Annotated in this window: 61 protein-coding genes, 1 tRNA gene, 1 other RNA gene and 2 pseudogenes; 20 read left to right on the forward strand and 45 right to left on the reverse strand. The window is 33.7% G+C overall.

Annotated features, from left to right (window positions below; translation table 11 throughout):
* Together QZN27_RS02565 and QZN27_RS02570 are read right to left on the reverse strand one after the other, a co-directional pair.
* Nucleotides 1-695 (reverse strand): putative RNA uridine N3 methyltransferase (locus QZN27_RS02565; RefSeq protein WP_296783200.1); only part of this gene is annotated, 695 nt, incomplete at its 3' end.
* Nucleotides 696-925: 230 nt separating this feature from the next.
* The gene (locus tag QZN27_RS02570) at nucleotides 926-1,558 is read right to left on the reverse strand and encodes an METTL5 family protein (RefSeq protein WP_296783203.1); all 633 of its coding nucleotides are present in this window, start codon (nucleotides 1,556-1,558) and stop codon (nucleotides 926-928) included.
* Nucleotides 1,559-1,626: 68 nt separating this feature from the next.
* Between QZN27_RS02570 and QZN27_RS02575 the strand changes: the two genes are divergently transcribed.
* Nucleotides 1,627-3,117 carry an acetyl-CoA carboxylase biotin carboxylase subunit gene (locus tag QZN27_RS02575; protein ID WP_296783205.1) on the forward strand — a complete coding sequence of 497 codons (1,491 nt, stop codon included), beginning with the start codon at nucleotides 1,627-1,629 and terminating at the stop codon, nucleotides 3,115-3,117.
* Between the two features lie 20 nt (nucleotides 3,118-3,137).
* The gene (locus tag QZN27_RS02580) at nucleotides 3,138-4,046 is read left to right on the forward strand and encodes a biotin--[acetyl-CoA-carboxylase] ligase (protein WP_296783208.1); all 909 of its coding nucleotides are present in this window, start codon (nucleotides 3,138-3,140) and stop codon (nucleotides 4,044-4,046) included.
* Between the two features lie 35 nt (nucleotides 4,047-4,081).
* Here QZN27_RS02580 and QZN27_RS02585 read toward each other — a convergent pair whose 3' ends face one another.
* From QZN27_RS02585 to QZN27_RS02595, 3 genes are all read right to left on the reverse strand, one after another.
* On the reverse strand, nucleotides 4,082-5,233 hold the full coding sequence (locus tag QZN27_RS02585) for a TIGR03576 family pyridoxal phosphate-dependent enzyme (protein WP_296783211.1): 1,152 nt from the start codon (nucleotides 5,231-5,233) through the stop codon (nucleotides 4,082-4,084).
* Nucleotides 5,234-5,563 carry a hypothetical protein gene (locus QZN27_RS02590; protein WP_296783213.1) on the reverse strand — a complete coding sequence of 110 codons (330 nt, stop codon included), beginning with the start codon at nucleotides 5,561-5,563 and terminating at the stop codon, nucleotides 5,234-5,236.
* A gap of 99 nt (nucleotides 5,564-5,662) precedes the next feature.
* A complete protein-coding gene (locus QZN27_RS02595) occupies nucleotides 5,663-6,184 on the reverse strand; it encodes a FumA C-terminus/TtdB family hydratase beta subunit (RefSeq protein ID WP_296783215.1) in 522 nt (173 codons plus the stop codon).
* A 116-nt stretch (nucleotides 6,185-6,300) separates the two neighbouring features.
* Here QZN27_RS02595 and QZN27_RS02600 point away from each other — a divergent pair, with 116 nt between their 5' ends.
* Nucleotides 6,301-8,121 carry a DUF2070 family protein gene (locus QZN27_RS02600; protein WP_296783217.1) on the forward strand — a complete coding sequence of 607 codons (1,821 nt, stop codon included), beginning with the start codon at nucleotides 6,301-6,303 and terminating at the stop codon, nucleotides 8,119-8,121.
* Here the strand turns inward: QZN27_RS02600 and QZN27_RS02605 are convergent.
* Nucleotides 8,116-8,388: a hypothetical protein gene (locus QZN27_RS02605; RefSeq protein WP_296783220.1), complete on the reverse strand. Its 273-nt coding sequence runs from the start codon at nucleotides 8,386-8,388 to the stop codon at nucleotides 8,116-8,118. The genes QZN27_RS02600 and QZN27_RS02605 overlap by 6 nt on opposite strands.
* An 85-nt stretch (nucleotides 8,389-8,473) precedes the next feature.
* Between QZN27_RS02605 and rqcH the strand changes: the two genes are divergently transcribed.
* On the forward strand, nucleotides 8,474-10,480 hold the full coding sequence (rqcH, locus tag QZN27_RS02610) for a ribosome rescue protein RqcH (RefSeq protein ID WP_296783221.1): 2,007 nt from the start codon (nucleotides 8,474-8,476) through the stop codon (nucleotides 10,478-10,480).
* Here rqcH and QZN27_RS02615 read toward each other — a convergent pair.
* Nucleotides 10,477-11,196 (reverse strand): metal-dependent hydrolase, encoded by a 720-nt coding sequence (locus QZN27_RS02615; protein WP_296783225.1) that lies wholly within the window; start codon nucleotides 11,194-11,196, stop codon nucleotides 10,477-10,479. The genes rqcH and QZN27_RS02615 overlap by 4 nt on opposite strands.
* On the reverse strand, nucleotides 11,196-12,392 hold the full coding sequence (locus QZN27_RS02620; protein ID WP_296783226.1) for a hypothetical protein: 1,197 nt from the start codon (nucleotides 12,390-12,392) through the stop codon (nucleotides 11,196-11,198). Before QZN27_RS02620 ends, QZN27_RS02615 begins: the two co-directional genes overlap by 1 nt.
* Nucleotides 12,393-12,585: 193 nt before the next feature.
* Here QZN27_RS02620 and QZN27_RS02625 point away from each other — a divergent pair, with 193 nt between their 5' ends.
* On the forward strand, nucleotides 12,586-12,792 hold the full coding sequence (locus QZN27_RS02625) for a class III signal peptide-containing protein (protein WP_292604580.1): 207 nt from the start codon (nucleotides 12,586-12,588) through the stop codon (nucleotides 12,790-12,792).
* Entirely contained in the window at nucleotides 12,752-12,967 is a 216-nt protein-coding gene (locus tag QZN27_RS02630) for a class III signal peptide-containing protein (RefSeq protein WP_296783232.1), read from the forward strand. Before QZN27_RS02625 ends, QZN27_RS02630 begins: the two co-directional genes overlap by 41 nt.
* Before the next feature lie 19 nt (nucleotides 12,968-12,986).
* Here QZN27_RS02630 and fwdF read toward each other — a convergent pair whose 3' ends face one another.
* The 4 genes from fwdF to QZN27_RS02650 all read right to left on the reverse strand — a co-directional run bounded on the left by fwdF (nucleotide 12,987) and on the right by QZN27_RS02650 (nucleotide 17,763).
* Nucleotides 12,987-13,997, reverse strand: a complete 1,011-nt coding sequence (gene fwdF, locus QZN27_RS02635) for a tungsten-dependent formylmethanofuran dehydrogenase subunit FwdF (protein WP_296783234.1) — start codon at nucleotides 13,995-13,997, stop codon at nucleotides 12,987-12,989.
* A gap of 9 nt (nucleotides 13,998-14,006) precedes the next feature.
* Nucleotides 14,007-14,198, reverse strand: coding sequence for a 4Fe-4S binding protein (locus tag QZN27_RS02640; RefSeq protein WP_296783237.1), 192 nt, complete (start codon nucleotides 14,196-14,198; stop codon nucleotides 14,007-14,009).
* A gap of 45 nt (nucleotides 14,199-14,243) precedes the next feature.
* Entirely contained in the window at nucleotides 14,244-14,702 is a 459-nt protein-coding gene (locus QZN27_RS02645) for a phosphopantetheine adenylyltransferase (protein WP_296783240.1), read from the reverse strand.
* A 109-nt stretch (nucleotides 14,703-14,811) separates the two neighbouring features.
* Nucleotides 14,812-17,763 (reverse strand): Ig-like domain-containing protein, encoded by a 2,952-nt coding sequence (locus tag QZN27_RS02650; protein WP_296783242.1) that lies wholly within the window; start codon nucleotides 17,761-17,763, stop codon nucleotides 14,812-14,814.
* Between the two features lie 476 nt (nucleotides 17,764-18,239).
* Here QZN27_RS02650 and QZN27_RS02655 point away from each other — a divergent pair, with 476 nt between their 5' ends.
* Genes QZN27_RS02655 through QZN27_RS02665 form a run of 3 tightly spaced genes read left to right on the forward strand, consistent with a single transcriptional unit; the run spans nucleotide 18,240 to nucleotide 21,867 of the window.
* Nucleotides 18,240-19,790, forward strand: coding sequence for a radical SAM protein (locus QZN27_RS02655; RefSeq protein ID WP_296783244.1), 1,551 nt, complete (start codon nucleotides 18,240-18,242; stop codon nucleotides 19,788-19,790).
* A gap of 60 nt (nucleotides 19,791-19,850) precedes the next feature.
* Entirely contained in the window at nucleotides 19,851-20,969 is a 1,119-nt protein-coding gene (locus QZN27_RS02660) for a pyridoxal phosphate-dependent aminotransferase (protein WP_296783247.1), read from the forward strand.
* Nucleotides 20,962-21,867 (forward strand): cation diffusion facilitator family transporter, encoded by a 906-nt coding sequence (locus QZN27_RS02665; protein ID WP_296783250.1) that lies wholly within the window; start codon nucleotides 20,962-20,964, stop codon nucleotides 21,865-21,867. Before QZN27_RS02660 ends, QZN27_RS02665 begins: the two co-directional genes overlap by 8 nt.
* Before the next feature lie 2 nt (nucleotides 21,868-21,869).
* Here QZN27_RS02665 and QZN27_RS02670 read toward each other — a convergent pair.
* The 9 genes and pseudogenes from QZN27_RS02670 to hdrC form a co-directional block, all read right to left on the reverse strand.
* A tRNA-Ser gene (locus QZN27_RS02670) sits at nucleotides 21,870-21,953 on the reverse strand.
* A 63-nt stretch (nucleotides 21,954-22,016) separates the two neighbouring features.
* Nucleotides 22,017-22,330: signal recognition particle sRNA (gene ffs, locus QZN27_RS02675), an RNA gene on the reverse strand.
* A gap of 164 nt (nucleotides 22,331-22,494) precedes the next feature.
* The gene (locus tag QZN27_RS02680) at nucleotides 22,495-22,887 is read right to left on the reverse strand and encodes a CBS domain-containing protein (protein ID WP_296783360.1); all 393 of its coding nucleotides are present in this window, start codon (nucleotides 22,885-22,887) and stop codon (nucleotides 22,495-22,497) included.
* Nucleotides 22,865-23,776, reverse strand: a complete 912-nt coding sequence (locus QZN27_RS02685; RefSeq protein ID WP_296783253.1) for a 2-phosphoglycerate kinase — start codon at nucleotides 23,774-23,776, stop codon at nucleotides 22,865-22,867. Before QZN27_RS02685 ends, QZN27_RS02680 begins: the two co-directional genes overlap by 23 nt.
* Before the next feature lie 109 nt (nucleotides 23,777-23,885).
* A complete protein-coding gene (locus QZN27_RS02690; RefSeq protein ID WP_296783255.1) occupies nucleotides 23,886-24,575 on the reverse strand; it encodes a metallophosphoesterase in 690 nt (229 codons plus the stop codon).
* Nucleotides 24,576-24,587: 12 nt separating this feature from the next.
* Nucleotides 24,588-25,115: a DUF2096 domain-containing protein gene (locus tag QZN27_RS02695; protein WP_296783257.1), complete on the reverse strand. Its 528-nt coding sequence runs from the start codon at nucleotides 25,113-25,115 to the stop codon at nucleotides 24,588-24,590.
* A complete protein-coding gene (locus QZN27_RS02700; RefSeq protein WP_296783260.1) occupies nucleotides 25,112-25,378 on the reverse strand; it encodes a DUF749 domain-containing protein in 267 nt (88 codons plus the stop codon). The genes QZN27_RS02695 and QZN27_RS02700 overlap by 4 nt, the downstream gene beginning before the upstream one ends.
* A gap of 194 nt (nucleotides 25,379-25,572) precedes the next feature.
* Nucleotides 25,573-26,419, reverse strand: a pseudogene (gene hdrB / locus QZN27_RS02705) (CoB--CoM heterodisulfide reductase subunit B).
* Nucleotides 26,420-26,441: 22 nt separating this feature from the next.
* Nucleotides 26,442-27,404 carry a CoB--CoM heterodisulfide reductase subunit C gene (gene hdrC / locus QZN27_RS02710; protein ID WP_296783262.1) on the reverse strand — a complete coding sequence of 321 codons (963 nt, stop codon included), beginning with the start codon at nucleotides 27,402-27,404 and terminating at the stop codon, nucleotides 26,442-26,444.
* Between the two features lie 183 nt (nucleotides 27,405-27,587).
* On the opposite strand from hdrC, the gene QZN27_RS02715 reads away from it, so the two are divergent.
* The gene (locus QZN27_RS02715) at nucleotides 27,588-28,331 is read left to right on the forward strand and encodes an archaeosine tRNA-ribosyltransferase (RefSeq protein WP_296783264.1); all 744 of its coding nucleotides are present in this window, start codon (nucleotides 27,588-27,590) and stop codon (nucleotides 28,329-28,331) included.
* On the opposite strand, the gene QZN27_RS02720 is transcribed toward QZN27_RS02715, so the two are convergent.
* From QZN27_RS02720 to QZN27_RS02730, 3 genes are all read right to left on the reverse strand, one after another.
* Entirely contained in the window at nucleotides 28,323-28,745 is a 423-nt protein-coding gene (locus QZN27_RS02720; protein ID WP_296783269.1) for a hypothetical protein, read from the reverse strand. The genes QZN27_RS02715 and QZN27_RS02720 overlap by 9 nt on opposite strands.
* The gene (locus QZN27_RS02725; RefSeq protein WP_296783272.1) at nucleotides 28,745-29,665 is read right to left on the reverse strand and encodes a hypothetical protein; all 921 of its coding nucleotides are present in this window, start codon (nucleotides 29,663-29,665) and stop codon (nucleotides 28,745-28,747) included. Before QZN27_RS02725 ends, QZN27_RS02720 begins: the two co-directional genes overlap by 1 nt.
* 99 nt (nucleotides 29,666-29,764) lie before the next feature.
* On the reverse strand, nucleotides 29,765-29,923 hold the full coding sequence (locus QZN27_RS02730; RefSeq protein WP_292604546.1) for a hypothetical protein: 159 nt from the start codon (nucleotides 29,921-29,923) through the stop codon (nucleotides 29,765-29,767).
* Nucleotides 29,924-29,985: 62 nt separating this feature from the next.
* Here QZN27_RS02730 and QZN27_RS02735 point away from each other — a divergent pair, with 62 nt between their 5' ends.
* Nucleotides 29,986-30,117 carry a hypothetical protein gene (locus QZN27_RS02735; protein ID WP_296783275.1) on the forward strand — a complete coding sequence of 44 codons (132 nt, stop codon included), beginning with the start codon at nucleotides 29,986-29,988 and terminating at the stop codon, nucleotides 30,115-30,117.
* Between the two features lie 38 nt (nucleotides 30,118-30,155).
* Here QZN27_RS02735 and QZN27_RS02740 read toward each other — a convergent pair whose 3' ends face one another.
* On the reverse strand, nucleotides 30,156-30,632 hold the full coding sequence (locus tag QZN27_RS02740; protein ID WP_296783277.1) for a hypothetical protein: 477 nt from the start codon (nucleotides 30,630-30,632) through the stop codon (nucleotides 30,156-30,158).
* A 268-nt stretch (nucleotides 30,633-30,900) separates the two neighbouring features.
* Complete coding sequence (gene dph5, locus QZN27_RS02745) at nucleotides 30,901-31,692, reverse strand: diphthine synthase (protein ID WP_296783279.1); 792 nt, start codon at nucleotides 31,690-31,692, stop codon at nucleotides 30,901-30,903.
* Nucleotides 31,693-31,727: 35 nt separating this feature from the next.
* Here dph5 and QZN27_RS02750 point away from each other — a divergent pair, with 35 nt between their 5' ends.
* Entirely contained in the window at nucleotides 31,728-32,729 is a 1,002-nt protein-coding gene (locus QZN27_RS02750; RefSeq protein WP_296783281.1) for a class I SAM-dependent methyltransferase family protein, read from the forward strand.
* A gap of 33 nt (nucleotides 32,730-32,762) precedes the next feature.
* On the opposite strand, the gene QZN27_RS02755 is transcribed toward QZN27_RS02750, so the two are convergent.
* The 3 genes from QZN27_RS02755 to QZN27_RS02765 all read right to left on the reverse strand — a co-directional run bounded on the left by QZN27_RS02755 (nucleotide 32,763) and on the right by QZN27_RS02765 (nucleotide 35,356).
* The gene (locus tag QZN27_RS02755; RefSeq protein ID WP_292886901.1) at nucleotides 32,763-33,089 is read right to left on the reverse strand and encodes a hypothetical protein; all 327 of its coding nucleotides are present in this window, start codon (nucleotides 33,087-33,089) and stop codon (nucleotides 32,763-32,765) included.
* A 167-nt stretch (nucleotides 33,090-33,256) separates the two neighbouring features.
* A complete protein-coding gene (gene mtnA, locus QZN27_RS02760; RefSeq protein ID WP_296783284.1) occupies nucleotides 33,257-34,186 on the reverse strand; it encodes an S-methyl-5-thioribose-1-phosphate isomerase in 930 nt (309 codons plus the stop codon).
* Nucleotides 34,187-34,435: 249 nt separating this feature from the next.
* Nucleotides 34,436-35,356, reverse strand: a complete 921-nt coding sequence (locus QZN27_RS02765) for a manganese-dependent inorganic pyrophosphatase (protein ID WP_296783289.1) — start codon at nucleotides 35,354-35,356, stop codon at nucleotides 34,436-34,438.
* A 294-nt stretch (nucleotides 35,357-35,650) separates the two neighbouring features.
* On the opposite strand from QZN27_RS02765, the gene QZN27_RS02770 reads away from it, so the two are divergent.
* Nucleotides 35,651-36,721 (forward strand): CapA family protein, encoded by a 1,071-nt coding sequence (locus QZN27_RS02770; protein ID WP_296783292.1) that lies wholly within the window; start codon nucleotides 35,651-35,653, stop codon nucleotides 36,719-36,721.
* A 130-nt stretch (nucleotides 36,722-36,851) separates the two neighbouring features.
* Here the strand turns inward: QZN27_RS02770 and QZN27_RS02775 are convergent, their stop codons facing one another.
* The 6 genes from QZN27_RS02775 to QZN27_RS02800 form a co-directional block, all read right to left on the reverse strand.
* Nucleotides 36,852-37,718 (reverse strand): radical SAM protein, encoded by an 867-nt coding sequence (locus QZN27_RS02775; RefSeq protein ID WP_296783296.1) that lies wholly within the window; start codon nucleotides 37,716-37,718, stop codon nucleotides 36,852-36,854.
* Between the two features lie 66 nt (nucleotides 37,719-37,784).
* Entirely contained in the window at nucleotides 37,785-38,345 is a 561-nt protein-coding gene (locus tag QZN27_RS02780; RefSeq protein ID WP_296783299.1) for a methanogenesis marker 17 protein, read from the reverse strand.
* 19 nt (nucleotides 38,346-38,364) lie between these two features.
* On the reverse strand, nucleotides 38,365-39,606 hold the full coding sequence (locus QZN27_RS02785; protein WP_296783303.1) for a methanogenesis marker 15 protein: 1,242 nt from the start codon (nucleotides 39,604-39,606) through the stop codon (nucleotides 38,365-38,367).
* Between the two features lies 1 nt (nucleotide 39,607).
* The gene (locus tag QZN27_RS02790; RefSeq protein WP_296783306.1) at nucleotides 39,608-40,066 is read right to left on the reverse strand and encodes a methanogenesis marker 5 protein; all 459 of its coding nucleotides are present in this window, start codon (nucleotides 40,064-40,066) and stop codon (nucleotides 39,608-39,610) included.
* 8 nt (nucleotides 40,067-40,074) lie between these two features.
* Nucleotides 40,075-40,545, reverse strand: a complete 471-nt coding sequence (locus QZN27_RS02795; protein ID WP_296783308.1) for a methanogenesis marker 6 protein — start codon at nucleotides 40,543-40,545, stop codon at nucleotides 40,075-40,077.
* Nucleotides 40,517-42,064: a methanogenesis marker 3 protein gene (locus tag QZN27_RS02800; protein WP_296783311.1), complete on the reverse strand. Its 1,548-nt coding sequence runs from the start codon at nucleotides 42,062-42,064 to the stop codon at nucleotides 40,517-40,519. The genes QZN27_RS02795 and QZN27_RS02800 overlap by 29 nt, the downstream gene beginning before the upstream one ends.
* A 125-nt stretch (nucleotides 42,065-42,189) precedes the next feature.
* On the opposite strand from QZN27_RS02800, the gene QZN27_RS02805 reads away from it, so the two are divergent.
* Nucleotides 42,190-42,927, forward strand: coding sequence for a thermonuclease family protein (locus QZN27_RS02805; protein ID WP_296783314.1), 738 nt, complete (start codon nucleotides 42,190-42,192; stop codon nucleotides 42,925-42,927).
* Nucleotides 42,928-42,932: 5 nt separating this feature from the next.
* Here QZN27_RS02805 and QZN27_RS02810 read toward each other — a convergent pair whose 3' ends face one another.
* From QZN27_RS02810 to QZN27_RS02825, 4 genes are read right to left on the reverse strand one after another with little or no spacing between them, the layout of a single operon-like run.
* Nucleotides 42,933-43,718: a DUF4013 domain-containing protein gene (locus tag QZN27_RS02810; RefSeq protein ID WP_296783316.1), complete on the reverse strand. Its 786-nt coding sequence runs from the start codon at nucleotides 43,716-43,718 to the stop codon at nucleotides 42,933-42,935.
* 9 nt (nucleotides 43,719-43,727) lie between these two features.
* Nucleotides 43,728-44,702 carry a methanogenesis marker 2 protein gene (locus QZN27_RS02815; RefSeq protein ID WP_296783319.1) on the reverse strand — a complete coding sequence of 325 codons (975 nt, stop codon included), beginning with the start codon at nucleotides 44,700-44,702 and terminating at the stop codon, nucleotides 43,728-43,730.
* Nucleotides 44,703-44,717: 15 nt separating this feature from the next.
* Nucleotides 44,718-45,833 carry a DUF2117 domain-containing protein gene (locus QZN27_RS02820; protein ID WP_296783322.1) on the reverse strand — a complete coding sequence of 372 codons (1,116 nt, stop codon included), beginning with the start codon at nucleotides 45,831-45,833 and terminating at the stop codon, nucleotides 44,718-44,720.
* Nucleotides 45,830-46,336, reverse strand: coding sequence for a ribonuclease VapC (locus QZN27_RS02825; RefSeq protein ID WP_296783325.1), 507 nt, complete (start codon nucleotides 46,334-46,336; stop codon nucleotides 45,830-45,832). Before QZN27_RS02825 ends, QZN27_RS02820 begins: the two co-directional genes overlap by 4 nt.
* 324 nt (nucleotides 46,337-46,660) lie before the next feature.
* Between QZN27_RS02825 and QZN27_RS02830 the strand changes: the two genes are divergently transcribed.
* Genes QZN27_RS02830 through QZN27_RS02845 form a run of 4 tightly spaced genes read left to right on the forward strand, consistent with a single transcriptional unit; the run spans nucleotide 46,661 to nucleotide 49,118 of the window.
* A complete protein-coding gene (locus QZN27_RS02830) occupies nucleotides 46,661-47,452 on the forward strand; it encodes a winged helix-turn-helix domain-containing protein (RefSeq protein ID WP_296783327.1) in 792 nt (263 codons plus the stop codon).
* Nucleotides 47,449-48,240, forward strand: coding sequence for a winged helix-turn-helix domain-containing protein (locus tag QZN27_RS02835; protein WP_296783330.1), 792 nt, complete (start codon nucleotides 47,449-47,451; stop codon nucleotides 48,238-48,240). The genes QZN27_RS02830 and QZN27_RS02835 overlap by 4 nt, the downstream gene beginning before the upstream one ends.
* 19 nt (nucleotides 48,241-48,259) lie before the next feature.
* On the forward strand, nucleotides 48,260-48,589 hold the full coding sequence (locus tag QZN27_RS02840) for a winged helix-turn-helix domain-containing protein (RefSeq protein ID WP_296783332.1): 330 nt from the start codon (nucleotides 48,260-48,262) through the stop codon (nucleotides 48,587-48,589).
* Between the two features lie 22 nt (nucleotides 48,590-48,611).
* Entirely contained in the window at nucleotides 48,612-49,118 is a 507-nt protein-coding gene (locus QZN27_RS02845; RefSeq protein ID WP_296783337.1) for a molybdenum cofactor biosynthesis protein B, read from the forward strand.
* A 22-nt stretch (nucleotides 49,119-49,140) separates the two neighbouring features.
* On the opposite strand, the gene pyrE is transcribed toward QZN27_RS02845, so the two are convergent.
* Both pyrE and QZN27_RS02855 read right to left on the reverse strand, forming a co-directional pair.
* Nucleotides 49,141-49,668: an orotate phosphoribosyltransferase gene (pyrE, locus tag QZN27_RS02850; RefSeq protein WP_296783340.1), complete on the reverse strand. Its 528-nt coding sequence runs from the start codon at nucleotides 49,666-49,668 to the stop codon at nucleotides 49,141-49,143.
* Nucleotides 49,668-49,898 carry a PRC-barrel domain-containing protein gene (locus QZN27_RS02855; protein ID WP_296783343.1) on the reverse strand — a complete coding sequence of 77 codons (231 nt, stop codon included), beginning with the start codon at nucleotides 49,896-49,898 and terminating at the stop codon, nucleotides 49,668-49,670. The genes pyrE and QZN27_RS02855 overlap by 1 nt, the downstream gene beginning before the upstream one ends.
* A 128-nt stretch (nucleotides 49,899-50,026) precedes the next feature.
* Here QZN27_RS02855 and xseA point away from each other — a divergent pair, with 128 nt between their 5' ends.
* Nucleotides 50,027-51,283 carry an exodeoxyribonuclease VII large subunit gene (gene xseA, locus QZN27_RS02860; RefSeq protein WP_296783345.1) on the forward strand — a complete coding sequence of 419 codons (1,257 nt, stop codon included), beginning with the start codon at nucleotides 50,027-50,029 and terminating at the stop codon, nucleotides 51,281-51,283.
* Nucleotides 51,283-51,501 carry an exodeoxyribonuclease VII small subunit gene (locus QZN27_RS02865; protein WP_296783349.1) on the forward strand — a complete coding sequence of 73 codons (219 nt, stop codon included), beginning with the start codon at nucleotides 51,283-51,285 and terminating at the stop codon, nucleotides 51,499-51,501. Before xseA ends, QZN27_RS02865 begins: the two co-directional genes overlap by 1 nt.
* Nucleotides 51,502-51,540: 39 nt before the next feature.
* Here the strand turns inward: QZN27_RS02865 and QZN27_RS02870 are convergent, their stop codons facing one another.
* The 4 genes and pseudogenes from QZN27_RS02870 to QZN27_RS02885 all read right to left on the reverse strand — a co-directional run.
* Nucleotides 51,541-51,837 (reverse strand): putative quinol monooxygenase, encoded by a 297-nt coding sequence (locus tag QZN27_RS02870; RefSeq protein WP_296783352.1) that lies wholly within the window; start codon nucleotides 51,835-51,837, stop codon nucleotides 51,541-51,543.
* Between the two features lie 172 nt (nucleotides 51,838-52,009).
* Nucleotides 52,010-52,688, reverse strand: a pseudogene (gene npdG, locus QZN27_RS02875) (NADPH-dependent F420 reductase).
* Nucleotides 52,689-52,748: 60 nt separating this feature from the next.
* Nucleotides 52,749-53,825, reverse strand: coding sequence for an NAD(P)-dependent alcohol dehydrogenase (locus tag QZN27_RS02880; protein WP_296783355.1), 1,077 nt, complete (start codon nucleotides 53,823-53,825; stop codon nucleotides 52,749-52,751).
* Nucleotides 53,826-54,383: 558 nt separating this feature from the next.
* Nucleotides 54,384-55,091, reverse strand: a 708-nt coding sequence (locus QZN27_RS02885) for a winged helix-turn-helix domain-containing protein (protein WP_296783357.1), incomplete at its 5' end; no start/stop codon positions are given.

Below are 55,091 nucleotides of genomic sequence, written 5' to 3' on the forward strand. Positions count from 1 at the left end.
ATTGAAGAATAAGGGCCACCAAATAAAATAGCAATACTTTTACATTCATCTACTTTATGTTTTAATTCATCAAAAATAGAATCAATATAATCTCCATATCTTGTAGTTTCAACAACAAGATCAGGTTTAATTAATTTTAAGCTATTTTTAAGACTCTTATTAGAGGAGATAACATTGTATCCCCAGTAAACGTCATCTGGTTTATCAGGTGTGACTATTACTTCTTTCTTAGCAATTTTAGTAATCTTAAAGTCAAAAATCTTTTTGACAGTAAGTTGCTCTTTACAGAATGCAAGTTTATCCATACCTATATCAACAAAAGTTCCTTTCTTATTTCTTTTAACAGTGAAACCTTGTCTATAATCCCCCACGTCTGGTTGATTATTAACAGGATGATGAGGAGTCCTAAGCGGCGGAAGGATACCTACATGCCTAAGTTCAGGTTTTATAGGAATAGCTTGTTTCCTCAAATATTGAGGTGTATTCATATAATTTAAAACTTCAGCAATAAAAGCTCCATCCTCTTTCCCATCTTCGTTTTTATCATGACTATCATTATAGATAACCACATTATCTGCTTTAAAAATAGCTAAAGCTCTTGCTATAATTCCCACTTTATAAGTACGAATTTTAAGATCTTTAGACTCAGAAAGAAATGAGTTTGGAATAAATATAGATAGCTCATCTTTATACATTAGTAATACATTTGGCATGTAAACTATATAAAGATTACCCTACATTTATATAGCTATCACTAAATAGACTTACACATTTACAAAATATTATATCAATTATAATATCTGTAGCTTCTTATATGCTACCAACTTTTTTATACTCAGAGAATATATTAATATAAAATATGTACTATCCACTATATAAAGGTATTGTTTTTTTGTAAAAAAATAAGAATTTTTGAAAATAAAAATTATTTTAAAATTGCCCGTATAACAATAACATCAACATTTTGCTTTTCTTTTGTATGAAAATCATAAATTTTTGGAATAGGAAAGTTATACCTAAAAATATGAGTAATTTCCAGCCCGTTATCTTCATAATATCCGATTAAAAAATCCTGTGTGGATGCCATATGAAATGAATATAAAACATCTGGATTCAAATCGATGGCCTTTTGAACAAATTTCAAATCCTGACCTGACTTTGCATTTCTTTGAGATCCGAATGGAGGGTTTTGAAATACAGTATCTGCATTGGACTCATGATTAAATTCATCAATGTCACTGACAATGAAATCTGCGTTGTCGACTTTTAATTTATCCTTAACATCCATTGCCAAACTAATGGAATCCTCATCAACATCTACACCAATTGATGAAGAGGCACCCATCAATGCGGAAGCGATTGCAAAGACACCTGTTCCACAACCCAAATCAATAACATCCCTGTCTTCAATATCCCCAAGGGCAAATGCATTCCACACTAAATCAGAAGCAATAACTGCCGGAGTGGTATACTGTTCAAGACCAACCTTAGGTTTTGGGTGGTTTGGAATTGATTGGAGTTTCATTTCCAAATGTTTTTTACGAGTAATTTTTTTCATTAATCAAATATTTAATATATCATGTAATATATAATTATATATTAATGAAAAAATTCAGAGGTTTTTAAATGTTTGAAAAAATATTAATCGCAAATAGAGGAGAAATAGCCATTAGAGTAATGCGTGCTTGTCGTGAACTCGACATCAAAAGTGTAGCTATTTACTCTGATGCAGACAAAACATCTCTTTATACAAATTATGCTGATGAAAGCTATCCATTAGGAAATCCTTCACCTGCAAAATCATACTTAAATATAGAAAAAATTATGAACATTGCAATTGAATCAGGGGCTGATGCAATACACCCAGGTTACGGATTTTTAGCTGAAAATCCTAAATTCGGTGAAGAATGTGAAAAAAATGGAATAAAATTAATCGGACCAAGCGGAAAAGTAATCAACAGCATGGGAGATAAAATCACATCAAAAGCTCTCATGAAAAAAGCTGGAGTTCCAGTCATTGAAGGTACACCTGAAGGCGTAAGCGATATTGAAGAAGCCAAAGAAATTGCTAGCCAAATTGGATATCCTGTTATTGTAAAAGCTTCCGCCGGTGGTGGTGGAATTGGTATGCGTGCAGTTTATAAAGAAGAGGAACTTGTACAGGCAATCGAATCCACACAATCCGTAGCGTCAACAAATTTCGGTGATTCAACAGTATTTATTGAAAAGTATCTTGAAAAACCAAGACACATAGAATTCCAAATATTGGCTGACGAACACGGTAACGTAATTCATGTAGGGGACAGGGAATGTTCCATTCAGAGAAGACACCAAAAGCTCCTTGAAGAAGCCCCTTCACCAATCATGACTGAAGAGTTAAGGGAACAAATGGGTGGAAGCGCTGTAAAAGCTGCAGAATACATAGGATACAAAAGTGCAGGAACTGTTGAATTCCTATATGACAATGGAGAATATTACTTCCTTGAAATGAACACCCGTATTCAAGTAGAACACCCAATTACCGAATTGGTTACCAATACTGATTTGATCAAAGAGCAAATTAAAATTGCAAACGGTGATGAATTAACTTACAGTCAAGATGACATAAAAGTAACTGGTCATGCAATCGAATGCCGTATCAATGCAGAAGACCCACTTAACGACTTTTCACCTAACCCCGGTAAAATTACAGGTTACAGATCCCCTGGTGGACCAGGTGTACGTTTAGACAGTGGAGTTTATATGAATTATACAATTCCAACATTCTATGATTCAATGATTTCCAAACTAATTACCTATGGAAGAAACAGAAATGATGCAATTAACAAAATGAAAAGGGCATTAAGCGAATACATCATTTTAGGTGTCAAAACCACAATTCCATTCCATAAAGCTGTCTTAAGAAATCCTAACTTTATTTCTGGAGACCTGAACACCCATTTCATTGATACCTATAAAGTGGGTATTGAAGAAGAAATGGTCAATGTTATTGCAGAAGATTTGGAATATGTAAACAAATTAAAATCCACATTCATGCCTGCTAAAAAAATTGCAGCAATTTCTGCTGCAGTCGGATCTTACTTAACTGATGCAAAACAGCAAATGGATAAGCAATAAGTTTATACCGGAGATTTCAGATGAAAAATGAAATCCTAAACTTATTGAAAAGAGAAGGCATGATTTCCGAAGAGATTAATGATGCAAACATCAATGAGTTTGCAGATTTAATTGAAGAAATCGGCAAGAATGAAACAGAATACATAAAATCCTCTGAAATTTCACAAGATTTGAACACAAAATATGTTGGGAAAAATCTATATGTTTTCAGCGAAGTGAGTTCAACAAACACTATAGCCAAATTCCTGTCCCAAAATGGAATTGGAAACGGCAGTGTTGTTATTGCTGAGAAACAAACAGCCGGAAGAGGAAGGTCTGGAAAATCATGGGAATCTCCATTGGGTGGAATATGGTTATCAATCATATTAACCCCTGATGTTGATTATTCCAAAATTCCTCTTATTACTTTGGCTACCGGCGTTGCAGTTGCAAAAACTCTTGAAAAAATGGGTGTTGAAAATCCTGAAATAAAATGGCCAAATGACATTATGATAAACGGCAAAAAGGTCTGCGGGATTTTAACAGAAGCCATAACTAATTTTAATACCATAGAACATGTCATTATCGGTGTTGGCATTGATGCCAATTTGAGTATTGAAGATTTCCCTGAAGAATTGCAAAATACAACCACAACTCTTGAAAAGGAAATCGGAAGAGTGAACGAAAATCTTTTAATAAAAACCTTTTTAGAAGAACTTGAAAAAATCAGCGAATTGTTTAACAGCAAACGCTATGAGGACATATTAAAGGAATGGCGAAAACGTTCTTATACCATCGGCAAAGTAGTTGAAGTGAAAAAACCATTCAACAGATCCTATGATGCCTATGCAGTAGGCATTTCAAAAGAAGGAGCCTTGATTGTTGAAAAAACAGACGGCACCCTTGAAAAAGTAATCTCCGGAGAATGCCTAATTAAAAAATTAAACTGAATGTTATACTGACGTATAACATTTTCTATCACCAATTATGAAAAAACTATTTTTTTGCACTCATCTTCATTTGGAACGACATTTACCAATTTATCAAATGAAGAATTGATTTTTTGAGATAAATCCTCTAAATCCAGGTTAAATGCGTCAGCAGTTGACAAATCAAATCTTATTGTAGCTGATGCACCAGGCATTCCAACAGCAGGAATTGTAATTATTCCATAATCTTTTAGTAAAATCAGTGAAAATACAAATGCCAAATCATTATCTGATAAATCATGGGAGACATCAATTTCCCTGGCCAAATCTTCAGGAGTAATCATGACTCCAGTTGGAGTTTTTTGAATATGGCTGAAGCTTTTTTCCAACAAATCAAATAATTGATCTTTTCTTTCAAAACTTTTAACAAGATTCTCGCCATTGAAGTTTTTAATTCCGTTCAGCATGGCAAGCACTGCAGGCGGTTGGGCTTCAAGACCAAATTGATGAACTTTAACTTTGATTTCATCAATTAATTCCTTTCGGCCAGCCATTAATCCTCCTCTTGGACCTGGCATTAATTTATCAGTGCTTGTAATTGCAATATCTGCACCCAAATCACATGCCTTTGCTTGATTAAATACAACTGTCCTGAGCCTTGCTCCAGAGGCATCATCAACCATTACAGGAATGTCCCTTTCATGAGCCATTTCAATAACTTTTTTAAATTCGCCTTCATCGATTACCTTATGATCCATTGTAGAACCGGTAATTACAACCAATGAAGTATTATCAGGTATTGTGAAATCCTCAAAAACATCAGTTTCAAAGTAGTTTGCCCCGACTAAACTGCAACTACGAGGTATTGACGGATGGGCAGGCAACTTTGCAAGATAATGAACAACATTGGAATCCTTTCCAACCAATGCCAAGATAGTGGCCAGGATCCCTGAAGAGGTCCTATTTAATGGAAGAACCTTTTCACCACCCATATGTTCAATTCCAACCTCCTGAAGGGCATCTTCAAAAATAGCTGGGCCAACATAAGTTTCCAAAAGACTTAACTCTGAAGGACTTGCAATAAATCCGCCAGACAGCCCAGTTAAGTCAAATAAAAATTCGCGCCCCTTATTTTCAACTATATCCTTAATAATTGACAGGGCACTTTCTCTTTTTTTAACTTCATCTAAAGAATTATTAATTATCATCTAATCAGAGTCGTCTAATTGTAATTTATAGTCTTCAAAGAACTCGATTATAGATTTTAATTGTTTTTCATTAATATCAATAGATGTATATTCCTCATCTTCAGGAATTTGATAATAATATTCAGCGAATAAAACTTTACCTTCAGGGCTTGTAAAAATAGTTATTCCGTCAGTAAGCTTATCCGGATTCTTGTTTTGGAATTCGATTTCAAAAGAAGTTCCGAATTTTTGAGAAAACTTCTCTTTTTCTTCAGGCTCCCTATTACCTTTCCTAATTTTTGCCATTCTAGATTTGAATTTTTTTTCTGCAACTTCATCAATATCAGCCATAAATACACTTCCTCTTAATTTATATCAAATTATAAAATAATAATAATTTAAAATATACTATAAACTAATCTCATATATAAGTATTATTATTCAAAATTTTCAATCATATAAACTATTTCCATGACTATCCATAGCAACTATAAGAGGTCCAAAATCCTTGACCTTTAAATTCCACATGGCTTCTGGCATTCCCAAGTCAAGCCAGTCCACACTTTCGATTTTTTCAACAGCATCAACATATAATGCTGCACATCCTCCAGTTGCCACAACATATAATGCATTATTACGAATTAAAGCTTCACGAACGGTGTCATCCATTCCACCTTTACCAATGACGATTTTAGGACCCATATCCAAAACATCACTCTGATAAGGGTTCATCCTCATTGAAGTAGTCGGACCAATGGCAACCATCTGATAATCATCATCTTTTTTAGTTATTATCGGCCCTGCATGGAAAAGCACAGCTCCTTCAATATCTAATGGAGCACCCTGTTCAATAAGGCGTTTATGTGCCTGATCCCTTGCAGTTAAAATATTACCTGTCAAATAGACTACATCACCAGCTTTTATCTCATCTAAATTTTCATCTTTGATTGGGACATTCAATCTTTTTTCCATATATCCACCCTATAAATTAATAATAATCTTTTTATTAAAAAAGTAATATACTTATAACTATATAAAATTTTTAGATTAAATAAATTTAATGGCTAAAGATAACCTCGAGGAAAAATATGTCAAGTATGAGTAGTGTTGCGGGTCTGTCAAAATTTATAACAACCCTGCCAGAAACAAAATATTCCATAATGGGAATGGCAATAATAAGTTTTCTGATTGGTAGTGCTTTTTACATTATTGATTTGTCACCGGGAATGGGAATCATTCAAGATTTCATTTATGGAGGATTATTCGGCTTTGTAGTTCTTGGTGTTAGTTCAATTATGAGTGGAGCCCTAAATCAGCAAGTTATAAGTAGCCTTCATGGAATCAACTTGAAAATAAAGCATTCCATGTTTTTATCAGGATTATCAATGACCATATTAGGAATATTTGTGCTTTTGGGATGCATAGTTTCCAGATTAATCAATGTGGACATATTTGTAAATTCAATGATATTCGCCTGTGTTCTGGTATACGGTTTCAACACATTGGTATTCTGGGCAACATCCAAAGTCCGATTTTCCGTAGCGGCAATAACAGGATTCATTCAACCTGTGCTCATCATAGCAATGTACATATCAATTTCATTCCTGTTTATAGATACAAGTTTTATGGGACCTGTGATATTCCAGATCATCCTTAAAGCATTTGTTGCATCAATAATATTTGTTATAGCAATCTATGCTTTCATTACCATTATCGCTTCCCCATTCAAGAAAAATCTGGGAATTGGAGTATTGGATTTATTAAGCCTATTCATTGCCCATATGAATGAAGGATCCAACTCCCTTGAGGGACTGTTTGAAAATATGAGTGAAGCTATTGACACTATTGTTTCATTCGTCAGTTTCAAAACCGAAAATGGAATTAAAGCATTGTTTATCTCACCATCAGTACATCCTGGACCTTTAGGAGATTTGGGCGGGTCAAATATGCCTACATTACTTGCAAATAAATTCGATTGCTTTACAATGGTTGCACATGGTCCTTCAACTCATGACTTTAACCCTATTGCCGTGCGTGAAATCGATAAGATAGAAAACTCCATAAGAAAGGGCCTGGAAAGAGTTGAGTACTCTGAAAATGCAAGCAAGTTTGTAAGGTATAACTGTGAAAAGGCAAACATTGGAGTTCAATTCTTCAACGAGGGAATGGTGATATTATCTACTTTTGCTCCTGAAGCCGTTGACGATATTGAATTCGGTGTCGGACTGACAATGATGGCACAAAGCAGAAACCATTGTAACGTTAAAGATTCCGTGATTGTCGACTGCCACAACTCATTTACTGCTGAAAGCGGTGAAGTGCTTCCTGGAAATGCGGAAGTGTTCCAGTTAATTGATGTTATTGATTCAATTGATCCTGAACAAGAAAAATACGACATTAAAATAGGATGCCATGAGGACAACATGGATGACCTTGATAAAAATGATGGTGTCGGTGAAAGCGGAATAAAGACAATGATTGTTGAAGTCGCAAATCAAAGAACCGCTTATGTACTATTTGATGCAAACAATATGGAAATCGGATTCAGACAGGAAATCATTGACGCTGTAAGTGATTTGGAGATAGACGAGATTGAAGTGATGACAACTGACACTCATACAGTAAATACCATTTCAAGAGGATATAATCCTATAGGAATTGTAAAAAGAGCTGAAATTATAGAATATGCTAGGGCCAGCATAATTGAAGCAATTAAAGATTTAGAAAAAGTTGAAGTTGGAACTGGAACCAATAAAATAAAGAATCTTAATACATTCGGCCCTAAAAACTCAACAGAGTTGATTTCTACAATCAGTTCAGTAGTGGCCGTGAGCAAGATCATAGCTCCAGTTTTACTTATAACATCATTATTTATCGCATTTATATGGATTTTCTTTGGTGGTTTATAAATACAATACAAATAAAGTGAATGCAATAACCCATGTAAAGTAGAAAGGAGCTATTCCATCCCATAACCACTGACTAAATCCAGAGATTTCATCTCCTGCGATTTTTTGAGAAAATTGGCCAATGAAATATAATATTATTACAGCAATGAAAAACGCAAATACGTCATTTTTAAATCCGAACCAACCAAGTGTAAGTCCGGTTGAAAGTAAAGCTGCAACAAGGCCTGCAACAATATGAATACTTGTAACTTTAACAGTAGCGTCCATTTATATCCTCCATTAAATTAAATATATTAATATAATTTTAGTGATTATAATATATTAAGGTATTGATTAAAAAAGGTGTTTGATAATGAAATCCATGTCCAATGTTGACATTTTTACAATAAGTAATGAACTGAATAATTTATTAAGTGGGGCTAGAGTCGATAAATCATTTCAACCTACAAAAGACATAGTTGTTATGAGATTTCATGTTCCTGGAACCGGAAGAATAGATCTGGTAATGCAATGCGGCTCCAGAATACATACAAGTCAATATCCCCTTGAAAATCCGACTACACCACCGACATTTCCAATGCTTTTGAGAAAAAGAGTGAAGGGAGCACATGTCGAAAGCATCAAGCAACATAATTTTGACCGTGTAGTCGAGATAAAAGTTAAAAAAGACAAATATTACACAATAATTGTCGAATTGTTCGATAAAGGAAACATCATACTTTTGGATGATGAGAACAATATCATTTTGCCTCTTAAAAGGAAACGTTTGAGCAGCAGAGACATCAGCTCAAAGATTGAATATGCCTTCCCAGAAGAGAGGGGAATCAATCCTATAGCAATTACTGAAAAAGAATTCAAGGAAGTTTTTAATGATTCTGAAAGTGATGTTGTAAGGACTCTTGCAATTAATGGGCTTGGAAGCTTATATGCTGAGGAAGTTGTAAAAAGAGCCAATGAAATAACTGAACTGGACAAAAATACACCTAACAATGAATTAACCGAAAAACAGCTGGAAGGGTTATACAAAGGATTCAAAGATTTATTCGATAACCTGACCGAGGACACCATCAAACCTCAAATTGTAAAAAGCGATGCCAAAGAGGATGTTGTTGCACTGGATTTGAAAAAATATGAGAATTTTGAAAAGACATACTTTGAAAGCTTCAATGAGGCATGTGATGAATTCTATTCAAAAAAAGTAAACACCAGCATAAAAAATACCCGAGAGTCAGCATGGAATAAAAAAGTAAACAAGTTTGAAAAAAGGTTACGTTTACAACAAGAAACACTTGATAATTTTTACAAGACCATTGAAGATAGCCAACATAAAGGAGAGATTATTTATTCTAATTACACTACCATCGAAAATATAGTAAATGTTGTAAACCAAGCAAGGAGTAAGGACTACTCTTTCAAAGATATTGGAAAAACATTGAAAAAAGCTAAGAAAGATGGAATGGCAGAAGCTCAAATTTATGAATCAATAGATAAGATGGGTGTTTTGACATTAAACATTGATGACACAACAGTAAATATCGATCCTAAATTGACCATACCTGAAAATGCTGAAAATTATTATGAAAAGGCTAAAAAAGCAAAAAGAAAAACAAAAGGTGCCCAAATAGCAATTGAAAATACTAAAAAACAACTCGAAGACATCAAAGCTAAAAAGGATATTGCAATGGAAAATATTGCGGTTCCAAAAAAGAGAGTGAAGAAAAATCTCAAGTGGTATGAGAAATTAAGATGGTTTTTAAGTTCAGACGGCCATCTGGTCATCGGAGGACGTGATGCCAACAGCAATGAAAGTGTCGTGAAGAAATACTTGGAACCTAATGACATTTACTTACATGCTGATATACACGGTGCATCATCAACAGCCATAAAATTAAATGGAGATGAATTAAATGACACTCTCCTTAAAGAATCAGGAGAGTTTGCTGCATCCTTTTCATCTGCTTGGTCAATGGGCTTCACATCTCAAGACGTATTTTGGGTCAATCCGGACCAGGTCACAAAAACACCGGAATCAGGGGAGTTTCTGGCAAAGGGTTCATTTGTCATAAGAGGCCATAGAAATTACATCAGAGGAGCACGGGTAAAACTGGCAATTGGAATTGTCGATTATGAAGGAAAAAGAATAATGGCCGGCCCAATAGAAGCCTTGGAGAAATACTGCGACAATTATGTTGTGATAAAACCGGGATTTACTAAAAAAGAAGCAATAGCCAAAAAAATCATACATAAAATAAATGAAGATGACCTATTAACTCTTGATGACATAATAAGAGTATTGCCATCAGGAAAATGTGACATCGATGAAGAATATCATCAAAGAAAAAAATATGAAAAAAATTAATCCTGATAGTCTTCAGGATTAAACTCAAAATATTCGTCAGGATTCATAACCACAACATCAATGTTTGGGTTAAACTGACTTACAAAATTAGCGAAAATTGCTGGATCTTGTTCTATTGGTGGAAATGTATTGTAATGCATTGGAATAACAACTTTTGGGTTCATCCACATTGTACCAAGAGCAGCTTCAAAAGGACCCATTGTAAATTTATCACCAATAGGGACCAACACCACATCAGGCTTGTAAATTGCACCAATAATATCTTTCATATCACCAAACAATCCAGTATCCCCACAGTGATATATCTTGGTTCCGTCTTCGAAAGTTATTAGAAAGCTTGCAGCAGTTCCCCCAGGAACAGTCTCTTCCATAATATCAATATCTGAAGAGTGTTTGGCTTCAAGCATTGTGAATTTAATATTTCTGAATATGAATGAACCGCCGATATTAACACTAATGTTTCTTATCCCCTGCTGTGCTAAAAAGAGTGAAATTTCATGAATACAGGCAATAGGTGCATTAGTACTGTTGGATATTTCTAATGCATCCCCGAAATGGTCTGAATGCCCATGAGTGAGTAAAATAATATCCGGATTTAATTCTTCTACCGGAACTTCACATGAGGGATTATTGCTAATGAACGGGTCGATTAATATTTTAACGTTATCATCACTAATAATTTCAAAAGCGGAATGTCCAAGCCACCTAATCTCCATTATGCGACACCACCATTAGCAGCGCCCATAAGAATATTTTCATCCAAATTAGATGCTATATTCCAAGTCTTTTCAAAGTCAGCCCTTATATTTGAAATGGAATTCCTATCGTTATAGATAGCACCATATTCTACGGCATCCTTGCCTTCTGAAATAATCATTGCATGAGAATCATCAGTAATCAAATTGATTGAATGTACCTTTGGAACTGTTTTAATGTGCACACCCTGTTTGAGAAGAGATGAAATTAAAAACATGTAAGACATGTCTGAAACATCAAACTCATTGATGATTACTCTGGAATAGATTGTTGGAACATGAGATAAAAACCTGTCAGACAAATCATTCAATGAAGGAATTTCCAACATTATTTCCTTATGAACATTTACTGCAAGATTGTCAAATGCTTCCTTAGAAGTTAAAAGACCGTCATCGGAAAGTACATAACTATTGAGAGATTTTGGAACAGGTAAACTCTCAGGATTGTTAACATCAATTTTAATTTCCCTGGCAGGAACTTCTGGAGCTCTTTTGGTTGGAGCATCAAAAACAGGTTCAAGTACAGGTTCATGTATAGGTTCAATAACTGGTTCCTCTGCGGCTAAAGCATGTTGAATCTCATTGGAATTGTCTGTTGGTTCAACAATGAAATCAGGAATTTCCTCTACTATGTATTCGCCTTCTCTTCTCTTAGGAGCACGAGTAACTTTCAATGGTTTACCATAATAAGGTTCAAAATCCAATTGATTGTCAAAATTAACTTCTTTTTCCGGTTGCGGAACAACTCTTAAAACAGCTTTTGAACTTCTGTCATAATCATCATTGAAATAACTTCCATCGGAACTTGGAAAATCGCCAAGTTCTAACTCTTCATAAGCGCCATCGTCATAATCATTGAATTCTTTTCTTACTTTTAAAGGACCTTTGGAAGTGTCGTCCTTAGATTTCCTTTCAAATGCGCTGAAAGAACGTCCTCCATTTTCTCTAGATTCTAAAAATTCTTTAATCTTATTAGTAGTCCTATCCGCATTAGATTCGACAAAATAGCTAATCATAAGTATTATTCCAACTATTGAAATAACCAGACCAACTATTAAAAGAATATCTATCAAGTTATAGACTGCTGTCTCATATGCTATGAGAACACCAATTACAAATAAAATAAAACCTGAAACTAATTTAATTGTATTTCCCACGTTTTCACCCTTATCAATTATTATCACTCTATTATTTAACTATTAATTAATATATTAAAAACCATTTATAAAGTTAATGGAAAAAATAGGAAAAAATAGGAAAAATTTAGCGAAAAAAACTAAAAAGTAATACTTTTTTAAAAGATAGTAATATTAATATAGTAAAAAATCCAATGTTTAATTGGTGAAAAAAATGAAAAAAATGAAAAAATTCTTCAAAGAAAATTCGGGTCAAGGTGCCGCAGAATACATTCTTCTGTTTGGAGGAGTTATTGTTATAGCATTGCTTGCATTAACAATATACAGATCATACATGAACACAAGCGATGTCAGCCTAAAGGCAAAAGATGACATTATCGATGTCAGAAACACAATACTTGACAACAGGACCCATGTATAGTAAAAAACTTGACAACAAGGGACAGGGAAGCGCTGAATTAATCCTGATTATTGGAGGATTAATAGTTATTGTGCTTCTTGTTGGAAGTTATATGTCTCATATAACAGAACAAACACAAACAAACGTTAAAAATTTGTTGCAAAAAGAAAGAGATTTTTTAATAAATAAAATATGAAAATGGAGAGGAATACTCTCTATTTTCCAATCAACAAAGTATTTAATATTTCATTCCATGATTCGGAATTAACATTATTTAATTTCATGGATGTCCTTGATAAAACTCTGATATCCTGCGGACATGCAGTTACACAAGCTCCACACAAATTACAGAAGTTTAAATCAGTGACAGATTTGCCATCTTCAATTTTAACCGCATTGCATGGACAAACATCAAGACAAGCATGACATGAATCGCCTTTACATACCTTTTCATCATTTTCAACCAGTTCCAGTGTGCCCTCGAATGGTTTAGAAATTGTAATTGCATCCACAGGACAAATCTTTGAACACCAGGAGCAGTATACACATGATGATTCTGAAATTAAGGTTTCACCAGTGATTTCTACCTCTTCTATTTCATCATAATACATACAGGTTGAACAGACTTGATTTATTGCATCTTCAGGACATACCCTCTTACAAATTCCACAGAAAATACATTTAGACAAATCAACTTCAATCGAATTGTTTAGTGCATCATTACTTGCTGTTGGAATATTCTTAATTAGAATAGCTCCTGCAGGACACATGTCTGCACAAAAAGAACAATAAATACATTGTTCCTCATCGATATCCATCTCTCCCCTCACCAAATCAACTGGATTTGGAAGGTTTCTTCTAAAGATAATTGAATCCTGAGGACAAACGGCATAACATCTTCCACAGTAAATACAGTCTTCATCATGAACTTCAGATTCGATATCCCATTTCGGATAAGATTTAATGTCCTTGACGTCAGTTCCCTCAATACTTAATGATAATGCATCAAATGGGCAAGCAACAGAACACAATCCGCAAAAAACACAGGATTCCTGATTAACGGATACCAAATCCATTTCTATTAATCCCCGTGCAATTGGCACAATAGGACCCAATCTTAAAGAATCAGTGGGACATACATCAACACATATGCCACAACCGACACAATTTTTATCCTTATAAGATAATTTACGGTGTTCTTCACCGCCTCTTTCAATATTAAACATTATTATCCCTCATGCTTTGGAAATAGCTTGATTTGGACAATTTTGTATGCAGAGATCACAATCATCACAATTTTCAGGGACTATTTTAACGTCACCGTCTTCCTCTATAATTGCACCTTGCTCACAAAGTTTAATGCATAATCCTTGTACCGGACAATTTGCAATGTGTCCGCATACGTCTGGATCTATTTTTACTGCCATATAACCACCTCTCTTCATTAAAATATTTTTTGACAAATATTTTGATTATTGAATGAATTTCCCATTTTGATTAATTTCCCCACGTCTGATTCGTGTAGAGGAAATGGGATTTCCATCATAGGCCAAAACAAAACTAACTACAACAATATCCAGTGGCATCATGCCTTTAGAAACTCTAATTTCATTGATTTCCACTGCTGTAGGTTCAGTCTCCTCACTTACAACAATAGCCTCAATATTCTCGTCATATATCGTAGTTCCATAAGGGTCTTCCAATGGAACAACAACAAAATTAGATTTATCCGAAAAAAAAGATTTGAGATTTGACATTCTCACTTTACAAGAATCAATATCTCCTTTTAATCCTCCAAATTCATCAGAAGTGACTCCGATTTCAATTTGATTGCCTATTTCAAAAGCAGTGGACAATAATTTCTTGTGTCCATCATGGAATTTATCAAAAGTTCCCCCCACAGCCACTTTATTATATCTTTTAGAATTCATAACAATGTCCTAATTAGCTTGTTATTTAAATATTTGGTAAAACTCTTATAAATTTATTGGCTATGAAAAAAAAGAAAATTTTAAAAAAAAAATAAAAAAAAGTAGTTAATTAGAATGGAAGGCTAATGTAATGACCTTGAAGTCCATATGAATGGGTATTCCAATTAGCTACATGACCTAACGAGTTCCTAGAACTTGTTGCGTCAGCAACAGTCCAAGTATTGCCGACCAATACTTGCGCCCATACATGTCCATAGGTGTTACCACTTGAAAAGTGACAGGTACCGTGAACATATCTGGCAGGCATTCCAGCAGCCCTATACATTGCCACAAGTATGTGTGCATGATCTACACAGTTACCGGATTTGGCATTTAGAGTTCCTAATGCACCATATTTAGTGTTATAATAGAAACTATAAGATATTGTGTCTCTTACATAGTTGAAAATCTTATTTGCTTTTTCTTTATCGCTCTTACAATTCTTAGTCAACTTAGCAACTAATTTTTTGATTTTTGCATTATTCACTTCACAATTATGGGAAGCAGCCAAATACTTAATCAAATTGGTAATTTTATTTTTGTTGTTTAAAACTCCAGTGTATGAAGTTGAAGAACTTGATAAAGATTTAACTTGTACGTAAGCAGGCATTTTCTTATTTTTACCGTACTGAACAAGTACCTTTGAAAATGCATTGACCAATCCATTATAACCGATAGACCCTACTTTAGAGCTTACTGAATTCGGCAATTTTCCTTGAGATTCGGAAGTTTTAACAACCTTTTTTGCCACACTGAGATAGTTTCTCAAATATCCTAAATCATATGCAGCTTTAGGTTTGCTAGGATTTTCCATAACTTTTATGGATATATCCTTTTTATTACCTGCTTTCAAGTTTACAATAGCTTTAGAAGCTAAATATAAATAGTCAGCAGTTTTGAAAGAAACATCCCCAATCTTAACAGAGGAAGGTAACTTAGAATGTTTTGAAATATAACTTTTAACGCTTTTAGATGCAGCGATAATATTCTTAATAGATACCTTGTTTGCAACATAAATGCTTGCTGAGCCATGGTTAGTGCCTTGGCTGAATTTTATGTTGTGAGTTCCTTTAGATAATGCACCTAAACCAACAGTTGCAACACCTTTGGAGTTGGTTTTGGAAGTTAAATTTTTACCTTTGAAATTAAAGACAACTTGTTTATCTTTAACAGGCTTATTATTTTCATTCACTACTTTAACAGAATAAGTAACACTTTTTCCATTGGAAGCATACTTGTTCTTCGCTACCAATTTAGTTCCCTTAACTACTATCTTTTTAGTAATAGGGGCAGACTTATAAATTGGATCAGAGACAATTGTCTTAGCAGTGTAATGACCTGCACCATTAGTTATATCTAACTTGGCAACACCATTTGCATCAGTTTTATAAGTTTTAGAACTGCCACCAATAACGGTTTTGACATAAACATCTTTAAGAAGACGTCCAGATTCATCTTTAACTTTTACCGAATATTTGGAACCGTCATTCACCTTCATAGTCAAATCTTTTGCGCTTAATTTAGCTACACGTTTAAGGATTATAATTCTATTTGAACCGTGACTATAATCCTTTGATCCGGAAGTTGAATGAGAATATTTCACAACATAATTACCCGGCATCACATCTTTTAAAGAAAGTTTAGCATTTCCATTTTTATTGGTTTTGCAGATGATAGTTTTTCCTTTAAACTTAAATTTAACTTCTTTGTTTGCTAAATCTTTGCCTTTGGCGTTTGTTAATTTAACTTTATATTTGGATCCATCATTATACTTCATCACTAAATTTTTTGAAGATAATTTTGTAGTCGGATTTGCAACCACTATCTTTGCACTGCCACTGTCTGAATAAAAATTCTTATTGCCGTCAAACTTAAATTTAATTTTATAAGTACCTTTAGCAAGAACAGGGATAGTGAATTTAGCTTCCCCCTTCGCATTAGTCTTTGAGGTTACTTTTGTGTTATTTAAAGTAAAACTGACTTTTTTATTCTTAAGCAATGCGCCGTGGTTTGATTTTAAAACAACTTTGAATGAATATTTCTTATTTGCAGGAACATATGTTTTGCCTTTTGAGGTTAATTTAGTACCTTCTTTTTTAACGACAATTTTATGTGAAACTGTTTCCTTTGAATAAGGGTTAGTTGCAGTAATAGTATATTTGCCTGCAGCCAAATTAATATTAATAGTTGCAACACCATTAGCATTAGTTTTTTTAGTATAAGTTTTTCCATTTAATTTGAAAGTAACTCCAGTATTTGCCAATACCTTATTATTTTTCCAAAATGTTACCTTATATGCAGATGCATATCCATAATTTTTAGTTAAATCACTTCCAACAGCAGATGATAATACTTTAACCTTTTTTGAAAGGGAAGATGAAGAATATCCAGAATTTCCTCCATAAGTCAATGCAACAGTATATGATCCAACTTTCAAACTTTCAGTTTTAATTGAAGCCACACCATTAGCATTGGTAAAACCTGTGTAAGATTTCTTATTAACTTTAAGAGTAATTTTCTGATTTGCTAAAACTTTACCATTACTATCTTTTAAAGTAACATCAAAATAAGTTGATGATTTACTATAGTGAGTATCAGTCACACTTAACTTTGTAGATACTTTACTAGCAGCAATAATACTTGAACTATCAGCACTAACTATATTATTACTTGGACTATCAGCAACAACACTATCAGCACTTGAACTAGTTGAACTTAAAGTATTTTCCCCAACTGCGTCAACATTATCGGAAGTTAATTGTTCTTGATAATTATCCTCATAATCAGAACTAGTATTTAGAACTTCATCATCAGGACAATTCCCCAAATTATCATCATGAGAATTAACTATATTAGTTTCTGAGATAGAAACCTCGTTAGAAATTTCTAATTTATTATTTGCAGATGATGAAACATCATCTCCTATTAAATAATTTGAATCTTCTGTTTCTGAAACATTAATTGATTCTGCTGCGCTGACTGCTCCAATTGCAAGGAACACCATCAATACAACGAAAATCATTAATGATCTGTTTTTAATCGAAATTTTTCCACCTCTTGGTTCTCATTACGAAAATTTTATAGTAAACTATGATTATACTACGATATAGTATTTCATAATGAGTGGATAAAACTTATAAATCTTATCTTATATAAATGTTTTTGATACTCCAATGTGGAAAAAACCCATTTTTATTGCTCAAATTAATGAAAAAAGATTAAAACATGATAGAAATGGCCAACAAAGCGAAAAATATAGTAAAATTAACTATGATAAAATTAAAAATCTTAAAAGTTAACAAAAATTTTACAAAATAGATAAAAAATAAAATTTATAATTGGTAATACTTTTTATTAAAAATTAAAAAAGATTCAATAATTACATTAAAATCAAAAGAAGATTTGTGCCGATAACTAAAAATAACATGAATTTAAAATATTATATTGAAAATAGGGAATTAATTTGAAAATTGAAAAATTTGAAAAAAAGTTGATTTGATGCTGTATGAAAAAAATTTATTCCAAAAAAATTTCCGAAAAGTGGACATAAGACTCGGATTATGCTATCCAAATATTTATCGGACTGCAATGTCCTCAATGGGCTATAATATCTTATACAATCTGATAAATGAACGTGAGGATACCTGGTGTGAGAGAATAATATATCCCAATGTCAAATCAATTGAATCAAATACTCCCGTTAAGCATTTTGACATAATAAGCTTTACTCTCCAATTTGAGGAAGACTATTTCCATTTACTGGAAATATTAAGAGATTCTAGAATTCCTCTAAAACGGGAAAATAGAAGCGAAAATGACCCGTTAATCATAGCAGGAGGCCCCTGCGTTACTGCAAATCCCATGCCATTAACCGATTATATTGATCTATTTATCATTGGTGAAGGTGAAAATGCCATAAATGAATTATTGGACATTTATAAAGAGTCCAGTAAAGATTTAAAAAAATTTTTAGATGTTGAAGGCATTTACATACCCGAATTTGACAATAAAACAAAAATAAGGATTATAGATAATCTTGATGAAACATATCACATCACCCAACCAGTTATAAGCAAAAGTGACGATGAAGATTACCAGAGCGTCTTTAATAATTCAATAATGCTGAATGTTTCAAGAGGCTGTACAAGAGGCTGCCGGTTTTGCATGTCTGGTTATCTCTACAGACCCATGAGAGAAACTAGTTGGGAAAAATTAATTGATATAGCAATTGAAAATAGAAAAAATACAGGATTAAATAAAATTACGCTAATTGGAGCTGCAGTATCCGATTATAACAATTTAGACAAATTAATCAAGGGCCTTGAGAATGAAGGTTTTCAAATTTCAACACCATCTCTAAGAATTGAATCCATTACAAAAGAAACTCTGGAAAGTTTGAAAAACAGCGGACTCAAAACAATAACCCTTGCACCTGAATCAATAAGTCGGCTTAGAAAAGTGATAAATAAAGACATACTGGAAGAGCAAATTTTTACAGTAATAAAAAATGCTGTTGAATTAGACTTTAACATCAAACTATATTTTTTAATAGGAATACCTGGTGAAAGTTTTGACGACATTCAGGAACTTTGTGAGTATATGAAAAAAATTGCCAGTATGCATAAAAATCCTAAAAGAGTGAAATTCAGTGTGAATCCTGTAATCCCTAAACCCCACACTCCTCTCCAATGGGAAGGTTATGATTTTAAGGACATTAAAAAGAAAACCAGATATATTAAAAAGGAAATGAAAAATTATAACATAAAGTGCGAAAGTCCTAAAAAAGGACTAATCCAATATATATTATCTTGTGGAGATAGGGGTGTTTCTGCACTTATTGAAAAATCTTTAACACAGCAACCCACACTGAAAGAATGGAGAGAATTAACACCAAATTATGATATTGATGATTTGCTGCCTTGGAACAAAATTGATATTGGCATAAATGAGAGATTTTTAAAAAATGAACATAAACGATTGAAAACATTGAAGCAAACACCATGGTGTGAAACATCCTCATGTTACAATTGTGGAGTATGTGAAAAATAATTACTCGAAAAAAATAAATTTACTATAATAATATATATTATAATAAGTGAGGTAATATTTATGATACAACCTGCAAGCAGAACAAAATTAATTGAATTATCATTGATTAGGAAAATGTTTGAAGTGACAAATCCCGATGCAATTAACCTTGGAATCGGAGAGCCAGATTTTGATGTTCCACAAAACATTAAAGATGCAATGAAAAGATCAATTGATGAAAATTTTACTCATTACAGTTCAAATAAAGGATATATTGAATTGAGAGAAGAGATTGTAAAAAAATTCAAAAAAGACAATGGAATAAATACCGATCCTGAAAATGTCATTGTGACAGTGGGAGCCAGTGAAGCATTATACATTAGTGCACAGGCATTTATGGAACCTGGCGATGAAATCCTTTTACCAGACCCCAGCTTTTTATTATATGAATCTGTCATTAACCTGGCAGGTGGAAGAATCGTGCCTGTTGATTGTACAATGGAAAATGAATTTAAATTGAAAGCTGAAGATGTTCTGGAAAAAATTACTCCAAAAACAAAAGCGATTTTCTTAAATTCCCCATCAAACCCAACAGGAGCGGTAATGGAAAAAGAAGATATTAAAGCAATTGCCGATTTGTCTATGGATCATAATTTTCTAATTATTTCAGACGAAATTTATGAAAAAATAATATATGATAAAAAGCATTATTCACCTGCAAGATACAGCGATAACGTAATTACTATCAATGGATTTTCAAAAACCTACGCAATGACCGGATTGAGAATAGGCTACTTAACTGCAAATGAAGAACATACAGAAGAATTATTTAAAGTGCATCAAAACAGTATTGCATGTTCCAATTCTACAGCTCAAAAAGGAGCATATGAAGCGTTGACCGGACCTCAAGATGAAGTTCAAAAAATGGTTAAGGAATTCAAAAGAAGAAGGGATTTGATTGTATCCCGCTTAAATGGAATGGGATATGAAACAGTTAATGCCGAAGGAGCATTCTATGTATTCCCAAAAATTGAAGATAAAGACTTTGTTCAAAAGGCTGCAGAAGCCGGTGTGATTACAGTTCCAGGGTCTGCATTTGGATTGAATGGTGAAAATCATATAAGGATGTCATATGCAAATTCATATGAAAACATTGAAAAAGCAATGGACATATTAGAAGAGCGTGTAGTTAATGGATGAATATCGAACCAAAGCTGGAACCAAAGCATCTGCCGTTGCAATTGGTGCAAACATTATACTAACCATTTTAAATGTAATCGTTGGAATAATGAGCGGAAGTTATGCATTAGTTTCTGAAGGAGCCCATACCCTTTCAGATGTCATAACCTCAATTATAGCATATGTAGGATTCAGTATCGGTCAAAAGCCAGCCGATAAGGAACATCCAATCGGACACGGTCGTGCAGAAGCAATAAGCGGATTGGTTATCGTAGTATTTCTAGCACTGGTAGCATATGAAATTATCACAGGTGCCATCGATAAACTGATACACCCAGGATTGATTAGAGTTCCAGACATATATGCTGCAATAATGGCCGTTTTTGGCATATTCGTCAACTATATTATAAGCGAGTACATTATACAAATAGGTAAGGAAATCAAAAGTCCCGCACTTATTGCTGATGGTAAACACCAAAAAACAGACATATTTTCATCAATTGCAATTCTAATAGGCGTTGTTGTATCAAACATTGGATTTCCAATTTTAGACCCTATTATCGGATTACTAATTGGTTTATTGATTGTTAAAACAGCATATGGAATTGCTAAAGAAAATATAGACAACATAATGGGAAAAGTACCTTCTCAAGATCTAATTAACAGAATAAAATATATTGCCGACAACACACGAGGGGCCCACAACACACACAACATAAAAGTTGACTATTTCGGACCATATGCTACAGTTTATCTGCATATTGAAGTCAATGGAAACCTGACATTAAGCGATTCACATAAAATCGTGCATACAGTGGAAAATAATATCTTAAAAGAAATCCCTGAAGTAAAATCAGTAATGGTGCATGCATGTCCAATAGGATTAACGTATAATCATGACCAAACAATTGATAAATAAAACGCCGGGACCGGGATTTGAACCCGGGTGGTCATATGACCATCGGATTAGCAGTCCGACGCCGTACCAGGCTGGGCCATCCCGACATATGAAAAATAGTATATTAAATTATATGTAAAAACTCATTAATAAAGTTAATCTTTTTTATATAAACGGCATGTTCAAAAGTGGACTAATCTCAAAAATATAAGTGATCTAAAAATCCAACTCCACCCCGGGATTCTACAAGCATTGAATGTTAACAGTAGAGCTGCTCCCTTCCGGGCCTGACCCGTTCCCATATCAGAGACGACTAGTCTTTACCCTCCAGTAAAAACTTCATCACCACCAATCCTGTAGGACGAGGTTTCTATGTTGTCTTTCTAGGCTTATATTCTCTTAAAAAGCCGCCTTTTGAACTTCAACTGCACCAAAGGGGGTGTGTGCTTACAGAGGACCCCTAACCCTCCAGTCTAGCCAAACTTTATTTTTGATTTTAATATTATATAAATGTTATCAAAAAAGTGCTAAAAAAATAGAAAAATTGGCAAAAAAATTAATTAAAATGATTTTCTAGAAAAAAAATTATTTACAGTAACTAAGTTAAAATGGTTTAAATTTAAAAAAAATAAAAAATTATAGAAGATATTAAAATATCTTCTGAATTATATCCCCATCAGAAATAATTCCTACTAACTTATCTCCATCAAGAACAGGAAGCTGATTTAATATTCCTGAAGAAGAAACACCTTCTTTCATGACCTTAATAGCAGTTTCAATAGTGTCTTCAGGAGATACTGTAACTACCGAAGTAATCATGATTTCTTCAACACGAGTGCCTAACTCATACTTATCCAAAATAAGATTATGTCCTACATCAGTTGCAGTTATAATCCCAATTAACTTATCATCTTCCACAACAGGAAGAGAACTGATTTTATATTCCATCAATTTTTCAAATGCATTTACAACATCAACATCTGAAGTAGTTGTAATTACCTCAGTTGTCATGATATCTTTAACTTTCTTGTTCAACATTATCTACACCACCAAATTCCTTGAGAATATCATCAACCATAATTTCAATAGTTTCATTAATATCCACATTATTAATTATACGTGTATCGTGAATCTTTGCCTGTTCAACCAAAAAACTTTGGGTTTTCCTAATGGATTCAAAATTCTCCATATACCTTTCAAGAGACCTCTTTACCCAAGGCTGCCTACATCTTGAATAAAATCTTTGCTTATGTGCCTCTTCATCATCCACCGTCAAAGTAAACATGATAATATTGTTATTTTCCATTAAATCCCTTCGAATAAAACCAGGAACAATATGAACTCCTTCTATAATAGTGCTGATTCCCTCTTTAGCAGATCTTTCAATGATTGCTTCTATACCAACATTAACAACATCCACATGACTAACAAACCCTTCAATGACAGAATCTATCCTAATTGAGGGAGTTCGTATACTCTCATATGCATCAAAACTGGATTTATGAATAACAGGACTTAATTCTTTAGAAACTATCTTTCTCATTACCTCACGAATCATATCTGTACTTATAAGATTTTTTAATCTTAATCTATTAGCAAGCTCAAATGCCATGGAGGATGTTCCAACTCCTGAAGCCCCACCAATTAAAATAATCAATGGTTCTCTAGAAATTCTTAAAGACCTCCAGTTTTTATATTTAATTGCAATATCTAAATCAATAGTCTCCAAATGACTTAAAACCACATCTGCCAATTCTCTACTTGAAATTTCAGTAACATTATTCTTAATTAAACTAGCCTCAATATCGCTTGCAATATCATGTGCCCTTTCAATTCCAATATCTGCCACATTTAGAGAACGAGACATGATTCCTTTAGAAAAGGGTTCTTTATATTTTTTTCCGTCCACATCTCCAGTAACCCAAATCATATTTATCACTTAAAAAAATTTCTACATAATTATCTAAAATTAATATTAAATAAAATTTTTTATTTGATTTTGAAAAAAATTGAACAAAAATAGAAAAAAGAAAGAAGAATTATTCTTCTAATGAAATGATGCTTATATCATAATTAGAGCCATCTTTAACATCAATTAAAACAGCCCCATTATCTTTAAGCATTCCTGGATTTGCTACATCAGTAGTTTTTCCGATTTTACTAAGAGATTTTGCCTCATGAATATGTCCGCATAAGTTTATTTGAGGTTCAAACTCATGGATAGATTTTAAGATTCCAGGACTTCCTACATGTTCTCCATTTTCAACCCTATCTGCATCAGTGTTGAAAGGAGGCGCATGAGTTGCCAAAATCTTTACTTTAGAAACCTCTGAATTGTAGACATAATCATAATTAGCTAATAAATCATATACCTGTCTGTAGATTTTATCATCATCCATTTCTCCAGGAGTGTCGAATGGAGTTGGATTGGATCCGCCAAAACCGAACAATATTGCATCGCCATAAGCAATGATGTTATTGTGAAGACAGAATGCAACATCATTAATAGCATTACAAATTCCATTAGGGTCACAGTTACCCGGAATAGCTATTACATCAACACCACAATCAGCTACCTTATTAATAAAAGTCTCTACAAACTCAAGAGGTCCGAAATCAGTGATATCTCCTAAGATTAAAACTAAATCAATATCATTGTTATTTAGATAAGTGTATAAATTTTCATTTTCTTCGCCATGAACGTCACTAATTGCCAATATTTTAACCATAAAATCACCTTTTTAATCTTCTAAAAAGAAAGATCCCATTTCTTTTAATCCAAATTTAAGATCTTCTTTATCACCGTGCAATTGAATAGTCGCATCATCATCGTATTCAATTATAAGTCCATTCCATTCTGCAATTTCTTGAACTCTTTCCTCAGCTAAAGGAACTCTCAAATTAATTCTGCCGGTGGTCATACCCGGAGGAGTATTTACTAAAAATTTAGACCTTGAATCCGCAAATTCAAATACTTCTTTTCCTCGCATAGCCTGTTTCAATAAATCAAGCCAATAATCAACGTACTCTTCACCTTCTTCCTCGGCAAGGATTAAAAGAGTTCCTTGAATATTATTTAAAGACATTTCTGCTTTTGCCAAACCATTAATTAATTCAGGATGGGAAGGGTCTCTTTTATATGAACTAATTGATGATCGGATTAATCCCATCTCAGGGTTAATTCCATCAGGGATTTTATGTCCCCTCTTTGTCAAATCTTTTATAAGATTATTCAGAACTAACCAAGTTTGTTCTGATGGCAAACTCATAAATGTCCACCTATAATTTTTAAAGTAGTGTGATTAATTTTAGCATCTGCTTCTTTTAGTTCCCTTTCAATTTCATCAGTACTGCTATAAGAATCTAAGAATAAAACATGATGAGTGGAAGTACCTGCAATGTTTAAAATTGCGAGTTCATCGCTTGGTTTGAGTTCTCTTTTGTCAATAGTTGCTTTAAATTGAACATAAGGTTCATATTCTTCAGGTAGGTCTGCATATTTAAATATACCATCTAATGTTGCTACAAACATAATTACACCTCTTAAATATATTAATTAAATTTATTTAATTACTAGTATATAAACATGATTGCATATTATTCGTATTGATACAAACAAAAAAAATTTGCCATAAAAAAAATAGTTATCAGGAAAAAGATAACTAACCGAAATGTGTTTTCAGTGACTAAAAAAAATAAAAAGATAAGGATTAAAAATCCTTAAACTTATTCACCTAAAGCTTTTTTAATTGCTGGAGTTGCATCGATTCTTTGAGCATCGAAGGTTAACTCTTCAGCAGATAATCCCATAGCTAATCCGTATAATTGAGCTAAGTGGAATACTGGTAATGCAAAGTCAGTTCCGTATCTTTCGTTTACTTCGATTTGACCTTGGTCAAATTGTAAGTGACAGAAAGGACATACGTTAACGATTGCATCTACGCCTGCTTCAGTCATGTGGTCGAGTTTTTCTTTAGTGAAACTGGTAGTTACATCTAAATCTCTGGATCTTAAACCTCCACCAGCACCACAGCACATCATTTTGTCTTTGTAGTCAATGGATTTAGCACCAGTGATTTCTACAAGGTCATCTAAGATGGATGGGTTTTCTGCGTTGTCTTCAATACCGATAGTTGCGGTAGGTTTTAAGAAGTGGCAACCGTAGTGTACAGCTACGTTTAAGTCTAAAGGTTTTTCGATTAAGGAAGCTAATTTTTCAAATCCAACATCGTCTCTTAAGATTTGAGCGAAGTGTTTTACGTTAATAGTTCCTTTGTATTCTCTACCGATTTCAGCTAAGTTAGCGTTAATTTCAGCTTTTTTCTCTTCACTTTCTTTTAACATGTGGTTACATTCAAATAATGAACCGAAACATCCGTTACATTCGGTCATAATGTCAGCACCAATGTCTTCAGCAAGAGTTAAGTTACGAGCAGCAATAGTAGCCCAGGTTTCTTCATCAAAAGATCCAAATACACCTGGAGCAGGACAACAAGATGCTCCTTCCATTAGCTTTTTCAACACCAGGATAACGGTTGTTCATAATACAACCTAAGAAGTATGCAATTTCCATATTATAACTCTCCTCAATTCATTTATTCTTTTAATCCACCGGTTGCTTCATCGTAACCGATTAATTCATCAAATCCGGTAATTTTACAAATTTTTTGTACTTCTTCTAAAGCTTCTGGGTAAGCGTGAGTTGTTGGTGGAATTTCAGGAAGACCAATTTTAGCTCTTAAAGCTTTAGTTGCATCGTTAATAGGTACACCGTGACCAGTGTTCATAACAAATACTCCAGTCATTTTGTGAGGTTTTGCCATGTAACCTGCGTGTGCAGCAATATTACGTGCTTTTTTGATAATTTCTACAATTTTAACACTTCTGAGACATCTTTCTTGGCAAGTGTAACAGGTAGTACACATCCATAAAGCATCATCAGTGATTACTTCTTCTTTTAATCCGAGTAAACATTTTCTGACGATTTGTCTTACTTTGTATGGAGTTCTTCTTCCAGATGGGCAACTACCACTGCAGGTACCACATTGGAAACAGTGTTTTACAGTTTCGATTCCAGAATCAATGAATTCAGCAGTGAAATCTGGATCACGATTTGCATCAGTTAATAATTCTTTATCAGTCAATAAAGTCATTTTATCTCTCTCTTTATCATTATTTTTTGAATCTTCATCAGCTTCTTCGGCATCTAATTCAGCTTCAACTTTCTCATGGATTTCTTCCTTGATAGTCTCAACTTTTTCTTGAATTTCTTCTTTTTTAGCTTCAACTTTCTCATGGATTTCTTCCTTGAGAGCTTCAACTTTTTCCTCAATAGGTTCGATGTCATCAGAAGCTAAATCTTCAGAACTGTCTTCTGATTCTTCCACAGTTGCTTCCTCAACTTCAACAACTGGTTCTTCCTCAGCAACGACAGGTTCACTTTCAATTTGTGAAGATGTAACTTGGACATCGTCAGATGTGTTTGATACATCATTGTTGATGTCGGTTTCTTCATTATCTCCTTTAAACAAGGATTTTAAACGATTTATTATAGTCATTGAAAACACACCTCGGATAATCATCGGATAATCTCCTCAAATCCATACTAATATTCTTTAAAAGAACATATATAAAGCTTACTAAAATTTTTAGTTGTGTAATCAAAAAGGTTACAGTTCATGAAAAATTTATATAAACCTAAAAAACTAATTATTAAATAATAACAAAAAAGGAAGACACAAATGAAGAAAAAATTTGAAATAAAATCACATGACGGACCCGGCAGAATTGGAAAAGTGGATGGTGAACTAACCCCTAAATTGTTTTTTAAAAATGATTTGAAAATCGCCCCGAATCAAGGTTCCGCACATAACGTAGACAGGGAAATCGCTGAATTTAACGTTAAAGAAACATTACGATTAGCCGAAGAGAATGTCGATGAATGTGACATAGCGGTTATACAGGGTTCAAAATACATTGATTTAAGAATTGACTGCTTAAAAAAATTAGAGGAAATCGGTTATAACGGATTTATCATAGCCAATGGCGATGCACTATTAACCAATCCTAAAGAGCTCGTTGAACTGATAGTGTCTCTTAAAAAACAAGCACAAAAAGACAGTTATTTCATTTTTTCATTTGCCGAAGCATCTTTCATGCCTATTTTAACATATATGGGGATTGATGGATTTTTAGCCGATTCAGCAAATTACTACAGTCATTTGAATGTATTGCAAACTCCAACCAAGGCATATGACCTAAACTCCTATCCGATTTATGAAGACATTTCTCAAAAGGAATTGGAAAATAAAAATATTGAAAATATGGAATTCGTCATCCGTGAAATTCATGCCCACATGAAAAACAAGTCCTTAAGAAACCTTGTGGAAGAGAGATCAGGAACCACACCGCAAAACATCTCAACCTTAAAAATTCTGGACAGAAACCATATGGATTATCTGCTTGAGTACACCCAATTATTTTAGGATTTTGAATGTGGAAATAATATTCTTAAATTCCCTTTCAGACTCTCCGGATACATCCAAGGTTCTCATTTCGAAAATGAATATTTCCCCATTTTCAATGAATACGTAAGTGTGAATATCAAAATTAATTTCAGGAGTATCCATATTTGCATGGAGCTTAATGGCATCCATATCAGCAATGTTAACAAAATCCGATGCCAAAATCACACCGCCGTCATCAGTGAGAGCGTCTTCCATGAAAATTTTGTAATCATCCAAATTGGTGGCGGTCGGAAACATGACTGCATTAATTAAATTGTCTTGTCCTTTTGATAGAGTGGCTATGCAGTCTGGATTTGAAAGGATATCCGCTTTTTCAACTTCCCAATCGGTCGGGTATTCGAAAGTGATTTTTCCAGTGTTAAACTTTTTCATTAATCTTCCTCGTCTTTTCTAGAAACATCAATTGTTTCGTGGGATTCCTCATCAATTGCGTCAATGTATTTTGAGAATGGTTCAGGGAGTTTCGGCATTACCTCTTTTAAGATTTCAGCTGCATCCAGTTCCAGTGCTTGTCCTGAAAGCAACTGGTTGACATCAAAGTCAAAATCAAAAGGTTTAAGTAAATCGTCAGTAGGAACTCTTAAATTGATTTTCTTTTTGTTTAATATCATCTTAAGAGTGCTGGTATTTCTAATCTGATCATTCATATCTTCTACAGTACTCTTTATATCATATGCTATAGCCTTATTCTTCTCATTCACGTCATGTTTGGCTTTTTCAACAGATTTATTCAAATCAGAAATAAGCAACTCATTTCTTCTGTTGATGTTTTCCCTAGCCTCATCAATGACCACATTGATTGCATTCAGGATTGACTTGTTCAATTCTACATTGTAAGCTAGAATCATCTTATTCTTGTAGTCAAGTTCCTTGAAAATGGCAACCCTTTCATCGTTGATTTTTTTATTTTCCTTGTTCAACTCATGAATTTCATCTTTTGCCTTCATGAGTTCATTTTTATAAATCAATTCATCCTTAAGAGAATCAACATCATCAAAAAATGAGGATTTGAGTGTTTGAATCTGATTTTCCAATTCCTTAATTTCAGCATCTTTAGCTTCTATTATATGGTAAAATTCATCAAGCCTTTCATCAGAAAACTGATTATCAAGTAATTTTTGATAATCCTCCTGTGACAACACTTTAACCAAATCATCATCTTCAAAAGGATCTTCTTTTTTAAGACTAACTTGTTTCTGCTTAGATTCTTTTTCAACAGATTTGCCGTTTTTATCTTTACTCGTATACTTTTTTGTATAAACCCGAACGGTTCTAAGTTCCTCACTATCCATTATTGACACCCACTCTATAATATTAAATTTAATTATTTGTTAGTTAAATAGTTAATCATTAAATTATCAAAAAAAATAAAAAAAAGAAAGAAAATAATTTTATAGTTTGCTTTCTTTTTCCATCCACAATAACATTGCCTCTTCAATCGCTTTGGAATACCAGCCGGTTTTAAATAACATCTTATTTGAAGCCAATTTGCGAAAATTCAAGTCAATATCATTATTGATGCTAATTGTAACACGTCTGTTTTTAGTCATAGAAATAGATTGTATATACTAGTTAATAAATGTTTTAGTGTTTTCTCAGGCCATTTTGACAAGTGATTTTGAATATTGATGCACTGTCGTACATGCATCTTCATGATTTTCAAAACAAGATTAAGGACAATCGTGTTGAGATAAAAATGATTTATGGTAAAAAATGGTCCATGCCCATTCCATTTATCGGTTAGTCCATGAATCAAAAGATTTATTGAATAAGATGGGTTAGTCAAATTGGAAGATGTCTGTCTTTAACCTTCCTTTTTAGATTTTCCAAATCGTTAGAAATTATAAAGACCTTTTCACCATCAACATATGTCTTGTAACTCCATCCGTCCCCATATTCAGATATTATATACTCATCATCCTGATTGAAGTTGGTTTCACTTTCCCGAACAGGTTCATCATCAATTTTTCCAGCATTACATTTGTTAATTTCGTTAATCACTAAGGAAAACCCTCTGAATTTGGGATTGTCAAATAGACCCTGAATATACCAGTTCATAATCTCGTTTTGAGTTAATCCCACAATGGAAGATACCTTAAAAAAAGAACCGTACTTTTTATAATGATTTAAAACTGTTAGAACATCATTTCTTGAATTATCAAATGAATATGTTCCATGTTTCAATTTACTATGCATTAATTTAAATTTAAGAGAATTTTTTCTTTTCTGTAAACTGTTAAATACACTTTCAGTGTCCATCACTGATATTATGAACTTAAATGCATATAAACTTAACAATTTTTGATAATATCTTTAAAAAATTGTCACTTAAATAAAATTTTCGTCCTTTGCTAGAGATGAAAAGATTTATATATAATTAAAATATAACTAATAAACGATGTGAAGTAAATTTCATATCTAATGATGAACATCAGTCAAGCATTTTATAATCTCCAAAATGATAGAAATATGTTCAAGGAAGTAGAAAACACTACTACTTCCAACTCCCCCCCCTTTTTTTAAAAAATCAAACATCATCAAGTATTTTAGGGTCAGCTCCGGCAATTTCCACCAGATATTCCGCTTCAACAACATGAAGCTTTGACGGAATGACAATGCAATGGAGAGGTCCTCCAAAATCAAAATCAATCAACTCAGAAATCTTGCCCGCCTTTACAATGACATTCTTTGAGCCGACACGGGCAATTCCCATAGCCAAAGTGTCCGGAGTAATCAAACCTTCACGGTCCAAATCATCATAAATGCTCATCAAATACTCCAAACCTTGATTGACAGTCATGTAACGGTCTTTATGAGCTTGAATATCAAGTAGAACTAGAGTATGCAAATCCATTTTAAGATTTTCTTCAATAGCTTCATATGGAGATTTTGGATAGAAGTTATAATCTGGAAATGGTATTGTTGTCACCTTTCCGAACTTATATCCCTGAAGACCGGAAATGGCAGGTGCTGAAGACAATATGGAAGACCCGTGAATCACTTCAAAATCAATGCCCTTTTTAGAGCATTGCACTAAAAAATCGCTGTGGGTGGTTGCAATTAAAGGATCTCCCCCCGTAATAAGGGCAACATCACTAGTTTTAGCTTCTTCAATGAATTTATGCTCTTCTTCAACTTCACCCCTAACCAAAACTTCTATTTTTTGACCGATCAACTCTTCAATAGCTTCAAAACTTGAACCGAATAGGCGTGATGTGAAAAATTCGGCGTAAATTTTATCAACATTTTTTAAACATTCCAAACCCTTAAGAGAAATATCTTTTTCATCAAATAATCCTAAACCAACTAGATAAAACATGATATTATTTATATAATTTAAACATAAATAACTTTATGAAATGTGTAAAGGTTCCATTAAGACAAATAAACGACACTCGTATTAAATTAATGTCAAATGGATTAATGAATATGGAATATAGAATAAAAACAACTGAAGAATTTGGATATATTCCTATAACAGAAGATATTGACGGTTATACCATTGAAGATATTGAATTAGAACCGATGAAGAAGGTTCCTCATAATTTTGCTGAAATACTTAAAGATGAATTAACACCTGAGGAAATCGAGAATCTGAAAACCTCTTTTGACACAATCGGAGATATCGTGATTCTGGAAATACCTGATGAGCTGCATGACAAAAAACAGCTTATTGGAGATGCAGCATACAAATTCACCAAAAGAAAAGCCATTTACATGAAAAAAAGCGCAATAAAAGGAACCATAAGAGTGCGTGATTTGGAGTTTCTCTCAGGCATTGATGATTCCGTTACAGTCCACAAGGAACATGGTCTCAGATTGAAATTGGATGTTCGAGAGGTTTATTTTTCACCTAGACTTGCAACCGAAAGAAAAAGAGTGATGGAAAGCGTTAAAGATGGTGAAAAAATACTTGATATGTTTTGTGGAATCGGACCATTCCCTATCGTCATTGCAAGAAACAAAGATGTTGACATCACTGCAGTTGACATTAACGAAGCGGCAATCAAATATTTGGATGAAAATATAAAGTTGAATAAATTGAAAGGAAACATTGAAAGCTATTGCGGAGATGTGAGGGAAGTAAGTAAAGGATTTAAATCAAAATTCAACAGAATAATCATGAACCTTCCAGGTCTTGCATATAGTTTCCTTGACGTTGCAATTGATTTAATTGAAGATGATGGAATAATTAATTATTATGAGTTTTCAGATTCATATGAACAGGGAATAAAACGATTGAATGAAGCGGCAAGCAGTGCAGGAAAAAAAGTAGAGATACTGAATACCCGAAAAGTCAAATCGATTTCGCCTGATGAATGGCACGTGGCCATCGATGCAAAAATTAAAAAATAAGAAAATTATTAATCATATTGATTAATAATTATTTTAGAACTGGATTCTGTTACCAGTCCATAAATCATCGTCATTAAACGCATTATATTTCTTTTCATCTTCAATATATTGTTCCATATCACGGTATAGTTTTACTCTGAAAATATCCGGATAAGCAATATACAGCATATCACCATTGTCTCTAGTTTCTTTTACATAAGTTTCAGCAAACTCAATGATGGTGTCCTCTTCTTTATTAAAATGATGGACCTCATTAGCGCATAATATCTTAAAATGTACGAAATCGCCTTTCAATAATTCTTTTACTAAATCCTTAATTAATGGTGGAAAATTTTCTGATTTTTTACTTTTAATCTCCATATAATCCCTCAATACAATTTAACAATTCAAATCTCTAAGTATTACAAAATTTGTAACTTCTAATCAAATTGATTGGTATTGTGTAGAGATTTTCATGAATGTTATTTAATAATTTAAATTTAATTGTTTAAATACTTTATAGCAAAAAAAGATTTAGGAATTATTATCTAAATCGGGTCAATAATTCCTTTTTCAGTGATGATGCCTGTAATCAATTCTTTTGGAGTAATGTCAAATGCCGGATTGATGACCTCTGTACCTTCAGGACAAATCCTTGCTCCTCCATAGAATCGGACTTCATCACCATCCCTTTCTTCAATAACAGTATCATAAATGTTAATATCATTGTCAAAAGTGGAGTAAGGTGCAGCCACATAAAATGGAATGTCATGGTGTTTTGCGGCAAGGGCCACCATAAATGATCCGACCTTATTTACAACACCGCCTTTTGCAATCCTGTCAGCACCGATTACAACCTTGTCAATCTTGCCCTGGGACATGAGATACCCTGAAGCTACATCCGGAATCAGCTTGACAGGAATGTTTTCCTGTTGCATTTCCCAGACGCTTAAACTTGCACCCTGTCCGCGCGGACGGGTTTCATCACATATCACATTGATGTTTTTGCCCGCATCACGTGCTGCTCTAAATACGCCCAATGCAGTTCCATAATCAACACAAGCAAGTGCCCCTGCATTACAGTGGGTTAAAACGGTGTCTCCATCATCAATTACCTCAGCACCATATTTTCCAATGGCCCTATTTGTTGCCATATCCTCTTCATACATTTTTAGTGCTTCGGCAAGTGCATCGTCACTATTCAAAACCCGGTCAACAGCCCAGAACAAATTTACTGCTGTTGGTCTGGCCGCTTTTATTTCATCTGCAGCTTTAGATAAATCAATGCCTTCAATGTCTGCCAATGCCATTGCAAAAGCAGCACTTACTCCAATAGCCGGAGCTCCGCGTACAGTCATATTCTTAATTGCTATTATAACATCCTGATAATTATCACAATAAACATAAGTCAACTCATCAGGAAGTTTTCTTTGATCAATAAGTTTTAATTTATTATCTTCCCATTCAAGTGTTTTCATTTTAACACCCAATAATTTGAAAAAAAGTTTAAAAAATATGAAAGCATAATTAATGTTAGTTTCTAATTTTTGTTATGCAAAACTGCATAGAGTATTTATAATTATGCTTCCCGTCTAATTTAATATCCAAAAATGGATTGATTAGAGATGTATTTAAAATACATCTACATAATACTTTTTCAATTATCATTTATAAATTTTTAGAAAAAACCTTAAAAAAACATGATATTTAAGATGGCCTAAAATTAATTAAGCATTTTCAGTCATGATAGGCACTACTTGTTTTTTACGTGATACAACGCCTTCAAGTAATACGGTGTTATCTTCAAGTATTACACCATATGCCTTTTCGACCAAATCGGCATCTTTTCCTAAGGCAATGACTTGAGAATTGCTGTTTACGATATCAGTGATTAAGAGCATGAACAAGTCCAAATCTTCCTCTTCGATGATTTTGTTCATTCCTGCTTCCAAATCATCCTTCATAGCCATAACATCGCTAATGTCTGCTGTGTTTACCTGATTAACAATTGATTTTACATCTTTAAAGTCGATTTGCTTAGCATCAAGGGCCAAAATCTCATCAATAGTGAAACTGCTTAAATCGGTACCTGCCTTAAGCATTTCCAAACCATATTCTTCAGCATTGATTTCAGCAATTTCTGCAAGTTTTTCAACTGCAATCTTATCATCTTCAGTTGTGGTAGGTGATTTCAAAAGCAAGGTATCTGAAATGATTGCAGACAGCATCAATGTAGCAATCTCTTTTGTAATTTCCACATCATTCTCTTCATATAATTTGCATAAAATGGTTTCAGTACATCCTACTGGTTCAAATCTTAGGAATAGGGGATATGAAGTTTCCAAAGCAAGTTTGTGGTGATCAACAACTTTTAGAATGTTCGCATTTTCCAAATTATCAACTGATTCCGCAGGGGAGTTGTGGTCAACCAGAATTACATTGGCATCATCTTCAACACTTTCCAAAAGTTCCGGTGCTTCTATGCCCAAATAGTTTAAGATGAATTCGGTTTCCTTGTTGATATTGCCTAATCTGTAGGCTTTAGCTTCACTGTTGCCTAATTCCTTTTCCAAATTTGTCATTACTAAGCTTGATGTTATTGAGTCACTATCAGGACTTTTATGTCCAAAAACAAAAGTTTCTACCATATTATTTCTCCTTATAATCTATAAAATTAATGTTAATATCAGTTATTAATTTATCTTTTTCATCTATATTTAACTTTATTGTGCAAGAATTTACCGGCTTTTTAAGGAAGGAATAAATTGCACCTTAAGGAGATATTCTTAAGATAATTATTTTTTTTTAAGGAGATGATTTTAACATTATTTGGATTTTACCAATTTTTTATAAATATTAAAAAGACAATAAATATATTCAATTGAATTTTAACTAACTTCTCAGCATAGCAATTATGATGCTGACTGTAAAGGAGGAATGATATGAAACTTAGAAATTCGCTATTAATAGCCATAGTGATATTGTGTGCGTTTTTGTTCGTGCTGATATCAATAGACCATTCGGAAAACAGCCAAACAACAATACTGGGACCCAAGGGCGATTTTTCCATGGCAGCTACAGGAGACGTAATGTTTGCAAGAAACATGCCCGGAACAATAAGTCTTGATTCCTCCCCTTTTGAAGGGGTGAGTGATGTAGTCTCAAACGTTGATTTACTGTTGGTGAATTTTGAAAATGCAGCTACGACAACGGAAAATGCAGTTAAAGGAGATTTTCCGTTTAAATGTGATCCGAGTTATGTTCCGCTTTTAAAAGTAGCCAACAATACCGTTGCCGCTCTTGCAAATAACCATGCTTTGGATTATGGTGTTGACGGTATGCACGACACATTGAAATATCTAAACGAATCCGGCATTTCTTCAGTGGGTGCAGGAGACAATGAGGATGCTGCACACCAGCCTGTTGTTAAAAACATCAATGGTCGTAAGATTACCATACTGAATTATATGGATGCCAATGACTTTTCAGAATATGATTACGATACCATACCTTATGCAAACGGATCTCATTTTGGTTATTCAGCTTATGACCGTGCAGATGCACAAAAACAAATCAGCGAAAACAACGATTCCGATTTGGTTGTGGCAATGCTGCATTACGGAAATGAATATTCAACATCCCCTAATGAAGACCAAATCAGGATATCACATGAACTGATTGATGATGGCGTGGATGTCGTAATAGGTTCCCATCCACATGTTCCTCAGGGAGTGGAGATGTACAATGGAAAACCAATCTTTTACAGCCTCGGTAACTTCATCTTCGATATGTCAGGTGGAGATATGGACTCTACATACTTCGTTAAAATTGATTTGGTCAACAACACCGGAGAATGCACAATCTATCCGGTTTACAATTCAAATTTCCTTCCTCAGAGAATGGATGCCGAAGCGGGAAAGACATTTATAAATGGTCTTACACCACTGCCTTCAGAAATAAACGTGACTGATGATGGAGTTGGAAAATTAAGATTTGATTTGAAAAATTCTTAATTTTTCATTATTTTTTTTACAGTTAAAAACTAATATTCACTTTGGCAGTATCTAAAAACCCTAAAAAATCGGCTTTTTAATTAATACTTAAAAAAAAATATTTGAAATAAATATAAATAAAAAAAAGTATTTAGTAATGACTTTGTGGAGTCATTCCTAAATGATGGTCTTCGCTTTTTTTGCCAGGTATTCCGTAAGCGTCTGCCCTACATTGAGTACATGCCCTGAATACCGGAATAATCTCTTCAACCTGTTCCCTGACTGATTCCATCATCATACAGTCAGGTCTTTCAAGGTCTTTCATTTTACCTAAAGGAATCAATGGTAAAACATTCATTAAAGCTGCTCCACGTTTTTCGACTTCACGGGCAATTTCAACAATGTGCTCATCATTGACTGTAGGAATTAAAACTGAGTTTACCTTAACAACCAATCCGTTGGCGGCTGCCTTTTCAACACCTTCCAATTGATTTTTGATTAAGATTTCAACAGCCTCACGACCTTTGTAAACCTTACCTTCATATTTGATGAATGAATAAATTTTTTCTGCAATTTCAGGATCAACCGCATTGATAGTAACTGTCACGGAGTTTACTCCAAGCTCTGCCAATTTGTCAGCATATTTTGGAAGCAAAAGTCCATTTGTACTCATACATTTTATTAAATCAGGTTGTTCTTTTGCCAATTTTTCAAAGAATTCGAATGTTTCTTCATTTGCAAGTGAATCTCCAGGTCCTGCAACTCCAACAACTGCAATAGGACCATCTGCGGTAACGTCATTAATATGAGTAATTGCATCATCAGGTTTCATAATACATCCTGCAACACCAGGTCTGTCCTCTTCATTGTTAATGTCTCTTGTACAGAAGTTACAAAATATATTGCATTTTGGTGCTACCGGTACATGTGCCCTTCCGACTTTATCGTGCATTTTTTCATTGAAACATGGATGTGCTCTTGTTATATGTGCAAATCTTGAACCGTTGTGTTCATTCATAATACCACTACTCCTCAATATAACATCTGTTAATTAGTATTGATACGAACAAATATATAAAGCTTTCTACATGCCTTTGTTTAATTCATCCATAAACTCATGACATTTTTCAATCCATTCATCCTTAATTAACTCATCAGTAGCCACAACTGCAACAATATCTTCAGAAGACAAATCTTTAATGTTTTTAAAGCCTTCAGGCAAAATTCTGAAAACTGCGTCATAAATACGCCTTTGCAAATTGGAATGAGGGTCATCAACAACAACAGAACTTAAGTTAGTATAGTCTCCCTTAATCTCAAGCTGATATCTGTTCGGTTGATAGATTTCATCCCTTGAAAATTGCATCCATAAAATTTTCAAAATGTTAGGAAGGTAATTTTCATTATCAACTAAAATCATAGTCTTATCGTTAGCATTATCATAAGTTAAATTAGCCACATCCTCAAATCTAATAACATTTGAAGTTTTTCTCATTTTAATGGCCAGGACAAACACAGGGTCATCAGGATTAACATAAGCCTTCAAATCATCAACAGAAGCACCTAACACCAAATCTTGAAAGATCTGTTTGATGATGATTTCATAAACTTCAGCTCCACGCTCATCATAGCATTCAACTAACATCAAATCCACCCTTTAAAAATTATTTATCATCTTGTCTGTGTCCCATTCCAGATACTAAAAGAGCTGCTCCCACAGCACCGATATGTTGAGAGTATTCAGGAACAATAACTTCAATTCCACCTAAAGTTTCACTTACCGCTTCAACAAGACCTGAAATCAAACTTGTTCCTCCCACTTGGATTAATGGTTCACGAATATCAATTTCCTGAAGTTGCTGTTCGTAAACTTGTTCAGAAACGGAGTGACATGCAGCTGCTGCCACATCTGCTTTGGAACCTCCTGCAGCAAGTGTAGTAACAAGGTCTTGAATACCGAATACAATACAGTAAGAGTTCAGCATGGCTTTTCTCCAATCACCTTGAACAGCCAATGGCCCAAGTTCGGTAATGTCAACATCCAGCCTACGGGAAGTCATGTCTAAAAATCTACCTGATGCACCGGCACAGATACCTCCCATGGTAAAGTTATCCGGAATACCGTTGTTAACGGTAATTACCTTGTTGTCCATACCACCAATATCTAAAACGGTTGCTTCTCCTTTTTGACAATCTGCCAGATATACTGCACCTTTTGCATTAACAGACAATTCTTCCTGAATAAGTTCCGCTTTAAATTCCTGACCCATTGTAAACCTACCGTAACCGGTAGTTCCGATACCATCAAGGTCATCCCAGTCATAATCTGTTTGGCCGAAAGCTTCCGCAGCGGCAGTTTTTGCAGATTCAATGATGTCTTTTGTGGCAGTCCAACCGGTTCCAATAACCTGATTGTTTTCCATGAGAACCGCTTTTGTAGTGGTTGAACCGGAGTCAAGTCCAAGGGTAAGGCCCTCTTGTTTTTCACGAGCAAGAATGCTTCTACGAGTAACGGTAGTAGCCAATGCTTCCATACGAATAAATAGTTCATCAGCTTTTGTTCTTTCAGTGAATGAATAGGTAACTACAGGAATACGAGTATTGTTCTGTATGAATCTTCTTACCTCATTTCTGACCAATGCCGCTTCAGCGCATCTGAAACAGGTTGCAATAAATACCGCATCAGGTCTTGACCTGCCTTCCACAATGGCCATGGCCCTAGCAATCATCAATTTCAGACTTGAACTTTGAGCTGAAAATCCGAATTTTTCATAAGATTCGTCAATGTAATCCAAATCAATTTCTGGAAGAATAATTTCAGCACCAAACTTATTTGCTGCCTTTTCAATTTCCTTTTGAATTCCACTGTATTCTGTTCCACATGAAACTAATGCAATTTTAACCATTTTATTCTTCCTCCTTATCAGTTTCTTCAAGAGAATCTACAAAATCATTGATTTGATTTACCATCACATAGGTTTCATCTTGATTTGTAGGGTAATTTAATTCTAAAACAGGAATTCCCTTATTCCTAAGTAAAAATATTGATAGCTCATTGGTTCTTGCACAACCAATACAACCAAATCCGTATGGAGCTCCATCAACAACAATTGCAGCTTCCGCCTCATCTATAAGAGGTCCGATAATTGCCATTCTTCCACGAACACCGGAAGGAACTTCAATAGCTGCATATTTAAGTCCTTGAATTGGATCATCTTCAGTAATGTTCATTGGAGGAGAATCAATCTCAGGGTCCTTTATTTTTTGCCTAATTTGTTTTTGTAAAACTAAAGGAGTGTGACCTTTTCTCTCAAGTAAATCTGCTAAAATTAATGAGTTTGGAGGATAAACAGCGATTTTAACCATAATTTCACCTATTCTTTTTTATCTAAACATTCATTCATGACTTTTTTAAATTCATCAACACTAACTGGTTTTTTCTCTTCAATCTCTACATCTTTACGCTCTTCCAGCGCATTTGCAACAAAACCAAGTATTCTGTACTCTTTTTCCATCTGGTGGAAACCTTCTCTAGGACCAAATCTATGACCTCTGCAACGTCTAGGATCGCCTGGTGCAAATCCTCTTTCCTTTGTGAAAATGTGGTTTGGGTCAAGCTTTCTTATTTCTTCAATAGCCTTGTAAACATCTTCACTTTTCCCACTAATCATAGACCCATAACAAGTATTTTTTATTGTAAGCGGTAAACCGAGCATATGAAACTCAGTGACAATTTCTTGTTCACTCACATGAGCTCCCGGCCCAATAAAAATCATACGAGTAATTACATCAGGATCCCAATCTTCTGTACCCAAATCAGGACTCATGGTTAGATTCTGTGACATAAACTTCAACTCCCTCTTTTAATTTTTCAAGAATATCATAATCTGAAGTGATATCTCCAATTATATTAGTTGCCTCGAAACTTTCTGCAGTCGGACCAAATTCCACATTATCTTCAAATCTGATACCGATTAAACCGGCACTTTTTGAAGCCATGTTTGTAATACCAATTTGACCCCTAATTACCTTATCCACTGGGTTATTTTCAGGAATCAAACCCTTAGCTAATTTTTTATCCCCTTCAAAGATGACAATGTGCATTCCAGGCACTGCAAAGTGAACTTTAATTTTACCGATAGGATTTTCTAAAAGTCCAGACAAGAATTTGAAGTACCTTACAGACCTTGGAGCATTATCAACGAATTTAATAGTGCATAAATCATCTTTGTTAATTGCTTTGGTAATTACTTGACCCTCTTTTAATATATCAATTGTATGTTTTGGAGTCTGTTCGACAATGATTGCATCATCATCAACCAAACCATCTATCATGTGTTCGACACCTACAGCAGACAACATTTCTGTAGCTTCTTTTTGAGTTTTATTTAATAACATCAGCCTTTGTTGCTCTGATTTAACAGTAATGAAATCATTTTCTTTTGCAATGTCAATAATTTCCATACCATTTACAATACGACCAACAGTGGTATGATTTGGAGTTAAAACTCTGTTTTCACGATAAATATATAATTTTCCTACACCTACACCATTATTTCTAACGGTGATTGTTCCTCTATTTCTCAAGGTAGTATCTTCTTTAGGCTTAATAATTCCGGCAAGGTCATAAAAACCAATGAATGATTCACTATCATATGAAACTTTAATTCTACCATCTTTAATAATTGAAAAGAGATGTTCTACACAGATTGGGGAATCTTCATCGATTTCGAATGAAATATAAGTAAATAGTTCATTGCCCTCTTGTAGAACTGTGCTTAAATCGGATACTGAAGCACTATCGGTTGTTGTGCTTCTCTCGATGATAGGTTCAATGCCTGTTACCCTATCATCATCTGTCAGATTATCCAATGTTTTTTTACCTCCGATGATACGGGCAAAAATACCCTTATTATACGGCGGCACACTATAGACATTTGTAGTGTTTTCTTTAAGCATTATTAAATGAGTAGACTCATTACTAAAACTAGATAAACTTAAAACAACATCCCCTTCAAAATATTTATATTCATCTGAAGTTGGTTCCAGATCAGTTACGATAGGGCCGATAGCCACTTCAGTTGGAGTGGACCATCGAATATCAAGGTCAACAAACTCCTCGTACTGATTTTTCCAAACATCAACGAGAGGTTTTGCCTCCTCTGACTCGTCTAACTGAATTATTATTGAACCCTTGTTTGTTTTAATTTTATACTTGCTAATATTCTTTTCAAGTTCCTTTTTACCTTTTATTAAGCAAATAATACTTCCTGGAGTATAAGGAGCATTTGTTTCAGCAATCACATCTTGTATTGTTGAAGCATCTGCCACTTCCACTTCTTCTCCATTAATTTTAATTAACATACAATCTCCAATAAGAATTTTTAATATTATATATATTTGATGTTTTACTATAAAATAATTATTTATTTAATTGGAAAATTATATTAACACAAAGTTATAACAATTATATTAATGGAGGGAAATTTATGGAAATCAATAAAAAACATATCTTTTCTTTGCTGATTATTTTAGTCATTGTCGCAGGGGCAATATCCATTGCCAGCGCATACACCGGAACCGGCTTTTCACACACCGTTCCAAGTTCAAAGTACTCTGACTTGTCTGCATCAGATATTTTAAATAAATACCCCAATACAGATTGCAAGGTCGAGGAAAGCGGGGTCTGTACACAAGTGGTTGATGGGGATACTATCTATTTGGACAACGGCAAAAAGGTACGTTTTGTTGGTGTGAACACTCCTGAAAGAGGTGTTACCGGATATATTGCATCTAAAAACTTCGTTCAAAAATTATGCTTAAATAAAAAAGTCGGATTGGATGTTGACAATTCCAAACACAACGACAAATATGGCCGTACATTGGCTGTTGTTATTGTTGATGGAAAAAACGTTAATGAAATGCTTCTAAAAGAGGGTCTCGCAGAGATAATGTACATACCGCCAAGTGAATTCTATCCATATCACTGGGCAAACAGCGATACACACACTGCCGATTCGTATAGTACATACAGCAATACCCATTCGGACAAGTTTTCAAGTTCCGGCGATTCGGGAAGTTATATCGGCAACTCAAATTCAGGAAAATTCCATGAAGCCAGTTGCCAATGGGGTCAAAAAACCGCTGAACACAATATGGTCTATTTCAATAGCAGAAGTGATGCCGTTTCACAGGGATATGTACCATGCAAGGCATGCAACCCTTAATTATACTATTTTAAGAATTCAATTTCCCTTTCCAATCTTTTTAAATCATCATCATTATTTTCAGCAATGTTTGAATACACCAATCCCAGGGAATAATTACCTATGCTTTCGACAAATGGGATTACAATACCAATATAGATTAAAAATCCAACATATGGAATAGACAGCACAACTGATGTGACAACTGAAATGACACCAATAAGAATTATCATAAGTATCACCCATTTAATGATATTGAATATTCCAATGTTTCGGATATCGCTGATAACCTTATTAATCTTTAAAGCTTCAGACAAACTATTAAAGTAAGCCAATCTAGCTTTAGCGAAAAACAGGAGAAATTCGAACAGCAAATATGTGAATACAATAAGCAAAATCATCAAACCAAGAGTTGCTATAAATGTATGAATCTGAAAGTTGCGAATCAAATCAATGCTTGTAGGACCCAATATCCGGAAAACAGCAAAAAACATGACCGCAGGAACAATCATATAAACCATTCTTAAGCACAATACCCTAACTGAATCATAGATATTATTCACCAAATTAAAGGAAGGCATAATGGAAGATTCAACTGAACCTATTCTAACAATTGACAATAAATATCCCGGCACAATAAGAATAAAAGCAAAAAATCCAATCACTCCAAAAAACACCACATAATTATTATCCATAGCCATACCAATTGGGACAATAGCCATCAAAATGAATAATATAAAAAGAATCGGCAATTTAGCAATATTTCTAAAAGGATACTTAAAAGAGTTTGAAATGATCTTTCCTACATCCATGATTTCACCTCATCTAAAAATAAAAACCGGATTTTTTTCCTGATTGAAGACTTCTGCCTGCTGGTCTTCATAATTCAAATAAAGACAATTTGAATCGGTGACCTCGCCAACAACTTCCGCTTCAATTGAGAATCTTGACAGATACTCTTTAATGTATTCACAGTATTCCTGTGAAGCAGTAAATACAAAACCGGAACCAGGATATGACCTAAGCCAGTCAACCCATTCCACACTTTCGTTTCTTGGAATGTCTTCCAAATTAACTACAGCACCTTTTCTGGAAGTTTCTAAAAGCATTTCCAGGGTTCCTAAAATTCCAGGATTGGAAATGTCCTTTCCGGATTTGACATAATCATTTTCAGCCAGATATTGTATTGCAGTGATTTGGTCACGAACCAGCTGGGCATCCTTATCATATGTTGTATCCCAGTTCAGACTGAACATTTCATGAGGCTTGCCGTCAAGATCTATTGCGACAATTATCTTATCTCCGACTTCCGCCCCGAAACTTGTTATGATTTTATCCTTTTGTGCGATTCCTACAATTGCAACACCCAAAGAATCAACATCACCGTCGGGATGCAGGTGGCCCCCTACCATTGGAACGCCAAACTTCAAGCATCCGTCTTTTATTCCCTTCAATAAATCTTCATAGATATCATCATTGCTTATTGACATTATGTTAACCATTGCCAATGGCTTTCCTCCCATTGCTGCAATATCGTTTACATTTACAAGCACTGAACAGTATCCTGCCCAGTAAGGGTTTACATTCATGATGTCGCCCCATATTCCATCTGCAGCAATAAGCATTACCTGATTGTTCCCAATATCAATAGCTGAAGCGTCATCCCCGATATCTATTACAACATTTCCCGAAACATTATATGATTCCTTCAGGAGAGATATTACATTATCTATTGAACCTTTACGGGTGACTCCTTTAAATTCTTGAATTTCTCGTACAAGATTATCAAAATCCAATTTTACACTTCCAGTTTAGTTAATATAATTAATTTTATATTTACAATTAATATTTTTTATAATTTCTTCAATTTTTACCTTAACGTCATCAATATCAGTGAAATCATATGATTCCTGTTTGCCGCCAAAAATTTCCTTTTTAATATTATGTCCAATGATATCATCAAAACCACTTTCGACTTCAAAGATTATAGAATCCTTGACCTTGAATCCATCTTCCACAACCTTGTCCAAATCTCCATCAGTTATTCCAATTACAGGTATATCAAATCTATATAAAATGTCAGAAGATATCAATGTTGTATCGTCACCGACAGTTATGACCAGACTGGAATTTCTAAACTTATATACATCTTCACCAGCATGATCAAGAAAAGTGACAATGAAATCATCAGGCTTTTTGTTGGAAATGACCCTCGGAGTGACTTTTGCATGCCTTAAAAGACCTGTCTTTATGATTGCGCTTTCAAGGTCAACTTCACCAAGCTTTTCCAATCCATGGCTTTTAAGCTCCCCTCCTACAATATCAACAATGTGATTGTCCTTTGCAATCAATGTCAGCTTATCGGAGTTGGTTTTACCGATGACCACACTGTTAACCATGATGTTTTCACCGGGACTTACGCCATGAACGATTCTTTGATTGATTCCGGCATCATCCTGCCTGATGTGATTATCATAAACCTCTTCGGGAGTTACAATATCCAAATTTAATTTTTGAGACAGTTCCTGAACAAGTTCAAGGTCGTTATTCCAGGCAATTACGCTACCGTCCCGTTCGCCAGGACGCTCAATTTGAATTAAAGGAATATCATTTTTAGGAATTTTATTAATGAAATGATTATAAACCTTATAACCGAAAACCTGACCGGTTACATCTGATTTTCCATAATTAAGTAAAAATATCACATCAACTTGCTCATCATAAAATAACTTTAAAGAATCGCTAGGAACCAGCTTGCGTGAAATGTCAATGACTTCTTCCAGATTAGCATCAATCACCGCAGTTCGACCCATTGTTCCGCCCAGTCTGGCAGACACCTCTCCATAAGTCCTGAGCAATTCGATTAAATCTAAAGCATAACCTGAATCAATAATATTCGGACCATGAACCACAACACCAATTCTCATCTGTTCACCTTAATTCTTTTTTTAAAAATTCGAGACCCGCATATTTCACAGTCATCAAATGGATAATCATCATCGTATTCCTTTTTGCAGCCTTCACATATTTTTTTCCAATTGTATATCCCCTTGATTCCATCGGTAATTACTCCAGAATAAGGAATATCCATGATTTTTAAAGTATTCTGAATTGTATAATCATCACTGATTACCTTAACATTATGGCCTTTTTCACGCAACATGTAGGCAAGCGAAATTAACTTTTTGTCGGGAGTGGATAACCTTAAAATATCACCTGACACAGATATAATATCATTGACACTGGATATGTATTGATAAGGTACATCTTGTATACATAGTTTGCCTTCCTCAAGCGCCATGTCAAATGCTAGTTTAGACTTAAAGTCTTTAATTTCTTGGGTAATTTCTGGAACTGTAAAATTATTATTGGAAATAATTTTAAATCCGTTAATAAAAGCTGATGCATCCAATACATAAGTAATTTCCATGTGGTTATATTTGGATTTATAAATTAATAAAACTTAGCCATCTAAAAATATGCCCTTAAAGTTCGGATTCCGAATAAGTTCTGAATGGATTTGGAATGAATTTGGAACAAATTTGGAATAAGTTGTGAATAAAATTGGAACAAACTCCGAAGAAATACCGAAGAAATTTGGAATAACTTCCGAAAAAGATTGGAAAATCATTATAATAAAGTTTGAAGAAATTTGGAACATATTTTGAAAAAGTTATTTAAATTCCAATAATTAAATTAAGATTAAAGAGAAATTTCAAGAGGAAATTTCTAAAAACTGTTGGAGAATCAAAATATGGATATCAAAAACAACATTAACAATGATATTAAATTTCTTGCAAAATCCGAAATTAGATTAAAAATTCTAAGTGAATTAGATAAACATCCGGACAATGTCCGTGGACTTGTCAAAAAGACAAGCATAGCCTATAGTTCAGTATCAAGCAACATCGGAAAATTAGAAAATCATAACTACATCACAAAAATCGAGAACAAATACCACATCAATCCAATGACACAAGTCTACTTTAAAACATTAATGGACTTTAAAAATAGCGTCGAATTGGTGAATACCTATGATGCATTTTGGAACAAACATAATTTGAATCAGCTAAGCATCACATCAGTTAAAAGAATCACTGATTTAAAAAACTCAGAACTGATTGAAACAACACCGATTGACATCTATAAAACCCACAACACTATCAAGAATCAGATAATGGATTCAAAAAATGTTAGGGCAATATTTCCATATCTTCATCCGGAATATCCTAACCTGATTGAAGGCGTTTTGAAAAATGACGGAAGTGTAGAATTAATTGTACCTAAAAGCATATTCAAAGAACTGCTCTTTCGTGTCAATAATGATGTGAGAAGAAAAGCCATTAGGGATAAAAAACTGAGGGTTTACAGCTTTGAAAAAGATTTGAATTTATATTTAACGATATGTGATGAAAACATGAGTTTAGGACTATTTAAAAATGACGGCAGTTTTGATCAAAACAGGGTTCTGGTTTCCAATGACAAACAATCCTATAACTGGGCTGAAGAGTTATTTAATCATGTCAAAAAGCAGGTGAAAAAATGAGCACAGTAGAAACAAAAAAAGAATTGATCAAGGAGTTCAGTGGCGTCAAATACATATTAACCTCCGGTATGAGGTCAAAACTGCTTCTTGCAATATATGATGGTCCTAAAAACTTAGATGAATTAAGGAATGAGTTGAAAAAGCCTTCCGCAACAATATTGCATGGCCTGAAAGAACTAGAAAACATCAATTTAATCAGAAAAGTTCAAAAGTATTATGAACTGACATCAAATGGTTTTCTATTAACAACAAATATGGTGAAGCTCATTGAGAATTGGTATGCCCTCAACAAAAACAAAGTATTCTGGAATAGCCATGACCTGGAGGGAATACCTGATGATGTGCTGAAGGACGTTTACCTTTTAAAAAATGCGGAATATGTGGCTTCAACAACAAGTGATTTATCAAATGCGTTTAATGCATATATCAGATTGATTTCAAAAGCAAAAAAATTAAAAATAATCTTTCCAATTTATTCAGAAAACCATTTTAAACATCTAATCAAACTGTTGAATGATAAAAAATTGAAAAAATTGGAAATGGTGGTTAGTGAAGAAATCTTAAAATCAATTGAAGAAAATAAACTGCTTAAAAAAGAATTGATCAATAATAAAAAAGTGAAAATCAGATGTGTTGAAAGAAAACTGAAAGTCTTTTTAACTTACAGCGAAGATTTTATGTCACTGACTCTATTCTTTAAGGACGGTCATTATGATGATTCCCAAATTTTAATTGCAAAAGATAAAAACGCAATTAAATGGGCAAAAATGCTTGAAAAGCTATATTAAAAATTATGGAGGACGATCGATGGCAAGTTTACAAAAAACATTAGTGAATTGGAATTTATTAGGAATACAGGATAAAGAACTATTGAACTTTTTAGTTGGAAGAGAAGGAGGGAAAACAAGTATTTTGATTCTAGATTTAATCCTTCAGAAACCTTACAACAAAAACCAGATAGCAAAACAATTAGGACTTGATTACAATACGGTAAACTACCATATAAAAATTATGTGTGCACACAACTACATTACAGCAGAAAGATTTGAAAAAAGTGTCTTCTATTATCCCACTGAAAAATTTAATAAGGTACATAAAGAATATACTTTATTAAAGGAATACGTTCTAAACAGATAAAATCATAAAGTGGAGAATCTATATGAAAAGTGAAACTACTGAACAACACAAAAGCATATCATCTAATGACATTACCTGTGGAATAATAACTCTTAGTGATAGTAGAAAATCTGAAAAATTGGATTTGTCAGGAAAAATAATCTCTGAGGAAATCGAATCCAGATATACCCTGAAAGCTAAAAGTCTAATTCCTGATGAAAAAGAAGAATTGGTCAATACCATAAATGAAATGATTCAAGAAGGTGTTGATGTAATTTTAACAACTGGAGGTACCGGTTTGGATACCCGTGACATAACTGTTGAAACAGTGGAATCACTTTTCGAAAAAAAAATTGACGGGTTTGGAGAACTATTCAGATTTAAGTCTTTTGAAGAAATAGGTTCTGGAGCTCTTCTTTCAAGAGCAACAGCAGGGGTTTACAAAAAGACATTGATATTTTCCATGCCCGGATCTCCAAATGCTGTCAAAACAGCATTAAGTTTAATAATTGATGAACTTCCTCATTTTGTCCATCATGTGAAAAAATGAGGAACTAATCCTTCATCATTTTTTAATCAAAAAATTCATTGACAGTGATTAAAGGTTCTAAAGTTATACCCGCTTTTTCAAACTCTTCAATAGCGCCTTCCTGTCTGTCAACCACAACGAATGCCCTAACTACATTGCCGCCATTATCCTGAATAGCGTTTATGGCTTTTAAAAGTGATCCGCCAGTGGTGGAAACGTCTTCAACTACAATAACATCATCATCTTGGTTTAACTCACCTTCAATTAATTTAGATGTTCCGTAGCCTTTCTTTTCCTTACGAATCATTAACAAAGGAATTTTGGATTCCAGTGAAACAGCTGTGGCAATTGGAACTGCACCTAAAGCTGGTCCTGCAACTTTATCAATGTCTTCATCTTTTATTTTTTCAGTGATTAATTTTGAAATAGTGGACAATATTTCAGGCTCGGTAATCGCCTTTTTCATATTGATGTAGTAATTGCTCTTCTTTCCGGAAGATAAAGTAAAATCACCTTCTAAAAATACTTCATTTTCCTTTAACAATTCGATTAAATACTCTTTTGAAACCATTATAAATCATCTTCCCCTTTAAGTATAATCTTATCGCCGATGACCTTAACAAGCTCCATAGGAACTAGATTTTCACTAGCTTTGATTTGTTCGGAAAATCCTGTTTTTTTGAGTACCAAATCAGTGATTTCATATGTATCCTTATCCAAGACAACATCAGAAACTTTACCGACAATCTGAATGTCTGCATCGAGAACTTCTTTTCCAAATAATTCATCTCTTATTCTCATAAAAAACACCTTTTTAATATTAGATAGTTGTTAATATTAATTAATTGTTTCTAAAAAATGGAGACAAAAAAGCAAAATTGTATTAAATAGTAACAATATAATAACAATATTGATTTCAAGGTGAATCTATGGAAGAAAGAACTTTTAGCGTATCGGAAATTAATTCTTATCTCAATAAAAAGTTTAAAGAAGATCCAAATTTAAAAAACATTTATGTTAAAGGTGAAATTTCCAATTATAAAACCTATCCAAGTGGACACAGCTATTTCACTTTAAAGGATGAGGATTCACAGATTCCTGCAGTATTCTTTAAATTTTACAAAAAAAGGTCACTGACTTTTGAACCCAAAGACGGCATGAAAGTTATTGTTAAAGGTAAAATTGAAGTTTATGAAAAGGATGGCAAATATCAATTATATGTCACCAAAATTACTGAAGACGGAATTGGAATCCTATATGCCAAATATGAACAGTTAAAAAAGGATCTTGAAAGAGAAGGATTATTTGATGATGCCCATAAAAAAGAAATACCGAAGTATCCGAAAAGAATTGGAGTGGTGACCGCCCAGACTGGAGCCGTCATAAAAGACATCATCACTACAGTCAGAAGAAGATATCCAATTTGTGAAATACTATTATTTTCAACATTGGTTCAGGGAAACATGGCAGCTCCGCAAATCGTGAGGCAGATTAAACATGCTCAAGAATATGATATAGACACGCTCATTGTAGGTCGTGGCGGAGGAAGCATTGAAGATTTATGGCCTTTCAACGAGGAGATTGTAGCTCGTGCAATTTATGATTGCAAAATCCCGGTCATAAGTGCAGTGGGCCATGAAACCGACTACACAATATCTGATTTTGTAGCGGATAAAAGGGCTCCAACACCGACAGCGGCTGGAGAATTTGCTGTTCCAAATATAATAGAAATAAAAAACAATGTTAACCAGCTTTCCAATAGAATCAACAAGAGCATTGAAAACAAGCTATTTGAAAATAAGACCCGATTGAAAAACATTTCCCAAAAGAATGTTTTGAAAAATCCTGAATCTATTTATGAAATTAAGGGAATGCATTTGGACAATTTGATTAACAAACTTGACTTTACCTCCAAAAGCATTATTTCACAGAATAGAAACAGATTATTTAAACTGGAAAACTCCATTGTTTTGAAAAAACCTGAAGAAATAATAAAACCAAAAAAAGAAGCATGTTTAAGAAATATTAACAAACTAGAAGTTTTGAACCCTCTTTTGACATTGAAAAGAGGTTATACCATGGCAAAATCTGGAGACAAAGTAATTTCTTCAGCAAAAGAGGTTAGCTCCGGAGATAAACTTGATATTGAATTTGATGACGGAATCGTAAATACAAAGGTGATATAATGGAAGATTTAAGTTTTGAAGAAAGTTTAGAAAAATTAGAAGAAATCGTGAACAAATTAGAAAATGGTGACGTTCCATTGGATGATGCAATTGACGAATTCAACAAAGCAATGCAGCTTGTTAAAGTATGTAATGATAAATTAAATTCCGCTGAAGAGGCAATTGCAAAAATAGTTAAAGACAATGGAGATGTTGTTGAATTCAATTCAACAGAGTGAAAATTGTCTTTAATTTCGAAAAAAAGAAAAAAAGAAAATTTAAAGATCAGTAGCCTCAGCATCAAAAACATCAATGATGAGATCGGATGCAACTAAATCTTGAATATTTTCTCCGAATCTAATGAAATGATCTGTTTGCAAATGTGAACCTAATATTTCTTTTGATTCCCATTGTTCTACAAATAACAATGTGCCATCTGCAGTATTAGAATATAAATTATAATCTATATTTCCTTCTTCTTTTTTAGTGTTTTCAATTAAATCCTGTGCAAATTCTACAATTTTTGCGCATGCATCTTCGTCTTTAGGAATTGCTTTTGCTAAAACCATTATCATTTAAATCACCTCATAATTAAGGAACCTTGAGTTAAATATTAAGAAATTATGAAGACATAATTTCCTAAATATTTAACTTAAGTTGAAATTAAATATATCAGTCATACCAATTATATTTTAAGACAACATTTTACAAATAGAGTAGTATTAAAAATATTACCTAATTTCAATCTTATTTCTCGAACTGTGGGATTCCAGTAATTCTAAGTCCTCCATAATGGGATCTGTATTTAATATTCAATCCGATTAATAATGGAGTGATTGATTATTCTTGATTTTTCTAATATTCCACAGTCAATAGCTTGAATGCCTGGAAGTTTATCTATAAGTTCAATTGCAACTTCTTTAGCTTCCTTATCATCCCCTGCGATTAAACAATCACAGTCTATTTCATTTGGAATATTAGCCAAATGGGAGTTACTGATATTACAGAAGGCACATATTACTTTTGCGCCGGTTCCTTCAAGGATTTTAGCAGTCCTTTCTGCAGCAGAACCTTCCATTAAGTCAATGAAACGGAAAGGTTTTCCGCCGATAGCTGTTTCAAGAGGAACAGTTGCATCAAGAACAATTTTATCAGCACAAAATTCTTTAATTCCTTCTAGTGTAGGTTTTTGAGCTGCAAGAGGCACGGTGAGAATTAAGATATCTCCAGCTTTTGCCGCATCTTCGTTGGCCATACCTACAATATTCAAATCATAATCTTTAAGCTCTTCAATTGTTTCTTCAACAATGGTTAAAGCTTTTTCTTCTTTACGGGATCCGACAATGACTTCAACACCTTCAATTGCAAATCTCTTTGCAATTCCAAGACCTTGTGGACCTGTTCCGCCAATAACTGCAACTTTCATAATATCACCTTAAAAAAAGAAAATAATATGTAATGATTAGAATCATTACATAAAAAGTATCTAGTCGAGATCTAACATTACTACAGGTTTGATTAAGTCTTTAGGTTTGTCTTTCATCAAGAGTAATGCATCTTCGATTTTTTCAAGACCTTTGAATTTGTGGGTTACTAATAATTCTGGGTCTTGTCTGCCGTATAATGCTAAGTCAGCAAGTCTTTCCATCCTTACTGCTCCACCAGGACATAATCCGTTTTTAATGTTGATGTTAGACATACCGCAACCCCAGAGTTCACGTGGGATTAATACATTGTCAGCACCACTTAAGTAGTTTACGTTGGATACGGTTCCTCCTGCTTTTGCTGCACCGATAGCTTCTTTCCATGTGTTTTCTAAGTTACCACCAGCAATAATTACGGAGTCTACACCAGCACCGTCGGTTAATTCTCTGACTTGTTCGTCGATTGGTCCTTCCCTATAGTTGATGATGTCTGTTGCACCGTATTTTTTAGCAACTTCAACGGAGATTGGACGAGTACCTGCTGCAAACATTCTTCCTGCACCTAAACATTTAGCACCAGCAATAGCTGAAAGACCTACTGCACCGATACCGATAACGAGTACGGTTCCACCTAATGGGATGTCTGCGTTTTCTGAACCCATCATACCGGTAGACCACATGTCTGTTAACATTACAGCAGCTTCATCAGACATTCCGTCAGGTATGAATGTTAGGTTTGCGTCTGCCATGTTTACGTGGAATCTTTCACCGAATACACCGTCTTTGAAGTTGGAGAATTTCCAACCACCGAGAGGTTCGGTTGTTTGTGATGGGAATCCTCTTTGTGCTGCTTCATCATCCCAGTCAGGAGTAATAGCAGGAACAATTACACGGTCTCCAGGTTTGAATTTGGTAACGTGGCTACCTACTTCAACAACTTCACCGACTGCTTCGTGACCTAAGACCATGTCTCTTCTGTCACCGATTGCACCTTCCCATACTGTGTGGATATCTGAAGTACAAGGGGATACACAAGTTGGTTTAATGATTGCGTCTAATGGTCCACATTCAGGAACTTCTTTTTCTACCCATCCGATTTCATTGAGTCTTTTCATTGCAAATCCTTTAAAAGTTGCCATTTTTTTCACCTCTTTTAAGTAAAACATTCATATAAAATTTAAGTGAAAAAACAAGGAAATATAAACAAAAAATGTTTATAAATAACCGATTTAAACACGTATTTCTTTAAAAAACATGATTATAAACATGTTAATTTAGAAATAACTAAATAGTATACAAATGTTTTCTAATTTAATATATTACATGCCCCATATATAAAAGTTACTACTTATTAGTGTATATTTTCAGTATTACCAAATAATTAAGGATAGAATGATAATTTTAAGGACTCATGATGATTTTTTATTATGATGATTTTAATTACTCTGAAAACAAAAATTTTAAAAAAAATGCTAAAAATTCAAAACGATTGTGAAAATGGAATAGTGAATTAATAAATTAGAATTAACTTAGAAAATTTAAATGTTATGAAAAAAATTAAAATATGAAATGAAAATTTAAGAGACTGCAAATAAAAAAATCTATGCTGATGTGAAAAACAAGTCAATGTAAAAAATTCATGTTGATGATAAAAAAATAATTGAATGCAAATAATACATAAAATAAAATAAAAAAAATTATTTCAAAATATGCTTTTTATAGGAATAATAAAACCTATAGGCATCACCGATACCGGATTGTTCCTCAATGAAAAGCATTTCCGAATTATCAAAGACAGAATCATCATAAAATAAAAATATTGATGCAAACTTATCAGATACAGTGAAAAAGATATTTGACAGGTCTTCAACAATATAATAATCAATCTTTTTATCACGAACCAATGCCTTGAAATAATTTTCAGAATCGGATTTGACTATTAAATCATGGATTGTTTTTGTAGTCAGTAAATCCAAATGTCCCTCATGATCAATTAAAGCTTCATATATTGAATCCATGAAAATCTTTGAAAATACCGGTAAAATCATACAGATATCGGTAGATTTTTTTATATTATCCAGATAAACATTTATAGGCTTTGCAAATTCTGTTATACTGGACTTTACCGATGAAACTCCACTAAATGAAGAAATATCTTTTAAAAAACGATTTGGTATTGATTTAATAGAATGGTCTTCCCAAAATCTTTCCTGATTGTCAATATTTTCAAAATTGGACACTAAATTTTGTAAATTTTTAGCAAATAAAAATCCTATGGATGTAATAGCATATTTCTTATCCGGCAAACGTGTAATCAATTTGCAAGATTTCAAATCGTTTAACCCTCTGGAAATATTCGCAGATTTTTTGTTGGACTCTGATTCAAGCTCTTTAATAGTCTTGTT

This window comes from uncultured Methanobrevibacter sp., assembly GCF_900316895.1.
GTDB lineage: Archaea > Methanobacteriota > Methanobacteria > Methanobacteriales > Methanobacteriaceae > Methanocatella.

Coding starts and splice junctions, on each gene's coding strand:
- QZN27_RS02570 (WP_296783203.1), bottom strand. CDS start 1,558: ATGAAAAAAATTACTCGTAAAAAACATTTGGAAATGAAACTCCAATCA.
- QZN27_RS02575 (WP_296783205.1), top strand. CDS start 1,627: ATGTTTGAAAAAATATTAATCGCAAATAGAGGAGAAATAGCCATTAGA.
- QZN27_RS02580 (WP_296783208.1), top strand. CDS start 3,138: ATGAAAAATGAAATCCTAAACTTATTGAAAAGAGAAGGCATGATTTCC.
- QZN27_RS02585 (WP_296783211.1), bottom strand. CDS start 5,233: ATGATAATTAATAATTCTTTAGATGAAGTTAAAAAAAGAGAAAGTGCC.
- QZN27_RS02590 (WP_296783213.1), bottom strand. CDS start 5,563: ATGGCTGATATTGATGAAGTTGCAGAAAAAAAATTCAAATCTAGAATG.
- QZN27_RS02595 (WP_296783215.1), bottom strand. CDS start 6,184: ATGGAAAAAAGATTGAATGTCCCAATCAAAGATGAAAATTTAGATGAG.
- QZN27_RS02600 (WP_296783217.1), top strand. CDS start 6,301: ATGTCAAGTATGAGTAGTGTTGCGGGTCTGTCAAAATTTATAACAACC.
- QZN27_RS02605 (WP_296783220.1), bottom strand. CDS start 8,388: ATGGACGCTACTGTTAAAGTTACAAGTATTCATATTGTTGCAGGCCTT.
- rqcH (WP_296783221.1), top strand. CDS start 8,474: ATGAAATCCATGTCCAATGTTGACATTTTTACAATAAGTAATGAACTG.
- QZN27_RS02615 (WP_296783225.1), bottom strand. CDS start 11,196: ATGGAGATTAGGTGGCTTGGACATTCCGCTTTTGAAATTATTAGTGAT.
- QZN27_RS02625 (WP_292604580.1), top strand. CDS start 12,586: ATGAAAAAAATGAAAAAATTCTTCAAAGAAAATTCGGGTCAAGGTGCC.
- QZN27_RS02630 (WP_296783232.1), top strand. CDS start 12,752: ATGTCAGAAACACAATACTTGACAACAGGACCCATGTATAGTAAAAAA.
- fwdF (WP_296783234.1), bottom strand. CDS start 13,997: ATGTTTAATATTGAAAGAGGCGGTGAAGAACACCGTAAATTATCTTAT.
- QZN27_RS02640 (WP_296783237.1), bottom strand. CDS start 14,198: ATGGCAGTAAAAATAGATCCAGACGTATGCGGACACATTGCAAATTGT.
- QZN27_RS02645 (WP_296783240.1), bottom strand. CDS start 14,702: ATGAATTCTAAAAGATATAATAAAGTGGCTGTGGGGGGAACTTTTGAT.
- QZN27_RS02650 (WP_296783242.1), bottom strand. CDS start 17,763: ATGATTTTCGTTGTATTGATGGTGTTCCTTGCAATTGGAGCAGTCAGC.
- QZN27_RS02655 (WP_296783244.1), top strand. CDS start 18,240: ATGCTGTATGAAAAAAATTTATTCCAAAAAAATTTCCGAAAAGTGGAC.
- QZN27_RS02660 (WP_296783247.1), top strand. CDS start 19,851: ATGATACAACCTGCAAGCAGAACAAAATTAATTGAATTATCATTGATT.
- QZN27_RS02665 (WP_296783250.1), top strand. CDS start 20,962: ATGGATGAATATCGAACCAAAGCTGGAACCAAAGCATCTGCCGTTGCA.
- QZN27_RS02685 (WP_296783253.1), bottom strand. CDS start 23,776: ATGATTTGGGTTACTGGAGATGTGGACGGAAAAAAATATAAAGAACCC.
- QZN27_RS02690 (WP_296783255.1), bottom strand. CDS start 24,575: ATGGTTAAAATATTGGCAATTAGTGACGTTCATGGCGAAGAAAATGAA.
- QZN27_RS02695 (WP_296783257.1), bottom strand. CDS start 25,115: ATGAGTTTGCCATCAGAACAAACTTGGTTAGTTCTGAATAATCTTATA.
- QZN27_RS02700 (WP_296783260.1), bottom strand. CDS start 25,378: ATGTTTGTAGCAACATTAGATGGTATATTTAAATATGCAGACCTACCT.
- hdrC (WP_296783262.1), bottom strand. CDS start 27,404: ATGACTATAATAAATCGTTTAAAATCCTTGTTTAAAGGAGATAATGAA.
- QZN27_RS02715 (WP_296783264.1), top strand. CDS start 27,588: ATGAAGAAAAAATTTGAAATAAAATCACATGACGGACCCGGCAGAATT.
- QZN27_RS02720 (WP_296783269.1), bottom strand. CDS start 28,745: ATGAAAAAGTTTAACACTGGAAAAATCACTTTCGAATACCCGACCGAT.
- QZN27_RS02725 (WP_296783272.1), bottom strand. CDS start 29,665: ATGGATAGTGAGGAACTTAGAACCGTTCGGGTTTATACAAAAAAGTAT.
- QZN27_RS02730 (WP_292604546.1), bottom strand. CDS start 29,923: ATGACTAAAAACAGACGTGTTACAATTAGCATCAATAATGATATTGAC.
- QZN27_RS02740 (WP_296783277.1), bottom strand. CDS start 30,632: ATGGACACTGAAAGTGTATTTAACAGTTTACAGAAAAGAAAAAATTCT.
- dph5 (WP_296783279.1), bottom strand. CDS start 31,692: ATGTTTTATCTAGTTGGTTTAGGATTATTTGATGAAAAAGATATTTCT.
- QZN27_RS02750 (WP_296783281.1), top strand. CDS start 31,728: ATGAAATGTGTAAAGGTTCCATTAAGACAAATAAACGACACTCGTATT.
- QZN27_RS02755 (WP_292886901.1), bottom strand. CDS start 33,089: ATGGAGATTAAAAGTAAAAAATCAGAAAATTTTCCACCATTAATTAAG.
- mtnA (WP_296783284.1), bottom strand. CDS start 34,186: ATGAAAACACTTGAATGGGAAGATAATAAATTAAAACTTATTGATCAA.
- QZN27_RS02765 (WP_296783289.1), bottom strand. CDS start 35,356: ATGGTAGAAACTTTTGTTTTTGGACATAAAAGTCCTGATAGTGACTCA.
- QZN27_RS02770 (WP_296783292.1), top strand. CDS start 35,651: ATGAAACTTAGAAATTCGCTATTAATAGCCATAGTGATATTGTGTGCG.
- QZN27_RS02775 (WP_296783296.1), bottom strand. CDS start 37,718: ATGAATGAACACAACGGTTCAAGATTTGCACATATAACAAGAGCACAT.
- QZN27_RS02780 (WP_296783299.1), bottom strand. CDS start 38,345: ATGTTAGTTGAATGCTATGATGAGCGTGGAGCTGAAGTTTATGAAATC.
- QZN27_RS02785 (WP_296783303.1), bottom strand. CDS start 39,606: ATGGTTAAAATTGCATTAGTTTCATGTGGAACAGAATACAGTGGAATT.
- QZN27_RS02790 (WP_296783306.1), bottom strand. CDS start 40,066: ATGGTTAAAATCGCTGTTTATCCTCCAAACTCATTAATTTTAGCAGAT.
- QZN27_RS02795 (WP_296783308.1), bottom strand. CDS start 40,545: ATGTCACAGAATCTAACCATGAGTCCTGATTTGGGTACAGAAGATTGG.
- QZN27_RS02800 (WP_296783311.1), bottom strand. CDS start 42,064: ATGTTAATTAAAATTAATGGAGAAGAAGTGGAAGTGGCAGATGCTTCA.
- QZN27_RS02805 (WP_296783314.1), top strand. CDS start 42,190: ATGGAAATCAATAAAAAACATATCTTTTCTTTGCTGATTATTTTAGTC.
- QZN27_RS02810 (WP_296783316.1), bottom strand. CDS start 43,718: ATGGATGTAGGAAAGATCATTTCAAACTCTTTTAAGTATCCTTTTAGA.
- QZN27_RS02820 (WP_296783322.1), bottom strand. CDS start 45,833: ATGAGAATTGGTGTTGTGGTTCATGGTCCGAATATTATTGATTCAGGT.
- QZN27_RS02825 (WP_296783325.1), bottom strand. CDS start 46,336: ATGGAAATTACTTATGTATTGGATGCATCAGCTTTTATTAACGGATTT.
- QZN27_RS02830 (WP_296783327.1), top strand. CDS start 46,661: ATGGATATCAAAAACAACATTAACAATGATATTAAATTTCTTGCAAAA.
- QZN27_RS02835 (WP_296783330.1), top strand. CDS start 47,449: ATGAGCACAGTAGAAACAAAAAAAGAATTGATCAAGGAGTTCAGTGGC.
- QZN27_RS02840 (WP_296783332.1), top strand. CDS start 48,260: ATGGCAAGTTTACAAAAAACATTAGTGAATTGGAATTTATTAGGAATA.
- QZN27_RS02845 (WP_296783337.1), top strand. CDS start 48,612: ATGAAAAGTGAAACTACTGAACAACACAAAAGCATATCATCTAATGAC.
- pyrE (WP_296783340.1), bottom strand. CDS start 49,668: ATGGTTTCAAAAGAGTATTTAATCGAATTGTTAAAGGAAAATGAAGTA.
- QZN27_RS02855 (WP_296783343.1), bottom strand. CDS start 49,898: ATGAGAATAAGAGATGAATTATTTGGAAAAGAAGTTCTCGATGCAGAC.
- xseA (WP_296783345.1), top strand. CDS start 50,027: ATGGAAGAAAGAACTTTTAGCGTATCGGAAATTAATTCTTATCTCAAT.
- QZN27_RS02865 (WP_296783349.1), top strand. CDS start 51,283: ATGGAAGATTTAAGTTTTGAAGAAAGTTTAGAAAAATTAGAAGAAATC.
- QZN27_RS02870 (WP_296783352.1), bottom strand. CDS start 51,837: ATGATAATGGTTTTAGCAAAAGCAATTCCTAAAGACGAAGATGCATGC.
- QZN27_RS02880 (WP_296783355.1), bottom strand. CDS start 53,825: ATGGCAACTTTTAAAGGATTTGCAATGAAAAGACTCAATGAAATCGGA.